Source organism: Bacillus sp. AFS098217, from assembly GCF_002551815.1.
Taxonomy (GTDB): domain Bacteria; phylum Bacillota; class Bacilli; order Bacillales; family Bacillaceae_G; genus Bacillus_A.
Genome location: NZ_NVPR01000050.1, coordinates 1 through 49,273, shown reverse-complemented (window position 1 = coordinate 49,273; position 49,273 = coordinate 1). Strand labels below are relative to the sequence as shown.

Genomic DNA, 49,273 nt, shown 5'->3' with positions numbered 1-49,273 from the left:
GTAGGACGTCGCCAAGCAACTTTAAGACGAGTCATTTTGACTTGTCTTTTTTGTATTTGAAAAGATTATAAAGAACAAACACATTGCCCAAATAAGATTCATATCATATATATAACGAAACGATGTATATTTTTTTGAAAAGTGTCAAGGAATAGAAATATGAAATGCTTGAATTCAAAGAGAGGGGAGGAAATGTCCTAACTCATTTTTATTTAGAGAAGAATGAGATGGATAAAGCTATGAAATCAAAAGATGAAGTCTGTATTGTATGTGAAAATAAAAGAGATAATGGTATACATGTACGCACTAGTTTTATATGTGGTGATTGTGAACGAGATATGGTGAGAACAGATACAAATGATCCTAAATATATATACTATTTACAGCAATTGCGAAAGATCGAAATATCATATTCATGAATAGGCGCATGCCTATTATTTTTTTTGCCCTAATATCTGTATAATAGATAGAGAATGAAAAGTAAGGAAGAGATAAATATGAATCAAAGTCGAATGCCATTATATGAGGCATTAATCCAGTTTAAAAATAAGAAACCTTTATCTTTACATGTTCCAGGGCATAAGAATGGCTTAGATTTTCCAAAGGAGGCCCGAACTGGTTTTAGTGACATACTTTCTATCGATGTAACAGAATTGACAGGGCTAGATGATCTGCATAGTCCATTTGAGTGTATAGATGAAGCACAGCGACTGTTAGCTGAAGTATATGGCGTCCAAAAAAGTTACTTTTTAGTTAATGGCTCTACTGTCGGGAACCTGGCAATGATCTTATCCTGCTGCGGAGAGCATGATATCGTACTTGTACAAAGAAATTGTCATAAATCTGTTATCAATGGTTTGAAATTAGCTGGAGTTCATCCAGTCTTTTTAGAACCTTGGGTGGATGAAGCGTATGGTGTACCGGTTGGAGTTCAGCATGTGGTTATTAAGAAGGCTATTGAACAATATCCAAGTGCTAAGGCACTAGTCTTAACACATCCCAATTACTACGGTATGGGAGTAAATCTAAAGGAAAGTATTGCTTACGCACATACGCATAAAATTCCTGTTTTAGTGGATGAAGCACATGGTGCACATTTTTGCCTAGGAGAGCCGTTTCCAAAGTCTGCACTGGCATATGGTGCGGATATTGTTGTACATTCAGCACATAAAACATTACCCGCTATGACCATGGGATCGTATTTACATATAAATAGTCATTTAATAAATGAAGAAAAGGTTTCTTCCTATTTAAATATGTTACAATCTAGCAGCCCATCTTATCCAATTATGGCATCACTTGATGTAGCTCGTTTTGCATTAGCAAATAGGAAAGAAGAAGGATGTCATAAAATTATAGAATTTATGCAGCGATTTAGGGCGAGGTTGCAGTCAATTCCCCAACTTGCTGTTTTACAGTATCCCTTGCAGGATGAACTAAAGGTTACAGTACAAACACGCTGCCAGTTATCTGGATACGAATTACAGTCCATATTTGAAAAAGTAGGTATATATACAGAAATGGCAGATCCATATAATGTTTTGTTTATTTTACCATTACAAGTAAACGATCAGTATATGGAGGCGGTGCAGTCAATACGACTAGCATTACAGAATTATAAGGTGAAAGACAAGACACCATCTATTCGGTATACTTACAATGGGGGAATTTCTCCTTTGCAATTTACGTATAAACAATTAGAAGGGTATGAGAAAAAAGTGGTACCCATGCAAGAGGCTGTTGGTATGATCTCGGCCGGTATGGTTATTCCATATCCACCAGGAATTCCATTGATCATGTATGGGGAGGAAATTACGGAAGAGCATGTTAAACAAATTTCTTATTTAGAAGAAACTGGAGCGCGTTTTCAAGGAAATACAACATCTATAGATGTATATGGTATAGAGAGAAAGTAGGTTTTAGGATGAAGGGATTATTTGTAACAATTGAGGGACCAGAAGGTTCAGGTAAATCAACATTAATTACCAAGTTATTACCGTACTTTGAAAAGAAAGCGAAAAAGGTAATTGCGACAAGAGAACCAGGTGGTATTGCAATTTCAGAAGAGATTCGAACTATTTTACATAAACAAGAATACACGATGATGGAAGCACGTACGGAAGCACTATTATACGCTGCGGCGCGTAGGCAGCATTTAGTAGAAAAGGTTATGCCAGCATTGAAGGAGAATTATCTTGTATTATGTGATCGCTTCATTGATAGCTCTCTTGCTTACCAAGGTTATGCAAGAGGTTTAGGGATTAATAAAGTATTTGAAATTAATCGCTTTGCAACAGAAGATTGTATGCCTGGTTTAACAATTTATTTAGATATTGAGCCAGAAGTAGGTTTAGCACGTATTGAAAAAGATGCTGGTAGGGAAGTAAATCGTTTAGACATGGAAAGTATCACATTCCATAAGCGCGTACGTGAGGGATATTTACAAGTTGTAGAAAGATTCTCAGACCGTATTGCTGTTGTGAATGCTGACCAGCCAATGGAAAAGATTGTAGAAGAAGCCATTCAGCTTATAGAAGGTAAATTGTTATAATAGAAGGCAAGTATGAGACAAGTGAGGTATGCATTATGACGAAGACGTGGGAGCAGCTTTCTGCTATACAGCCCATTGGTGTAAAGATGTTGATGAATAGCATTGTAAAAGAGCGTATATCCCATGCGTATTTGTTAGAAGGGGGAAAAGGAACAGGAAAATTCGCAACGGCAATTCAAATGGCCAAAAGCTTTCTTTGCTTACAAAGAAATGGTGTAGAGCCTTGCCATTCATGTACGAATTGTCGCCGAATTGATTCGGGTAATCATCCTAATTTACATATTGTAAAACCGGATGGATTATCTATTAAAAAACAACAAATTCATGATTTACAAGAAGAGTTTTCAAAAACAGGCTTAGAAGCAAATAAGAAGGTATACATTATTGAGCATGCAGACCGCATGACGGCAAATGCTGCCAATACCTTATTGAAATTTTTAGAAGAACCAAGTAGTGATACAACAGCTATTTTACTTACTGAACAAAGTCATCAAATTTTAAATACTATTTTATCTCGTTGCCAAGTTGTTACATTTAGACCACTTCCTACTGAATCTTTAATTGAGAGATTGCAGAGTGAAGGTATTACAGTTTCTTTATCTACTCTTGCTGCACAAATTACGAATAGTTTTGAGGAAGCATTATTACTGTGCAATGATGAATGGTTTGCACAAGCACGAACTTTAGTGATAAAATTATGTGAAGCGCTCGAAAAAGATACGGCCTCTCTTTTTTTTGTACAAGAAAAATGGGGGAAACACTTTGGAGAGAAGGAACAATTACAGCAAGGTTTAGATATGTTACTCCTTATTTATAAGGATTTATTATATGTTCAATTAGGAGAGGAAGATCGTCTTGTTTTCCAGGAGCAAAAGGAGATGTTCCAATCTTTCTCCTATGCTCAGAAGCGCATTGTATCAGCTCTTTTTAATATATTAGAGGCAAAAAATAGAATCAACGCTAATGTAAATGCGCGGCTTGTGTTCGAACAGTTAGTGTTGCGGTTGCAGGAGGGATGACCGTTTTGTATGATGTAGTAGGTGTTCGCTTTAAGAAGGCCGGAAAGGTATATTACTTTGATCCTAATCAATTTGATATCTCAGAAAATGAGTTTGTGATCGTGGAAACGGTAAGAGGTATTGAATATGGAAAAGTGGTTATTACAAAAAAACAAGTTGATGAAAACGATGTTGTATTACCGCTAAAGAAGGTTATTCGAATTGCAAATGAAAATGATCGAACCATTGTTGAAGAGAACAAGCATGCTGCAAAAGAGGCATATCAAGTTTGTCAACAAAAGGTGGGGGAACACAATCTTGATATGAAACTTGTAGACGTAGAATATACGTTTGATCGTAATAAGATTATTTTTTATTTTACAGCAGATGGTCGGATTGATTTCCGCGAGCTGGTCAAAGACTTAGCAGCAATTTTTCGGACACGAATTGAGCTAAGACAAATTGGTGTTCGCGATGAAGCAAAAATGCTTGGTGGTATTGGTCCATGTGGTCGTATGCTTTGTTGTTCTACATTTTTAGGGGATTTTGAACCTGTATCCATTAAAATGGCCAAGGATCAAAACTTATCATTAAATCCTGCAAAAATTTCTGGTTTGTGTGGCCGCTTAATGTGTTGCTTAAAATATGAGAATGACGAATATGAGGCGGCAAAAGAGCAACTTCCTGATTTAGATCAACGTATACAAACACCACATGGTCTTGGACGTGTCATCGGATTAAATATTTTAGAAAGATTAATTCAAGTGGAACTAGTAGACAAGGAACGGATAGTAGAATATACGTTAGATGAATTAATTAATGAAGGGGTCGTTTCGAGTCAAACCACAGATTAATGAGGTGGGTGCTTGTGGAGAAAAAGGATATTTTTGCAGCGGTTTCCAGCATGGAAGAGCAAATTGGGCATTTATATAAACAGTTGGGAGAATTAAAGCAACATCTTGCAGAATTACTGGAAGAAAACCAACATATTAAAATGGAAAATGAAAATTTGCGACGTCGTTTTGAAGAAGTGCAGAATAAGGAAAAACAAAAAACTCAAAAACGCAAAGAAATGAAACCAAAAACAGATATTGGCGAAGGATATGATAATTTAGCACGCTTATATCAAGAAGGTTTCCATATCTGTAATTTACATTATGGAAGTGTACGTAAAGAGGGAGATTGTTTATTCTGTCTGTCATTTTTAAATAAAAAATGAAATTACCTTTCCAATATACTTGGAAAGGTAATTTTTTATACATGAGAGAATAAATCGTGTTTTTACGTTAATAGAGAATCAAATAGGGTAGGTTAAGTGTAAGAAAGGAAATAGCATATGAATTTATATGAAGATGAGCGTTTAGATTATTTACTAGCAGAAGAAATGAAAATTATTCAAAGTCCATCTGTGTTTAATTTTTCTTTAGACGCAGTTTTACTCGCAAATTTTGTTTGGGTTCCGATTCAAAGAGGCAATCTACTTGATTTATGTACAGGAAATGCAGTTATTCCGCTTTTATTAAGTACAAGAACAAAAGGTACGATCACAGGTGTAGAAATTCAAGAGCGTCTATATGATATGGGGGTTAGAAGCGTTCGGTATAATAATCTGGAAGGACGCATTCATTTAATTCACGGAGATTTAAAGGATATGCCAGAAAAGCTGGGACGCCATCAATACGATGTTGTAACATGTAATCCACCTTATTTTCAAACACCAAAAGCATCTGAGAAAAATATGAATGAACATTTAGCTATAGCACGTCATGAAATTATGTGTACATTGGAAGATGTCGTATACGCTAGTAGTCAATTAGTGAAGCAAGGTGGTAAAGTGGCATTTGTTCATCGTCCAGGTCGTTTGCTTGATATTATAACGTTAATGAGAAAATATAAAATTGAACCAAAACGTGTACAATTTGTATATCCAAAAGCTGGTAAAGAGGCGAATACACTGTTAATTGAAGGAATTAAGGATGGAAATGCAGATTTAAAAATTTTACCACCTCTTTTTGTATATGAGGAAAATAATGAGTATACAAAGGAGCTTCGTTCGATTTTGTATGGAGAAGAATAAACATTATTTTTATGTTGTGGAATGTTCAGATGGAAGTTACTATGCCGGATATACCAATCATATAGAGAAACGAATTCAAACCCATAACAATGGCAAGGGGGCTAAGTATACGCGTGCTAGGCTCCCGGTTGTTTTGAAATACTTGGAGGTTCATGAAGATAAACGAACAGCTATGCAAGCTGAATATCATTTTAAGCAGTTAAAAAGAAGAGAAAAAGAAGAATACATGCAAAAAGGAGAATGTTATGTGGCAGCAAAAAAGCTTTCAACAAAATGAAAAGGGAGTACTATACTTAGTTCCGACTCCAATTGGTAATTTAGAGGATATGACGTTCCGTGCTATTCGGATATTGAAAGAGGCGGATGTTATTGCTGCTGAAGATACAAGGCAGACGAAAAAACTTTGTAACTATTTCGAAATTGAAACGCCAGTTATGAGTTATCATGAACATAATAAAGAAGTAAGTGGCCGAAAAATTTTAGATAAGTTAGAGGATGGTAAGACAGTAGCACTTGTGAGTGATGCTGGTATGCCGTGTATTTCTGACCCTGGTTACGATATTGTTGTAGAAGCTGTGGCAGAGCAATATCATGTGATTCCGCTTCCAGGAGCAAATGCTGCACTTACAGCGTTAATTGCATCAGGATTAGAAACGAGACATTTCCATTTTTATGGATTTTTGCAGAGGAATAAAAAAGAGCGTAAAGCCGAATTAGAAAAACTTCGTTATATCCCAACTACAATGATGTTTTATGAAGCACCACATCGACTAGATGATACATTAATTTCTATGAAAGAAGTACTTGGGAATAGAGAAATTGTATTGTGCCGAGAGCTAACGAAAAAGTTTGAAGAGTTTATTCGTGGCTCAGTCGAAGAAGCAATTGAATGGACAAAACAAAATGAGGTTCGTGGCGAATTTTGTATTTTAGTAGCTGGATCAACAGAAGAAGCTGCCCCAGAGGAACAATGGTGGGAATCTGTTTCAGTGTATGAGCATATTGAACAATACATAAACGAACAAGGAATGTCTTCAAAAGAGGCCATTAAAGCAGTCGCTAAAGAGCGAGATTTGTCGAAACGGGACGTCTATCAAATCTATCATGTTGATAAAAAATAAGCTTCTCATAATTGAGAAGCTTATTTTGCTGCTTGAATGTATTGTTGAAGCTCGTTTAAGATTTGTTCAGCGCCTTCTTTGCTTAAGATGATTTTACCTTCAGCTAAAGAAAGGTTGCCATCAGATACTTCACCAGTTACTTGGCAAGTCATATTTGGTTTATATTTTTTTAGAATGATTTTTTCGTCATCAACGTAAATTTCAAGAGCATCCTTTTCAGCAATACCTAATGTACGGCGTAATTCGATTGGAATTACTACACGACCTAATTCATCAACTTTACGAACGATACCAGTAGATTTCATATTCGTTATCCTCCTCATATTTTGTAAGTTTTCGAGTCTATATTTTGATTCGTCATTTTTCGACAAAATACCCTATGAACATATGATACCAATCATTTACATTTCCGTCAATTCTTAAATTCTATATTTTATAAAAGATTTATAGATTTTTTATCCTTCTTATTTCTTATATATAATAGAATAGGCAAGACTTGTATAAGTATTTTACTTTATTTTCTGACTCTATCAATATTTCAGATAAATATTTTGTATATTTTTTTGGAATATGAGTAATAGATGATAAAGATATCGATTATTAATTCGTTTTTATGCGTCAGTTTTTGATATACTGTTTATAAATACATATGAGGTCATTTGGGAGGTTCAAAACAATGACAGAGGAAAATAAGTCCTTTTATATTACTACTCCAATTTATTACCCAAGCGGAAAGCTCCATATTGGACATGCTTATACAACGGTGGCGGGAGATGCAATGGCACGCTACAAACGCATGCAAGGGTATGATGTTCATTATTTAACAGGTACTGATGAACATGGACAAAAGATTCAAAAGAAAGCAGAAGAATTACAAGTTACACCGCAAGCATATGTCGATAACATTGTAGCGGGAATTAAAGAATTATGGAAAAAAATGGATATCTCTTATGATGATTTTATTCGTACAACCGAAGATCGTCATAAAGAAGTTGTCGAAAAGATTTTTAAACAACTTGTTGATCAAGGAGATATTTATCTTGATGAATATGAAGGATGGTACTCTGTACAAGATGAAACATTCTATACAGAGCATCAACTTGTTGATCCGATTATGGAAGGTGACAAAGTAGTCGGCGGAAAAAGCCCAGATAGCGGCCACGCTGTTGAACTTGTTCGTGAAGAATCGTATTTCTTTAGAATGGGGAAATATGTAGATCGACTTTTACAGTTCTATGAAGAGAATCCTCATTTCATTCAACCAGAATCCCGTAAAAATGAAATGATCAATAACTTCATTAAACCAGGATTAGAAGATTTAGCAGTTTCTCGTACTTCATTTGACTGGGGAATTCGTGTTCCAGGAAATCCGAAGCATGTTATTTACGTATGGGTAGATGCATTATCTAACTATATTACAGCACTAGGATACGGAACATCGAATGAAGAGAAATATAAGAAATTCTGGCCAGCAGATGTTCATTTAGTTGGAAAAGAAATTGTTCGATTCCATACAATTTATTGGCCAATTATTTTAATGGCATTAGATTTACCACTTCCGAAAAAAGTGTTTGCTCATGGCTGGATCTTAATGAAAGATGGAAAAATGAGTAAATCGAAAGGAAATGTAGTGGATCCTGTTACATTAATTGATCGTTATGGATTAGATGCATTGCGTTATTACTTACTGCGTGAAGTTCCATTTGGATCAGATGGCGTATTTACACCAGAAGGCTTTGTTGAACGTATTAATTTTGACCTTGCCAACGATTTAGGGAATTTATTAAATCGTACAGTAGCGATGATTGATAAGTACTTTAATGGAGAAATACCTGCGTTTAAGGCCAATGTAACAGAATTTGATGAAACATTGGTAGCATTTGCGCAAGATACATTGAGCAAAGTAGAAGAAGCAATGGAAAACATGGAGTTTTCAGTAGCATTAAGTTCTATTTGGCAATTGGTTAGCCGTACAAATAAATATATTGATGAAACGCAACCTTGGGTATTGGCGAAAGATGAGAATGATCGTGATAAACTTGCATCCGTAATGGCACATTTAGCAGAAACGCTTCGCCAAACAGGTATTATGCTTATGCCATTTTTAACGACAACACCAGGTAAAATCTTTGCACAACTTGGCATTACTGATGCAGCACATCAATCTTGGGAAAGTCTTTCTACAATTGGTTGCATTCCAGCTGGTACGAAAGTAGTGAAAGGACAACCAATCTTCCCACGTTTAGAGATGGAAGTAGAGGTTGAATATATTAAAGAACAAATGAAGGGTTCTGCTCCTAAAGTAGAAGAGAAAAAGGAAGAGGAACCAAAAGCAGAAGAAATTACAATTGATGATTTCTTTAAAGTAGAACTACGTGTAGCAGAAGTAATAGAAGCTACACCTGTAAAAAAAGCAGATAAATTGTTAAAAATCCAACTTGATTTAGGTACAGAAAAACGCCAAGTTGTTTCTGGAATCGCTAAATTTTACACACCAGAAGAATTAAAAGGGAAAAAGGTTATTTGTGTAACGAATTTAAAACCAGTAAAATTACGCGGTGAATTATCACAAGGCATGATTTTAGCAGGCGAAGAAAACGGTATATTATCGTTGGCGACAATTGATCAAAATTTACCAAATGGTACAAAAATCAAGTAATTATGACAAAGAAGGAGGTGTTTCACGTGTAACATTCGTGGAGCATCTTTTTTCTTGTTAGAAAACTTTCTGAAATTCCCTTTTTTGTATTAAAATTGTGATATTGTTGTCATTACGTTGTTAGGAAAGTGATTTTTTCTATTAATAGAATTTATTTCAAATAAAAGGAGTTATTTGTCATGTTGTTTGATACACATTCACATTTAAATGCAGAGCAATTTGAAGAAGATTTGCAGGAAGTCATTGCAAGAATGAAAGAAGCTGGGGTTACATATACAGTTGTTGTCGGTTTTGATGAAGTGACAATAAAGAAAGCAATTGAACTCGCAGAAACGTATGATTTTATTTATGCAGCAGTTGGTTGGCACCCTGTTGATGCAATTGATATGACAGAAGAGCATTTAGTATGGTTAGAGGAGTTAGCTACTCATCCAAAAGTGGTTGCTCTTGGTGAAATGGGATTGGATTATCATTGGGACAAGTCTCCGAAAGAAATACAGAAAGAAGTATTTCGTAAACAAATTCAGTTAGCTAAGAAAGTAAAATTACCTATTATTATACATAATCGTGACGCAACGCAAGATATTGTAGATATTTTAGAAGAAGAAAATGCGGCTGAAGTAGGAGGGATTATGCATTGCTTTAGTGGCAGTGTGGAAGTAGCGAAGAAATGTATTGATATGAATTTCTTAATCTCATTAGGAGGACCGGTAACGTTCAAAAATGCAAAGAAACCAAAAGAAGTTGCTATGGAAATCCCGATGGAGAAATTACTGATAGAAACAGATTGTCCATACTTAACGCCTCATCCATTTCGTGGTAAGCGAAATGAACCAAGTTATGTCAAACTTGTAGCAGAAGAAATTGCAAACTTAAAAGGAATTTCATATGAAGATGTTGCACAAGTAACAACAGAAAATGCAAAAGCTTTATTTGGTGTTAAATAAGAGAAAAGAATGGGGCTCCCCATTCTTTTCCTTTATTACCTTCTCCTATCGTTATCTTCCGGTGAAAAAAGCTGCTAAAAATAGTGGAAGAGAAGTACAAGCTATATGTATCCATTTTGATTTTCCAGCATATAAGTCACTGCTATGAAGAACAAAAAGTGACCGCTACTTATTTTCTCTCTTTGTTTTCACTTGGCATGGGGCAGGAAAAGGATCTGACCGCTTCTATGCATGGCCGGATTCTCCCTCCCACCTAAAAAGAAAGGTTTTATGTCGATTTTTCAATTTGTACTTATATAGTTGAGGAAAAGGGGCATCTTCTTATAGATCTTGATAAGAAAAGCATGTTAATGGGGCTGAGAATAAGTAAAAGTGTTGCAATGAAGGTTGTAAGTGCAGATGGATATAATTTCTTGATCTTAATATGAAATGAATCACTGTTGATTCTCGTGTTATTCCACTTGGTACAAAGGTTTGGATAGAAGATTATAGAAATGGCTTTGCTGGGGACAGAGTGGATTTGTTAATGCCCACTGAGGCACAGGTATACTCGTGGAGAAGAAAACAAGTAAAGAGTAAAGTGTTACAATAAGAATGGTAGGCAGAGGGTTTTTTTCTCCTCTGCTTTTTAAATTGTATGAATGGGAAAATAATAATGGAAAAGTATTCGTTTTTTTGTTTTACTAAGTAGAGACGAAATGAGTGTGGAGGCAGGCATGAAAATTAAAGAGATTATCGTTGTAGAAGGTAAAGATGATACAGTTGCGATTAAGCGTGCTGTTGATGCAGATACAATTGAAACGAACGGTTCAGCAATCGGTGATCATGTTATTGAGCAGGTGAAATTAGCACAGCAAAAACGGGGCGTTATTATTTTGACAGACCCGGATTATCCAGGAGAACGTATTCGGAAAATTATTTCTGAGAAAGTTCCAGGTTGTAAACATGCTTTTTTACCAAAAGAGGAAGCACTTGCTAAAAGGAAAAAAGGCGTCGGCATAGAACATGCTTCTAATGAATCCATTCGCCGTGCTTTAGAAAATGTTCATGAGGAAATGGAAGCTTATATGAGCGAAATTAGTTGGAGCGACTTAGTAGATGCTGGCTTAGTGGGCGGAGAAATGGCAAAAAGCCGCAGGGAAAGAATGGGTAAGCTATTAAAGATTGGTTATACAAATGCAAAGCAGTTACATAAACGTTTACAAGTGTTTCAAATTTCAAAAGAAGCATTTGCAGAAGCTTATAAAAAAGTATTACAGGAGGAAAAGAAATGAAGGATATCGCAACACCGAATCGTACAAAAGATATTGTTGAAAAGTACGGGTTTTCATTCAAAAAAAGTCTAGGACAAAATTTTTTAATTGATACAAATGTATTAAATCGTATTGTAGATTATGCAGAAATCGGATCAGAGAGTGGAGCAATTGAAATTGGTCCTGGTATTGGGGCGTTAACAGAGCAATTAGCAAAACGTGCGAAAAAAGTAGTAGCTTTCGAAATTGATCAGCGATTATTACCAATCTTAGATGAGACATTAGCTCCTTATGGTAATGTAACTGTCATTAATAAAGATGTTTTAAAAGCAGATGTGCATGAAGTATTCAAAGAACAATTTGAAGAAGGACAAGACGTAATGGTAGTAGCTAATTTACCGTACTATGTTACAACACCAATTTTATTTAAATTGCTTGAAGAAAAGTTACCAGTTCGTGGATTTGTTGTTATGATGCAGAAGGAAGTAGGAGATCGTTTAGCCGCTAAACCAGGAACGAAAGATTACGGTTCTTTATCTATTGCGATTCAATATTATACTGAAGTAGAGACAGTTATGACTGTTCCACGTACGGTATTTGTACCACAACCGAATGTAGATTCAGCGGTTATTCGTCTTCTAAAACGTCCAAAGCCGATTGTTGAAGTAAAAGATGAGAAATTCTTCTTTGAGGTAGTACGAGCAAGTTTTGCACAACGTCGTAAGACTTTAATGAACAATTTATCAAATAACCTAAATGGTTTCCCAAAAGATAAAGAGTTATTAGATCGTATTTTAACAGAGGTAGGAATTGATCCGAAAAGACGAGGCGAAACATTATCAATTGAAGAATTTGCAGCATTAAGTAATGCATTAGTTCCTCATAAAGTAAAACTTTAATGAATGAGGATAGCTGATTGCAAATAGCTAGATAAGCAATAAAGGGGCAGCTCAATTGAGCTGTCTTTTTTGTCACCCTTTCCACTCTGAATTCATACGTTAAGAACAGAAGATGGTTAGTGAGATGGCCTAATGGGTTTGGAGGTAGGATAATGGCTGTACATGTTGGAGATCTAGTAGAACGACATTCGTATAATCGAGATATTCTTTTTCGGATTACAGAAATAAAAGGTGAAATGGCAATATTGTTTGGCGAAGAAGTTAGGCTTGTAGCAGATGCGCCGCTTGAAGATTTAATTCTCGTTGATCAGCGCGAATATAAAAAAAGAGAAAAACGTGAAAAGGAAACAATGGAGCGCACATATCGCTTATTTCAGCAAGATTATGTGTTGATGAAGCAGCGCCATGAACATACTTCTACAGGTGGATATACGAGTGAAGTCAATTATTTTCAAATGCCAGGGCGGGTTTTGCATATAGATGGAGACCCACTATATTTACGAAAGTGTTTAGATTTATATACCAAGATAGGTGTTCCGGTTCAAGGTGTTCATTGTAAAGAAACAGAAATGCATGAAAAAGTAGTCGATTTGATTGATCATTTTCGCCCTGATATCTTAGTAATAACAGGTCATGATGCGTATACCAAGTCAAAGGGATTGATGGGGGATTTAGCTGCTTATCGTCATTCTAGACATTTTGTACAGGCTGTTCGAGAAGTGCGAAAGAAATATCCATCATTAGATCAGCTTGTTATTTTTGCTGGGGCATGTCAATCTCATTTTGAGGCGTTGATTCGGGCTGGCGCCAATTTTGCCAGTTCCCCCTCTAGAATTAACATTCATGCTTTAGATCCCGTTTATGTAGTAGGGAAAATCAGTTTTACTTCTTTTATGGAACGCGTAAATGTATGGGATGTTGTACGTAATACGATTACTGGTGAAAAGGGCCTTGGTGGGATTGAAACACGGGGGATTTTGCGAACTGGATTGCCCTTTCAATATTATGATGAGTAAGTAAGGTACATGGGTGCCTTGCTTTTTTTTGAAAGTTTTAGTTAGCTTAGTAAGCGATAGGTGTATAAATAATGATTTGAAAGAGTTTGGATAAAAAAAGGTAAGAGCGTACAGACTATACAATGATACTTTTACAATATAGTATTTCTTCTATCTATTCGAACGCATTAGGTTCTTGTAACTATATTATCTGTTACTTGCGATTAATATTGGGATAGATATATCGTGTTTTTAAGTATTCAATCTAAATTACAGCGAGGTGTAGCATGGTATATGTCAAAACGTTTAGATGAAATTAAAAGCGAACTAGACCATCATCTTGGAAAGCGCCTTATGTTAAAGGCGAATAGTGGAAGAAGAAAGACGGTGGAACAATCCGGTGTGCTGGCAGAGACATATCGCTCTGTATTTGTTGTACAGCTAGATCAACAGGAAGATACATTGCAGCGTGTTTCGTATAGCTATGCAGATGTTTTAACAGAGACAGTAGAATTAACGTTTTATGATGATCCTCATAATGAGGTTATTTTAGGATAAGTATTTTGTTGTTACATATATTCCCATAAATGAAACGATATATTATTTTGCATACTAACTATACCGTAGCAAAATAAGGAGGGACCCTGCATTGAGTAGACGAAGAGGAGTCATGTCAAATCAGTTTAAAGAAGAGCTTGCAAAGGAGCTTGGATTTTATGATGTTGTTCAGAAAGAAGGATGGGGCGGAATTCGTGCGAAAGATGCTGGTAATATGGTGAAGCGGGCCATTGAGATTGCAGAGCAGCAATTAATGAAACAAAACCAGTAGTTGTAAGATAACTTCTATGCTACGGTAGCCGAGGAGAAATTCCTCGGCTTTTTGCACGCTAAAAGGTGTCATCATTTTGTATAAGTAGTTTCATTCTGAATGCTTTTCGTTATAATTAGGGAAGTGTCATCGTCTTACTATAAATTTATGGTAAAATAAACGATAAAAGATTGAGTACATAGAGTGGGTGAATAGATTGAAGCTACTAGTGAAAGCACCAGCAAAGATTAATCTGTCGTTAGATGTACTGGGAAAAAGACAAGACGGCTATCATGAAGTGAAAATGATTATGACAACAATTGATTTAGCGGATCGTTTAGAGCTAACAGAATTATTAGAAGACCGTATTGAAATTGTATCCCATAATCGGTATGTCCCAGACGACCAACGTAATTTAGCTTATCAAGCAGCAAAATTATTAAAAGAGAAGTTTAAGGTGAAGCAAGGTGTATCTATTGCTATTGAAAAAACAATTCCAGTAGCAGCAGGATTGGCAGGGGGAAGCAGTGATGCGGCTGCTACATTACGTGGCCTTAATAAGCTGTGGAACTTAGGTCTTACAATAGATGAATTGGCAGAACTTGGTGCGGAAATTGGATCAGATGTATCCTTTTGTGTGTACGGAGGAACAGCAATTGCTACAGGAAGAGGAGAAAAAATTGAGCATATCAAGACACCTCCTTCTTGTTGGGTAATTTTAGCGAAACCACATATTGGTGTATCTACTGCTGACGTATATGGGAATTTACAATTAAATCGTGTTACACATCCAAACGTAGAGAAAATGGTTGAAGTGATTAATCAAGGTGACTATAAAGGAATATGTAATGCAGTTGGAAATGTATTAGAAGATGTGACGTTTGCAATGCATCCTGAAGTTGCTCGTATTAAGGCACAGATGAAGCGCTTTGGCGCAGATGCCGTTTTAATGAGCGGCAGTGGTCCAACTGTGTTTGGGCTTGTACATCATGATTCACGCATGCATCGTATTTATAATGGTTTGAAAGGTTTTTGCGAACAAGTATATGCAGTACGTCTATTAGGAGAGCGAGAAACGCTTGAATAAAGACGTATAATAAGTTATTATTTGTTTAGAATATTCGTGATTTGAGGTGAGAGTGTGAAAATTAGACGAAGTACAAGGTTAGTCGATATGACTTATTATTTGCTACAAAACCCTCGTCAGCTAGTGTCTCTCACTTTTTTTGCTGAAAGGTATCAATCTGCTAAATCTTCTATTAGTGAAGATTTAGTTATTATTAAGCAAACGTTTGAACAACAAGGGGTCGGCACATTGCAAACGATACCAGGAGCAGCAGGAGGAGTGAAACATATTCCATATATAAGTGAAGAAGAGGCGAATCTGATTATTAACGAGCTGTGTAACTTATTTGAAAATCCAGATCGTATTTTACCAGGTGGATACTTATATATGACGGATCTTTTAAGTAATCCTCGTCATATTAATGGTGCAGGGCGTTTATTTGCCTCTGTTTTTGCAAGACAATCAATTGACGCGGTTATGACGGTAGCAACAAAGGGGATCCCACTTGCTTACGCAGTGGCCAACTATTTAGATGTGCCAGTAGTAATTGCAAGAAAAGACAATAAGGTAACAGAAGGACCAACGGTTAGTATTAACTATGTATCAGGTTCATCTAAGCGTATTCAAACAATGACTTTAGCGAAGCGTAGTCTTCCAGAAGGAGCTAATGTTTTAATTGTTGATGACTTCATGAAAGCTGGAGGAACGATTCAAGGCATGATTAGTATGCTAGAAGAGTTTAAAGCGAATGTAGTTGGAATTGGTGTATTAGTAGAATCTACAGATATCGAAGAAAGACTTATTAATAACTTTGTTTCGTTAATTCGTTTATCAGAAGTAGATATAAAGAACAAAACCATTCAGGTGGAAAGAGGGAATTATTCACTTGCACCATTTGATGAAGGGCTCATAGAAGGTGAATAAAAAGGTAAAGCAAAAGGCTTTATCTTTTTTTGTAAATGAAGTGCTAGTAGGCGGTAAGTCTTTTCTTATATCGTTAAAGTTTTACCGCCTACTAGCACAGTGCATTCTATTTATTTTAGAATAGATGAAACTAAGTTTGTATGGGCATTTTGATGGTAAAAATAAAATAATAAAAGGGTGAGAAGTATGAAAGTTGTTCAAACAAATCAGGCACCACAAGCAATTGGGCCATATTCACAAGGAATTATTGTAAATAATATGTTCTATAGCTCAGGACAAATTCCATTAACAGCAGGTGGAGAACTTGTAACAGGTGATGTAAAAGTACAAACAGAGCAAGTGTTTCAAAATTTACAAGCTGTATTAGAAGAAGCTGGAGCGTCATTCGATACAGTTGTAAAAACAACTGTATTCTTGCAAGACATGGATGATTTTAATGCTGTAAACGAAGTGTACGGCTCTTATTTTTCCATACATAAGCCAGCGCGTTCTTGTGTGCAAGTTGCAAGATTACCGAAAGATGTTTCTGTCGAAATCGAAGTAATCGCTCTTATAAAATAAACTTTTGTAAGCGATATCTCTAATTAATTCTCATATTCCATTAAAATAAAAAAATTTTATCTTAAAAATTTTTAAAAAATTAGAGGGAAAATAGAAAATTTGTGGAATTTATACAAATATATCGCTTATTTAGAAAAGGGTGGTGAACACAAGATGGAAGTGACTGACGTAAGATTACGCCGCGTAAACACAGAAGGCCGTATGAGAGCAATTGCCTCTATTACCCTAGACCATGAATTTGTTGTTCATGATATTCGTGTAATTGATGGCAATAATGGATTATTTGTAGCAATGCCAAGCAAACGTACTCCAGATGGAGAATTTCGTGACATTGCACATCCAATTAATTCTAACACACGCTCTAAAATTCAAGATGCGGTTTTAACTGAGTATCACCGTTTAGGCGAATTAGAAGAAGTTGAGTTTGAAGAAGCTGGAGCTTCGTAAAATTCGAATAAAAAGGGCTCTAATAAAAAGAGCTCTATAATTTTGCAACAAACTCCTGTAAACACTTACAGGAGTTTGTTTTTTATTATTTAGTTATCTGTGGTATTGATATATAGCCTTAAGGTGAAATGGTGAGAAAAGAAATTAGGCAGAGGATAATCTACCTGCAAAAGTTTAATTGATTTAATATCATTATATTTTTATAAATGAATATTTTTTCTAACATATAAGTTGTTGCTATGAAGAATAAAATGTGACTTGCACTCGTTTTCTCTTTTTGTTTTAACTTGGCATGGGGCAGGAAAAGGATCTGACCGCTTCTATGCATGATCGATACTCTCCCACCTAAAAAGAAAGGTTTTATGTTGGGCTTTCAATTTGTACTTATACAGTACTTGTTTTGGATGAAGATTTCCGTTAATTAAAGCTTCCACTATTGTCCTCGTTATATGTAAACTTCTAATTTATTTAAAATCATATAAAATAGTATAGCTTATTTCTGAAAAAAGATACTAAAGAGTAAAACATCTTATAAGAAGTATGGTAAAATTTAATAGTTATGCTGTGTTTCTTGAAATATATAAAGATTTAGGATAATATCTTTAATGGATAAATAGGTTGCGATGGAGGGTCTATATGTCAAACAGATTTGCAGTGATTCTAGCTGCAGGTAAGGGCACACGTATGAAGTCAAAGCTATACAAAGTGCTTCATCCTGTATGCGGAAAACCAATGGTGCAGCATGTAGTCGATCAAGTATCTCAATTAGGATTGCAGAAACTTGTAACGGTAGTTGGACATGGTGCTGAAAAAGTACAAGAACAACTAGGGAACGTAAGTGAGTTTGCATTACAAGCAGAACAACTTGGTACAGCACACGCTGTTGATCAAGCTGCTGATGTACTTGCGAATGAAGAAGGAACAACTTTAGTTATTTGTGGTGATACACCACTTATAACTGCAGAAACAATGGAAGCATTGTTAAAGCATCATGAAGAAGCAGGGGCGAAGGCGACAGTGCTAACGGCATACATAGAAGAACCTGCTGGATATGGCCGTATTGTTCGTAATGAAAGTGGTCATGTTGAAAAAATCGTTGAGCATAAAGATGCAAATGAAGTAGAGCTAACTATTAAAGAAATTAATACAGGTACGTATTGTTTTGATAATAAAGCACTATTTGCCTCACTTTCTAAAGTTTCAAATGACAACGTACAAGGTGAATACTACCTTCCAGATGTAATTGAAATTTTGAAAAACGAAGGGCATATTGTATCAGCTTATCAAACGGAGCATTTCGATGAAACGTTAGGTGTTAACGACAGAGTCGCTCTATCGCAAGCGGAAATTATTATGAAAAATCGTATCAACCGTAAGAATATGGTGAATGGTGTTACAATTATTGATCCAAGTAACACATACATTTCTGCGGATGCAATTATTGGCAGTGATACAGTTCTTCATCCAGGAACGATTATTGAGGGGAAAACTGTAATTGGTTCTGATTGTGAAATTGGCCCGCATACAGTAATACGCGATAGTGAAATTGGAGACCAGACAACAATTCGTCAATCTACTGTACACGACAGCAAGGTTGGTACAGAAGTTTCGATTGGTCCATTTGCACACATTCGCCCAGATTCAGTCATTGGTGATGAAGTACGCGTTGGAAACTTCGTAGAAATTAAAAAGACTGTTTTTGGTAATAGAAGTAAAGCTTCACACTTAAGTTATATTGGCGATGCACAAATTGGAGAAGAAGTGAATCTTGGGTGTGGTTCAATTACGGTGAACTACGATGGCAAGAATAAATTTAAAACAGTTATCGGAGATGGCGTATTTATTGGTTGTAATTCAAACCTTGTTGCTCCTGTAACAGTTGAAGATGGTGCTTATGTGGCGGCAGGCTCTACAATTACAGAGGATGTTCCATCAAAAGCATTATCAATTGCACGTGCACGTCAAGTTAACAAAGAAGACTATGTTGATCAATTGCTGAATAAGAAAAAATCATAATGTGGAGGGTTAATCTAGATGTCGACTCAATATCTAAATTCTAATTTGAAAGTATTCTCTTTAAACTCTAATAAGGAACTTGCTGAGCAAATTGCAAAGCATATTGGAGTAGGGTTAGGGAAATGTTCTGTTGACCGTTTTAGTGATGGAGAAGTTCAAATTAACATTGAAGAAAGTATTCGTGGTTGCGATGTATTCATTATTCAATCTACAAGCTTTCCAGTAAACGAACATATCATGGAATTACTTATTATGATTGATGCATTAAAACGTGCATCTGCAAAAACAATTAACATTGTTATTCCTTATTATGGTTATGCGCGTCAAGACCGTAAAGCGCGTTCTCGTGAACCAATTACATCAAAGCTTGTAGCAAACTTGCTTGAAACAGCAGGTGCAACTCGTGTAATCACTCTAGATTTACATGCTCCACAAATTCAAGGGTTCTTTGATATCCCAATCGACCACTTAATGGGTGTACCGATTCTTTCTGATTACTTTGAGACAAAAGGCCTTAAAGATATCGTAATCGTATCTCCTGACCATGGTGGTGTAACACGTGCAAGAAAGATGGCAGACCGCCTAAAAGCACCAATCGCTATTATTGATAAACGTCGTCCGCGTCCGAACGTAGCAGAGGTAATGAATATTATCGGTAATATCGAAGGTAAGACAGCAATTTTAATTGATGACATCATTGATACAGCTGGTACAATTACATTAGCGGCAAATGCTCTTGTTGAGAACGGTGCTTCTGAAGTATATGCTTGCTGTACACACCCAGTTCTATCTGGTCCAGCAATTGAGCGTATTCAAAATTCAAATATTAAAGAGTTAGTTGTAACGAACTCTATCGTATTACCAGAAGAGAAGAAAATTGATAAAGTACACGAGCTTTCTGTTGCTCCATTAATCGGGGAAGCAATTATTCGCGTTTATGAAGAAGAATCTGTAAGTGTGTTATTCAATTAATTGGATAGAATGAGACGTAACCAAATTTGGTTACGTCTTTTCGTATCGTAAAAAGAAAGTAGTGGTACAAGAATGAAATTAATAGTAGGACTTGGGAACCCAGGTAGAGAATATGAATTAACAAGGCATAATATCGGATTTATGGCGATTGATGAACTTGCAAAGCGATGGAATATTTCTTTAAATGAACAAAAGTTTAAAGGTTTATTTGGAGCAGGATTTGTTAATGGAGAGAAAGTAATTTTACTAAAGCCACTTACGTACATGAATTTATCTGGGGAAAGTATTCGTCCTCTCATGGATTATTATAAAATTGATGTGGAAGACTTTGTTGTCATGTATGATGACCTGGATATTCCTGTAGGTAAATTACGTCTTCGTATGAAAGGTAGTGCAGGCGGACATAATGGTGTAAAGTCAACAATTACTCATTTAGGAACGCAAGAATTTCAGCGTATTCGTATGGGTATTGATCGTCCGAAAAATGGTATGAAGGTAGTGGATTATGTATTAGGGCGTTTTACAGCAGAAGAAATGCCTGATGTGAATCATTCCATTGAAAACGCTGCGGATGCATGTGAAGAGTGGTTAAAGAAACCGTTTCTTCAAATTATGAATACTTTTAATAGTTAATCTCACAAACTGGAATATTTTATAATGTTTTTATCCATACTAATAATAATTGTATACTTAGGAGGATAGTATGGAAGGACATTATTATTGTAGGCATTGTGGATGTAACGTAGGTTCCATTACCGCAGAAAAAGTATATAGCAACGTTTTGTTTCAACTAACAGAGCAAGAAAAATTGGATATGATTCGTTTTCATGAAAATGGAAATATATATATAAAAACAATTTGTGAATCGTGCCAAGAAACGCTCGCATCTTATCCTGAGTACTATGAATATGAAAAATTTCTGCAATAAAATGTTGTCGCTTTGGCATGCCCAAAGCATTTTTCTGTTTTCTTTTTCCAAAATATTTGCATAAAAATAATATTAACTTGCTCTTTATGTTGAGAGGAGTTTTGAAAATGATAGGGTTATTAGAGCAATTTTATAAAAATAAAGAAATTCAATCCATTATAAATGGTTTAGAAGAAGGGCTAAAGGAGCAACTCGTATCAGGGATGGCAACCTCTTCTCGTTCTTTATTAATGGCCGCTTTATATAAAAAAACAAAGCAGTCACAGCTTATTGTGACACACAATTTATATCAAGCACAAAAAGTATATGAAGATTTAGTATCACTGCTTGGTGAAAAAGATGTGTGGCTATATCCAGTTAATGAATTAATTGCGTCGGAGATTGGGGTTGCCAGCCCTGAACTTAAGGCGCAACGTATCGAAGTATTAAATCGTTTAGCCATGGGAGAGAATGGTATCATTGTTGTCCCCGTTGCTGGACTACGTAGATTTTTACCAATAAAAGAATTATGGAAGCAAAAGCAAATTGAAATCAGTCTAGGGCAAGAGATTGATTTAGATGCACTGCTCCATACATTACATCATATTGGTTATGAGCGTAAGTCGATGGTAGAGGCTCCAGGAGAGTTTAGTTTACGCGGAGGGATATTGGATATTTATCCATTAACTGAAGAACTACCGTTTCGTATTGAATTTTTTGATACAGAGGTAGATTCTATTCGATTATTTGATGTAGAAGAACAACGCTCTCAAGATAAAAAGGAAAGCGTTAAATTTGGTCCTGCAACAGAGTTTCTATTTTCGGGAGAAGAACTAAGTTCAGGGATAGAGAGTCTTGAAAAAGGTTTAAGGAAGACGATACAAAAGCTCTCTGATGACAAAATTAAGACAGCGGTACTTGAAACGGTTAGTCATGAGATAGAAATATTAAAAAATGGTCAGAGCATCGAGCAAATGTTTAAATATTTATCTATCTTCTACAAAAAACCCGCTAGTCTAATAGATTATTTACCTGAAAACAGCGTGGTTATTTTAGATGAGATTTCTCGTATTCAAGAGACTGCATCACATCTTGAAACGGAAGAAGCAGAATGGTATACATCACTTCTCAGTGAAGGGGCAATTATTCAAGATTTAGTGTTCTCTCACTCATTTGAAGAGTTCCTACACCATAAAAAAAGAAGTTTTGTGTATTTAACATTGTTTCTACGTCACATTGCACATACACACCCGCAAAATATTGTAAATGTAACGTGTAAAACAATGCAGGATTTCCATGGACAAATGCAGCTGTTAAAAACCGAAATTGATAGATGGAATGAGGGACATTTTACAACGGTTGTACTTGGAACGGATGAAGAACGTGCAAAGAAATTACAACATATTTTAAGTGATTATGATATTGAAGCAGATATTGTAGAATCTACAGATATATTACTCCCTGGGCGCCTGCAAATTGCTGTAGGTGATTTGCATGCAGGATTTGAAATGCCAATGCAAAAACTTGTTGTTATTACAGAGAAAGAGCTTTTTCATAAAAAGGTAAAAAAATCACAGCGTAAGCAAAAACTATCGAATGCAGAGCGAATTAAAAGTTATTCGGAATTAAAGGTTGGAGACTACGTTGTTCATGTAAATCATGGTATCGGTAAATTCCTAGGAATTGAAACGTTAGAAATTAATGGTGTCCATAAAGATTACTTGAACATTAAATATCAAGGTAACGATAAGTTATATGTTCCAATTGAACAAATTGACCAAGTGCAAAAATATGTAGGTTCAGAAGGAAAAGATCCGAAAGTTTATAAACTCGGTGGTAATGATTGGAAAAAGGTAAAAGCAAAAGTAGAAAAATCTGTACAAGATATTGCGGATGATTTAATTAAACTATATGCAGAACGTGAAGCTTCAAAAGGATATGCATATACACCGGATACTGCAGAGCAACAGGAGTTCGAATCATCTTTCCCATATCAAGAAACAGAGGATCAATTGCGTTCTATTGAAGAAATTAAGAAAGATATGGAACGTGGACGCCCAATGGATCGGCTTCTTTGTGGTGATGTTGGATATGGAAAAACGGAAGTGGCTATTCGTGCAGCATTTAAAGCGATTATGGATGAAAAGCAAGTTGCGATTTTAGTACCGACAACAATTCTTGCGCAACAACACTATGAAACAATTCGAGAGCGTTTTCAAGACTATCCAATTAATATTGGATTGTTAAGCAGGTTCCGTACTAGAAAACAACAAAATGAAACGATTAAAGGTTTGAAAGATGGAACAGTTGATATTGTTATTGGAACGCACCGTATTTTATCTAAAGATGTAACGTATAAAGATCTAGGTCTACTTATTATTGATGAGGAACAACGATTTGGTGTTACGCATAAAGAAAAGATTAAACAATTGAAAGCGAATGTGGATGTATTAACATTAACTGCAACACCGATTCCGCGTACGCTTCATATGTCTATGCTTGGTGTACGAGATTTATCTGTTATTGAGACACCACCAGAAAATCGTTTCCCAGTCCAAACATATGTAGTTGAGTATAATCCAGGATTAATTCGAGAAGCGATAGAAAGAGAACTTGCAAGAGGTGGTCAAGTTTACTTCTTATATAATCGTGTGGAAGACATTGAAAGAAAAGCAGACGAAATCTCCATGTTAGTTCCAGATGCACGTGTGACGTATGCGCATGGAAAAATGAACGAGAGTGAGCTAGAATCTGTTATGCTATCGTTTTTAGAGGGACAGCATGATGTTCTTGTGAGTACAACGATTATCGAAACAGGTGTTGATATTCCAAATGTAAATACATTAATTGTATTTGATGCGGATCGTATGGGATTATCGCAATTGTATCAGCTTCGTGGGCGCGTGGGACGTTCAAATCGCGTTGCTTATGCATATTTTGCATATAAGCGTGATAAGGTGTTATCAGAAGTTGCTGAGAAACGTTTACAAGCAATTAAGGAATTTACAGAACTTGGATCAGGATTTAAAATTGCGATGCGAGATTTATCCATTCGTGGTGCTGGTAACTTGTTAGGAGCTGAGCAACATGGATTTATTGATTCCGTCGGATTTGATTTATATTCACAAATGTTAAAAGATGCAATTGAACAACGTAAGGGAACGCAAGGAATTGAGAATACGATTGATGTTGAAATTGATTTAGAAGTGGATGCATACTTGCCAGATGCTTATATTTCAGATAGTAAACAAAAAATTATGATGTACAAACAATTTAGAGGTGTTTCTACAATTGAGGACATTGAAGAGTTGCAAGAAGAGATAATCGATCGATTTGGTGATTATCCACAAGAGGTTGGATATCTATTGCAAATTGCGAATATTAAGGTGCTGGCAACGAAAGAACAAATTGAGTTAATTAAACAAACGAAATTTGAAGTTACATTCTTATTCTCAGAACAAGCAAGCCAAAATATTGATGGCGGAAAACTATTTATGCTCGGGAATAGCTTTGGTCGCATGATTGGTCTTGGTATGGAAGGTTCTCGTTTGAAAATTGTTATGAAAACGAATGGATTAGAGACATCAAAATGGTTAACGATTGCTGAAAATTTATTAAAAGGCCTGCCAGACGTAAAAAAAGAAGTAATAAATGCTTAAAACAAAATAAAAAATCCAATTCGGCGTGCATAGAAGAACTAATGTGTAAAATACTATGTTTAACAGTTGGTGATTTTTACATGAACAGGTAAATTCACCACTTTCATCATCAGTAGAAAGTGAGGCAGCATTAGAATGAAAGCAACTGGAATCGTACGTCGAATTGATGATTTAGGTAGGGTGGTAATTCCGAAAGAAATCCGTAGAACTTTACGTATTCGAGAAGGAGATCCACTAGAAATTTTTGTTGATCGCGATGGAGAAGTGATTTTGAAAAAATATTCTCCAATTAGCGAATTAGGTGACTTCGCAAAAGAATATGCTGATGCTTTATACGATAGCTTAGGGCATAATGTACTCGTATGCGATCGTGATTCCATTATCGCTGTATCGGGAGTATCTAAAAAAGAATACTTAAATAAAAGTGTTGGTGATTTAGTTGAAAAGACAATGGAAGAGCGGAAGTCCGTTATTATGACAGACGAAAGCGAAATTTCAATTATTGATGGAGTAACAGAAAAGGTCAACTCTTATACGGTCGGTCCTATTGTCGCAAATGGGGACCCCATTGGAGCTGTTATCATCTTTTCGAAAGATGCAATTATAAGCGAGGTAGAACATAAAGCGGTAAATACTGCAGCAAGCTTTTTAGCGAAGCAAATGGAGCAGTAGAGGAATAGAGTTTTTATAAGTAGCAATCTTTCTTAGTTATGATATTTTTTTATGAGAAAATGGGATTCTTATTTGTAGATAGGACTAATGTTTGTGAAAAGGTAGCACTTTGCTACCTTTTTTCATTGAACAAAGAAATGATTTATTCATACTGATTGTTAGTCCCCACAAATCAGGCTTTTATGGATAGGGATACTGCCTGCAAAAAACAGGATACAGTGAAATGGAATCCTGCTTTTTTCTTTGTGATATAATACGAGGGGTGAGAATAGAAAAAGGAGTTTTTTTGTATGGAAGCGAAGAAATATCAGGCCTTTTGGCGTGGGGCTATCATATTAACAATTGCAAGTTTTGTTACGAAGGTATTAAGCGCTTTTTACCGTATTCCATATCAAAATATAGCAGGAGATGTTGGGTTTTATATTTACCAACAAATTTATCCCTTTTATGGATTTTGCTTAATTCTAGCTACCTATGGCTTTCCGATTATTATTTCTAAAATGGTGGCAGAACGTTTGGAGCAGGGTAAGCCAAAAGAAGCGGAAGAGATTGTTTGTGTTTCCTTTTGGTTTTTATTAGGTATCGGTTGTATAGGCTTTTTTATATTGTTTTTTGGTGCTCATACGATTGCATCGGCCATGGGCGATGGGCATTTAGATAAGTTGCTACGGGTTATTTCATTTTCATTTTTATTAATGCCTTTTTTATCTGTAGCAAGAGGATATTTTCAAGGATTTAATAATATGATGCCAACAGCTATTTCACAGGTGATCGAACAAACAATTCGTGTTTCAATCATTGTATTTTTGTCAATGTTCCTTATAGCTCACGAGTTTGATTTATATACGGTTGGTGCAGGAGCAATGTTAGGATCGATTGCAGGTGGGTTTATTGGTATCGTTGTGCTTTTATGGTATATGCGTCATGATTTTCGTTCGATCTTCTTGCAAGGATGGAAAAGGATAAGAAATAAGAAAAAGCTAATTCGAGTTCTTTTTTGGCAAGGGATAGCCATTTGTGTTAGTAATTTAGTATTAATTTTTATCCAAATGGCAGATTCAGTTTCGTTTTATACTTTGCTTATTCAGGCGGGAGAACAGTCAGAAACCGCAAAGGTATTAAAAGGTATTTATGATAGAAGTATCCCTTTAATGCAACTCGGTACAGTTATAACGACTTCATTTTCACTTTCGCTTATTCCTATTATTACGGCAGCGAAAGAAAGAGGAGATCATTCGTTTATTCGAGATAAGGTGCAGTTAGCGTTGAAAATTACAGTTGTAATTGGATCTGCAGCAGCACTTGGATTAGCTTGTATTATTAAGCCAACAAATATTATGTTGTTTGAAAATAGTGATGGATCAAGTGTGCTAGCTATATTAGCTATCTCCATTTTATTTAGTTCATTATCTATTACAACGGCTTCTATTTTACAAGGATTGGGACAAGCATTGAAGCCAGCCCTGTTTGTTATATTTGGAGGTTGCTTAAAATTGCTGCTAAATCATATGCTAATGCCACATTTTGGTGTAACAGGGGCAGCGATTGCAACTTTAATCGCACTTATGGGCATTGCTTTTTTAAATAGTGCACTACTTATTCGAGTTGTAGGAGAACCAATCATTTATAAACAAAATATATTTGGTGTAATGGCCAGTGGATTAGGTATGACTTTTATATTAATGATATTTATGCGTATGTCTGAAGGCGTTGGATTAGTTGAGGAAGGATACAGAGGAATGGCGACAGTTGAGGCACTATTAGGTGTAGTGATTGGCGGTTTAATATATGTATTCTTGATTTTGAAAATGCATGTTTTTACAAAAGAAGAATTAGGAACTTTTATGAAGCGAGACAAAGTAAAGGACTCTTTAAAAAAGAGCGGATAGGGGTGAAGGATTGTGAGTGGAGTAATTACTGTTTTAGGATTAGGTGCTGGTGAGTTAGATCAGTTAACAATGGGTGTATACCGGAAAATAAAAGAAGCAACTCACATGTATGTACGAACAAAGGAACATCCGGTTATAGAAGAATTAGAAAAAGAAGGAATTAAATATACTGCTTTTGATGCTGTATATGAAGCGCATGATACATTTGAGATTGTATATGAAACAATTGCAAATACATTACTAGAAAAAGCACAAGATGCAGACATCATTTATGCTGTACCAGGTCATCCGCTTGTTGCGGAAAGGACTGTTCAGTTGCTTTTACAAAAAGGAAAAGATGCACAGGTTGAAGTTCGAATTGAAGGTGGACAAAGCTTCTTGGATCCAATGTTTGCTAGTTTGAAAATAGATCCAATCGAAGGATTTCAATTGATTGATGCTACATCATTTGAACGAGGGCAATTAGAATTACGGCAACATCTAATTTTTTGCCAAGTATATGATGCGTTCGTTGCATCCGATGTGAAATTAACATTGATGGAAATGTTACCTGACGAGTACGAGGTGTATATTGTAACAGCAGCGGGGACATCTTTTGAACAGGTAAAAAAGGTACCACTATATATGTTGGATCACGAAACAGAACTGAATAACTTAACGAGTGTGTATGTGCCGCCAGTTGTAGAACGTGCATCCTTATATCAGCAATTTGATGTGCTTCGGGAAATTATCGCTGAGCTTCGTGGACCAAATGGTTGCCCGTGGGATAAAAAGCAAACACACCAGTCTTTAAAGAAATATTTAATTGAGGAAGCGTATGAAGTACTAGAGGCAATTGATGAAGAAGATGATGATCATCTAATTGAAGAACTCGGTGATGTATTATTACAAGTTATGCTCCATGCTCAAATTGGAGAGGATGAAGGATGGTTCTCTATTGATGATATTATTCGAACATTATCTGAAAAAATGGTGCGCCGCCATCCACATGTATTTGGAGATATAGATGTAGATAATGCAGAAGAAGTTATTTCAAATTGGGAAGAGATTAAAAAGCAAGAAAAAGGGAATGCAAGAGAATCTGTTCTAGCAGGAGTTCCAAAAAGCTTACCGCAATTAATGCGTGCTCATGAAATTCAGAAAAAGGCTGGGAAAGTTGGCTTTGATTGGGTTGATGTACAACCAATGATGGATAAAGTATTAGAAGAGTGGAAGGAATTCCAGCAAGAAGTTGCGAAAATGGATAAAGAAAAAATGCTAGGCGAGTTTGGTGATTTATTATTTGCCTTTGTGAATATAGCTCGCTACTATAAATTGGATCCTGAGGAAGCGCTTCATATGACAAATGAAAAATTTATGGGTCGCTTTTTATACATGGAAGCAAAAGTAGCTGAAATGAATAAAGAAATGCAGGAATTAACATTAGAACAAATGGACGTTCTGTGGGAGGAAGCAAAACGGACAGAGAAACGATAAGGGGGAAATAAAATGCGTTTAGATAAGTTTTTGAAAGTATCACGTTTAATTAAACGAAGAACATTGGCAAAAGAAGTAGCTGATCAAGGGAGAATTTCAATTAATGGACAAGCTGCAAAGGCAAGTTCTGTTGTAAAAGTGGAAGATGAATTAACAATTCGTTTTGGGCAGAAGGTAGTAACTGTTAAAGTAAATGAATTAAAAGAAACAACAAAAAAAGAAGAAGCAGCTAATATGTATACTGTCGTCCGCGAGGAAAAGGTAAAAGCTGAAGAAGGCTTGTTCTAAATCTTTTCATCCCCTCATACATTACTATTAGCTAGTATAAAGCTATGGGGGGATTTGCGTGAATAATGGCTACTCAGCTATGTCTTCTAATCAGCAAAATGTTTCTGTAGAGCATGATATTATTATGCGTGGCAGACGTGTAATTGATATTACGGGTGTAAAACAAGTAGAAAGTTTTGATAGTGAAGAATTCTTATTAGAAACCGTAATGGGTTTTTTAACGATTCGTGGACAAAACTTACAGATGAAAAATTTAGATGTGGAAAAGGGCATTGTATCGATTAAAGGAAAAATTCATGAAATACTTTATATTGATGAGAATCAAGGGGAGAAAGCTAAAGGCTTCTTTAGTAAGTTATTTAAATGAGTTTAACAGTCCAATTGTATACAATGCTTTCGATGATTGGAATGGGTGCTTGGATTGGAGCAGCCTTAGATACATACCAACGTTTCTTAAAGCGTACGCAGCGTAAACGTTGGGTTGTATTTATACATGATATACTATTTTGGATTGTCCAAGCATTATTTGTCTTTTATGTATTATTGCTTGTTAACGAGGCGGAGTTACGTGTATATGTATTTGTGGCTTTACTATGTGGTTTTGCGGCATATCAAAGCTTATTGAAATCATTGTACATGAAAATGCTAAATGTTCTCATCTATGTTTTTGTACAAGCGATTCGATTTTTTATTCGAATTATACAGCTACTTATGATAAAACCTGTTATTATTATAGCGCAGCTTGTTATTGCATTTATATTATTTTTATTTCGTATCATGCTTTCAATTGGACATGTATTATGGAAATGTTTGATTTGGATATTACTTTTCGTATGGAAAGTTTTTTTCTGGCCTGTTCGATTTATTGCTTTGCTCATATGGAAACTTCTCCCTAACCGTGTTACACTTTTTATAAAGAGACATGCGGGGTTCCTGCAACGTGCAAAGAAATTGAAGGAGCATATCTTCCAATTTTGGGAGCGTATAAAAAAGAAGTTAGGGGGACCTCGGAAATGAGGGAACTGAAACAAAGATTAATCGAAGAACAGAATCCAAATCCTGTCAAAGAACATATAATACAAACGAATGAAAACAGGAAACGACTTTATCGCCGTTTAGCAGTTTTTCTTGTCTTTGCTTTTACAATTATTGTGAGTATTATTGTGACGTTTTATCAACAAAATAATGATATTAAAGTAAGAGAAGCAAAAGTTAAGGACATGAAAAAAGAATTGGATTCATTAACGGAGAAAGAAAAAAAGCTAAAAGATGATGTTCAAAAGTTAAATGATGAAGAGTACGTTTTAAAGATTGCTAGAAGGGATTATTTCTTCTCCGGAAAAGGGGAGATAATTTTTCCTGTTTCTAAGTAGAGTATGTCTTATTGACACTATATTTTAGGATTATATATAATAAAGTAAAATTTGACTTTTTAACCACTAAGGAGGAGCATTTTTTTTATGTCAATCGAGGTAGGCAGCAAGTTACAGGGTAAAGTAACAGGTATTACAAATTTTGGGGCTTTTGTGGAGCTGCCAGAAGGCTTAACGGGTCTTGTTCATATTAGTGAAGTTGCTGATAATTATGTGAAAGATATTAACGATCACTTAAAAGTAGGCGACCAAGTAGAAGTAAAAGTTATTAATGTTGAAAAAGATGGCAAAATTGGTTTATCTATTAAAAAAGCGAAAGAACGTGAAAGAACAGAAGGAGATCGTCCACGCGGTGAATACCAACGTGGTGGTGACCAACAACGTTCTGGACGTCCACAACGTAATCGTTCTTTTAACAAAGATAACCGTGGTGGCCGTGATAACGGCGGCAATCAAAAAGAAACGTTTGAGCAAAAAATGGCACGCTTTTTAAAAGATAGTGAAGATCGTTTGACTTCTTTAAAGCGTAATACAGAATCTAAACGTGGTGGCCGTGGCGCTCGTCGCGGATAAAACGAACGTTTTATTCTTAACATATAGAGAGGTGCCCAGAGTAAGCTACTCAGGGTGCTTTTTTATGTGAATAAATATATTTTAAAAAAGAATAAAAAACTTTTTTGAAATATGTTGACTTTAAATTGAATTTGATATAAGATACTAATTGTCCGTTAAATACGACGACATGGCGGTGTAGCTCAGCTGGCTAGAGCGTACGGTTCATACCCGTGAGGTCGGGGGTTCGATCCCCTCCGCCGCTATATTTTATTTAATGGCCCGTTGGTCAAGTGGTTAAGACACCGCCCTTTCACGGCGGTAACACGGGTTCGAATCCCGTACGGGTCATCTAAAAAAGATCATGCATACATGCATGATCTTTTTTTATTAAGTAATTATAAATACATACAATATTTCTACAAAAACATCCTGCGTTTTCTGAATATTCCATCTGCATAACTTGCGTTTTCTTGATAACTTGTATATATATAGGTTTATTTTGAATAAAAAGTCGAACGATTCTAAGGGCGATGCCTGTTGTTTTGACAAAAATCCCAATAATTATCTTTTATAATGACAGTAATTAAACTATGCAGGTGGTGTTAAAAATATGCCTAAAGCAGGAAGGAATACGATGAATACAGGTACTACGTTAGCGATGGGAGATGGACAGCTAAGAACAATAAAGCGGACAAGCAAATTGAAGGCGAAGTTGGAGCATGTTTTCTTTAGATGGGGATTTGTTATCGTTGTAATCGGTTTTCTTTTGGGACGAGCATATATATTAACGAATATTTTACCGTTTGCATTACCATTTTTTGCTGCCGTTTATGTAATGAAGCGGGATAAAATGCCGCTTGCATTTCTTGCCCTCATGGGTGGTGCACTTTCTGTTTCGATAGACAATTTACTTTTTACTTTTGCATCTATCTTTACTTTCTTCATTTATAATATCTTCTTTAGTCGGTTCACACGTAAAACTGTTGGACTCGTACCATTTCAAGTATTTATCTCCGCGTTAACCGCACATCTTGTTGTTGTTTATTTTGCACAGCAAACCGTCACTATGTATGACCTACTCGTAAGTACAATTGAAGCGGGACTTAGCTTTGTATTAACAATGATTTTTTTACAAAGTGTACCGCTGTTAACAGAAAGAAAAGGGAAACAGCAAGCATTAGAAACCGAAGAAATCGTTTGTTTAATTATATTACTAGCGTCTGTACTAACTGGTACAACAGATTGGTTTGTTTACGACGCGTCTATTCAACATATTTTCACTAGATATTTAGTGTTATTATTTGCTTTTGTCGCAGGGGCAGCTACTGGTTCGACAGTGGGGGTTGTGACTGGATTAATATTGAGTTTAGCCAATGTGGCAAGTTTATCTCAACTTAGCTTATTAGCTTTTTCAGGATTGCTTGGTGGATTGTTAAAAGAGGGAAAGCGAATTGGGGTAAGCTTAGGTTTATTGATTGGTACAAGCTTAATTACGTTGTATGTAGATAAACAAGCTAGCATCGTCATAACTTTAATCGAATCTGGTGTGGCAATCATTTTCTTTCTATTAACACCAAAGGTCATTATGGATCGAATTGCTAAATTTATGCCAGGGACACAAGAGCATTCGCATGATCAACAACAATACTTACGAAGAATGCGTGATGTTACAGCAAATAAAATTAATCAGTTTGCAAATGTATTTTCTGCATTATCTAATAGCTTTTCAGTGTATGGATATGTAGAGGAGGAGGATAGAGAAACAGAAGCAGATTTATTTTTAAGTACAATTACAGCGAAGACATGCCAAACATGCTTCAAGAAAGATCAATGCTGGGTAGTGAACTTTGATAAAACATATGACTATATGAAACAAATTATGAATGAGACAGAAGAAGGGACACTTCAGCATAATCGTAAGTTGGTTCGTGAATGGGATAAACACTGTGTCAGAGGGAAAAAAGTGACGGATTTAGTAGCTGGCGAATTGGATCACTTCTATGAAGGGCAAAAATTACGAAAACAAATGAGAGAGAATCGTAGAATTGTTGCGGAACAATTATTAGGCGTTTCGAAAGTAATGGAGGATTTCGCAAAAGAAATTCAGCGTGAACGAGAAAATCACCAAGTGCAGGAAGAACGAATTTTACAAGCGTTCCGGGATTTTGGGGTTGAGGTTGAGCACGTTGATATTTATTGCTTAGATAGAGGGAATATTGATATTGAAATGATGATTCCAGCAGTATCTAATGAGCATGGGGAATGTGATAAATTAGTCGCGCCAATGCTTTCAGACATTTTAAAAGAAAATATTGTTGTGAAACATGAGGAACGATCTGCTTATCCGAATGGTCATAGTATGATATCGTTTGGATCTGCAAAAACGTTTTCTCTTGATACAGGACTTGCTACAGCCGCAAAGGGAGGCGGATTTGTATCAGGAGATTCATATGCGATGATGGATTTAAGTGTTGGAAAGTATGCTCTTGCAATTAGTGATGGGATGGGAAATGGGCAGAGAGCACATATGGAAAGCAAAGAGACGGTAAAATTACTGCAAAAAATATTACAGTCCGGTATTGATGAAGAGATAGCGATTAAATCTATTAATTCAATTCTTTCTCTGAGAACGACAGAAGAAATGTTTACAACACTTGATTTAGCTATGGTAGATTTACGGGATGCAAGTGCGAAGTTTTTGAAGGTTGGTTCAACACCAAGCTTTGTAAAACGCGGAAATAATATTATAAAAATAGAAGCAAGTAATTTGCCAATGGGAATTATTGAGGATGTTGAAGTGGATGTTGTGGGTGAACAGTTAAAAACAGGGGATATTTTAATTATGATGAGCGATGGGATTTTTGAAGGAGCACAGCATGTAGAAAATCATGAATTGTGGATGAAACGTAAAATTAAGGAACTACAAACAGATAATCCACAAGAAATTGCCGACATTATTATGGAAGAGGTCATTCGTTCTGGTGATGGATATATCAATGATGATATGACTATTGTCGTTGCGAAGGTAAAGAAGAATATGCCAAAATGGGCTACAATTCCAATTGTAGGTATGCAAGCACAATAAAAGTGTTAACGTAATTTCTGAGGCTTAGGGTAATTCCTAGGCCTTTTTTTCTATGGAGAGAAGCAGTTTCGTTCTTCCTATGAAGATATAGGGAGAGATGTAAGATAAAATGTGAATTTTGTACACCTTTTTTTTGCACAAAGTTTGTAAAAGTTGTACCATTATAAGCAAGGTAAATTATGTTATTGTTTGGTTTTAACGAAAGGTGATTGCGAAGTTGAAAGATACATTTGTTGAAAAAGTAGATGATTTTGTAAAGCAGCATGATGTATTAGAGGAACATTCGACAATTGTTGTAGGAGTTTCTGGCGGCCCTGACTCTTTAGCCCTTTTATATTATTTATTAGAGAAAAGGGAAGAGAAGAAATTGAAAATTGTAGTCGCACATGTGGATCATATGTTTAGAGGAGATGAATCCTATGAAGACTTACGATTTGTAGAAAATCTTTGCCAGGAGATTGGGGTTATTTGCGAAACAATAAGAATTAATGTATCGCAATATCAACAGCAATATGGAATGAATGCACAGGTGGCTGCTAGAGAATGCCGATATGCCTTTTTGGAAAGAATAATGAAGAAATATGATGCACCGTATGTAGCTCTTGGACATCATGGAGATGATCAAGTAGAGACGATTTTGATGCGTCTTGTACGAGGAAGCACTCCGAAAGGATATGCGGGAATTGCTGTGAAGCGTCCTTTTCATAATGGATATTTAATTAGGCCGTTATTGGCGGTAACAAAGGAAGAGATTGTTAATTACTGCAATAGCTTAGGAATCATACCGCGTATGGATCCGAGTAACGAAAAAGAAATATATACGAGGAATCGATTACGCAAATATGTTCTTCCTTATTTAAAAGAAGAAAATCCTCATGTGCATGAGCGATTTCAAAAATTTAGTATGCTTATGCAAGAGGATGAGGCATATTTGCAGGAATTAGCTTTTGAAAAGATGAATAAAGTAATTACAAAAAAAAGTAACAAACATATCGTCTTATCAATTCCTGTCTTTGAATCCATGTCTATGCCTTTACAAAGGAGAGGGATTCAACTAATATTAAACTATCTTTATGAATATAAGATTCCGTCTTCGCTTTCTTCTATACATATTGACAAAGTAATTGCATTTTTTAAACGAACACAGCCATCAGGTTCACTTGATTTCCCTGAAGGTTTGAAAATTGTTCGTACATATGAAGAATGTAGTTTCCGATTTAAGCAAGAAATTGTTTTCCCTTTTTCGCAAGTTTTATCAGTGCCAGGAGCAGTTACATTAGCGAATGGAGATAAGATTATAGCAGAAATAAATGAGGAGATACCAAGTAACATGAATGAAACGGTATTTGTTGCTAAGTATAATGATATATCATATCCTCTTCTTATTCGCTCTCGGGAAAATGGAGATCGCATGTCAATACAAGGTATGAGTGGTACGAAAAAGATAAAAGCTATTTTTATCGAAGCAAAAGTGCCAAAAGAAAAAAGAGAAGAGTGGCCGATTGTTTGTGATGCAAGTGGAAATATTATTTGGGTTCCCTTGTTGAAACGATCTGCATTTGCTATTTCGCAAGAAACAGCAAATAAGGATAAATATATGATTATTCACTACAAAAGCAAGGAGTCTTCCGGGAGGATAATGAAATGATGAATCAAGATATCGAAAAAGTATTAATTTCTGAAGAGCAAATACAAGAAAAGGTGCACGAGCTAGGTGCAATCATTGCAGAGGATTACAAAAATACAGTACCTCTTGCAATTGGTGTATTAAAAGGTGCAATGCCATTTATGGCAGACTTATTAAAGAGAACAGATACATATCTTGAAATGGATTTTATGGCTGTGTCTAGCTATGGTCATTCTACAGTTTCAACAGGTGAGGTAAAGATTTTAAAAGACCTTGATACTTCTGTAGAAGGTCGTGATATTTTAATCGTTGAGGATATTATTGATAGTGGTCTTACATTAAGCTACTTAGTAGACCTGTTTAAATATCGTAAAGCGAAATCTGTAAAAATTGTTACACTACTAGATAAGCCAACTGGTCGAAAAGTAGACCTAAAAGCAGATTATGTTGGATTCACTGTTCCTCATGAATTTGTTGTAGGATATGGTTTAGATTATAAGGAACAATACCGTAACCTTCCTTATGTAGGAGTATTAAAACCAAGCGTTTACTCAAATTAATTAAATACAGGCGTTATAATTGTATAGGAAAGTTTTTTTATGTTACGATTTACTATAGTGTTTATGCCGTGAGAGGAGGTTAGGAATGAATCGTATCTTCCGTAATACCATCTTTTATTTACTGATATTCTTAGTAGTAATTGGAATCGTGAGCTATTTTAATGGTTCGACGCAAAAAACGACATCAGTTAGCTACGATAAATTCATTACTAAACTTGAAAAAGGTGAAGTGCACAATGTGCAGCTTCAACCGAAAAATGGTGTGTTTGAAGTAAAGGGACAATTCAGTACTGCTAGTAAGGATGAACAATTTGTTACTTATGCACCAAATACTGAAGAATTACAAAAGAAAATTAATGATAAAGCGCAAGGCGTAGAGGTGAAGTACCAACCAGCAGAGGAAACAAGTGCTTGGGTAACATTCTTTACTTCTATCATTCCGTTTGTCATTATCTTCATTTTATTCTTCTTCTTAATGAACCAAGCGCAGGGCGGTGGTAGCCGTGTTATGAACTTTGGGAAAAGTAAGGCGAAGTTATACAATGATGAAAAGAAAAAAGTACGCTTCAGAGATGTAGCTGGAGCAGACGAAGAGAAACAAGAACTTGTTGAGGTAGTTGAATTCTTAAAAGACCCTCGTAAGTTTGCTGAAGTTGGTGCCCGTATTCCGAAGGGTGTCCTATTAGTTGGACCTCCAGGTACAGGTAAAACATTACTTGCACGTGCTGTTGCAGGTGAAGCAGGCGTTCCGTTCTTCTCTATTAGTGGTTCTGATTTCGTAGAGATGTTTGTCGGTGTCGGTGCTTCCCGTGTACGTGATCTATTTGAAAATGCGAAGAAAAATGCTCCTTGTATCATTTTCATTGATGAAATTGACGCAGTGGGTCGTCAACGTGGCGCAGGCCTTGGTGGTGGTCACGATGAGCGTGAGCAAACGCTGAACCAACTTCTTGTTGAAATGGATGGATTCGGTGCAAACGAAGGTATTATTATCATCGCTGCAACAAACCGTCCTGATATCCTTGACCCAGCGTTATTACGTCCGGGACGTTTTGACCGTCAGATTACAGTGGATCGTCCAGATGTAAATGGACGTGAAGCAGTACTGAAAGTCCACGCTCGTAATAAGCCGCTCGATGAGGATATTAACTTACGAGCAATTGCAACTCGTACACCAGGATTCTCTGGTGCAGATCTTGAAAACTTATTAAATGAAGCTGCGCTAGTAGCTGCGCGTCAAGATAAGAAGAAAATTGACATGTCTGATATCGATGAAGCGACGGATCGTGTTATTGCAGGTCCTGCTAAGAAGAGTCGTGTTATTTCTGAAAAAGAACGTAATATCGTTGCATTCCATGAAGCAGGCCACACTGTAATTGGTGTTGTCCTCGATGAGGCCGATATCGTTCATAAAGTAACAATTGTCCCTCGTGGGCAAGCTGGCGGGTATGCAGTAATGCTTCCAAAAGAAGACCGTTACTTTATGACGAAACCAGAATTGCTTGATAAAATCACTGGCTTACTTGGCGGCCGCGTAGCTGAGGAAATTGTATTTGGAGAAGTAAGTACAGGAGCTCATAATGACTTCCAACGTGCGACTGGTATCGCTAGACGCATGGTAACGGAGTTTGGTATGAGTGACAAACTTGGTCCAATGCAATTTGGTAGCTCACAAGGAGGTCAAGTGTTCTTAGGAAGAGACTTCCATTCAGAGCAAAACTACAGTGATGCAATTGCACATGACATTGATGTAGAAATGCAAAACATTATGAAAGAATGTTATGCTCGTGCAAAACAAATTCTTACTGAAAAACGAGATAAGCTCGACATTATCGCAAAAACGTTACTTGAAGTAGAAACGTTAGATGCAGAGCAAATCAATCATTTATATGAGCATGGAACTTTACCTGAGCGTAAAAAATCTTCTGAAGGTGATGTGAAAGTGAACATCACAATGAAAAAAGATGATGAAAACGCAGAGGATAAGGAAGAAACAAAGGAGTGACAATAGTCACTCCTTTTTTCTATGTTGAAGGACTTGTGCACTTGTATGTGATATAAATTTGCATTCTCCTTGCATTAAAAATTGAAATAGTGAACAATCTTTTTGTAAAATGATAAAGATGGAAAACCTGATTATATAGGTATGTATGATATGATGGCATTATAAGTTTTGTACATATTGCACAAATATAGATTAAATAAGATAAGTGGTGAGAATATGATTTTTGTATTGGATGTAGGGAATACAAATGCGGTGCTTGGTGTGTTCGAAGAGGGGAAGCTTCGCCAGCATTGGCGTATGGAAACAGATCGTCATAAAACGGAAGATGAGTACGGTATGTTAGTGAAACAATTACTTGAGCATGAAGGTCTTTCTTTTCAGGATGTGAAAGGAATTATTGTTTCTTCGGTTGTACCGCCAATTATGTTTGCTTTAGAGCGCATGTGTGAAAAGTACTTCAAAATTAAGCCCCTTGTAGTAGGGCCAGGAATAAAAACGGGTTTAAATATTAAATACGAAAATCCACGTGAAGTTGGGGCGGACCGTATTGTAAATGCTGTAGCTGGTATTCAATTATATGGAAGTCCGCTTATTATTGTTGATTTTGGTACAGCTACTACATATTGCTATATTAATGAGGATAAGCATTATATGGGCGGTGTAATTACACCAGGTATTATGATTTCAGCAGAAGCTTTATACAGTAGGGCTGCAAAGCTTCCTCGTATTGAAATTACAAAACCAAGTAGTATTGTTGGGAAAAATACAGTAAGTGCAATGCAAGCAGGCATTCTTTATGGATATGTTGGGCAAGTGGAAGGTATTGTGAAGCGCATGAAAGAAGAAGCTAAACAAGAACCGACAGTTATTGCAACCGGTGGATTAGCGAAGTTAATTGCAGAAGAATCTAATGTAATTGATATTGTGGATCCATTCTTAACATTAAAAGGTTTGCATATGCTATATGAACGTAATGCAAATTTACAACATGAGAAGGGTGAATAAATCAGTATGAAAGATTATTTAGTAAAAGCGTTAGCGTTTGATGGAGAAGTTCGTGCGTATAGTGTGCGTACAACAAATACAGTAAGTGAGGCGCAAAGACGTCATGATACGTGGAGAACTGCTTCTGCAGCACTTGGCCGTTCGTTAACAGCTGGTGCAATGATGGGAGCTATGTTAAAAGGTGATCAGAAACTAACAATTAAGGTAGAAGGTAATGGTCCGCTTGGTCCAATCTTAGTGGATGCTCATGCAAATGGGGATGTGCGTGGGTATGTAACAAATCCGCATGTTGATTTTGAAGCGACGGAGCAGGGGAAATTACGTGTATATCAGGCAGTGGGTACAGAAGGGTTTTTAACAGTAATTAAAGACATTGGTATGCGTGAACCGTTTATCGGGCAGTCCCCAATTGTTTCGGGAGAATTAGGAGAAGACTTTACGTATTATTTTGCTGTTTCTGAGCAAACACCTTCTTCTGTTGGGGTTGGTGTCCTTGTGAATGGGGATGACAGTATATTGGCAGCTGGTGGATTTATTCTGCAAATTATGCCAGGGGCACAGGAAGAGACCATTTCATATATTGAAGAACGTCTACAAAAAATCCCACCGGTTTCAAAATTAATTGAACAAGGTCTTTCACCAGAAGAATTGCTATATGAAGTACTAGGGGAAGACAAAGTGAAAGTGTTAGAAACGATGGATGTTCAATTCAATTGTACATGTTCACGCGAGCGCATCGAAAGTGTGTTAATTAGTCTAGGTAAAAAAGAATTGGAACAAGTTCGTGAGGAAGAAGATGAAACAGAAGTGCATTGTCATTTCTGTAATGAACGATATAAGTTTTCTAAAGAAGATATTACAAACCTAATTGAAGGCCTGTAATAATAACCATTAGTAATGGTTAATCAATCATCCAAATAGATTGACAAACAAGGAATTTTCTGACAAAATCGAAATATAGATAAAACCAATAAAAATACTCGGTGTTAGGAGTGACAGGAATGCGAGTGGCACAGTCAGTTTCAGAATTAATCGGGAAAACGCCGATCGTTAAGTTGAACCGCATCGTAGAACAAGACAGCGCAGATATATACTTAAAATTAGAATTTATGAATCCTGGAAGTAGCGTAAAAGATCGTATTGCATTAGCAATGATCGAAGCTGCTGAGCAAAAAGGGTTATTAAAAGAAGGCGATACAATCATTGAGCCAACAAGTGGTAACACAGGGATTGGTTTAGCGATGGTAGCAGCTGCAAAAGGATATAAAGCAATTCTAGTAATGCCAGAAACGATGAGTATTGAACGTCGTAATTTATTGCGTGCTTATGGCGCTGAATTAGTATTGACTCCAGGGGCTGAAGGAATGGGCGGTGCAATTCGTAAAGCAACTGAATTAGCAAAAGAGCATGGTTACTTTATACCGCAACAATTCCAAAATCCGGCGAACCCAGAAATTCATCGCTTAACAACAGGGCCAGAAATTGTTGAACAAATGGGTGATCAATTAGATGCATTTATCGCTGGTATCGGTACTGGTGGAACGATTACGGGCGCTGGTGAGGTGTTAAAAGAAACATATAAAGACATTAAAATTTATGCGGTAGAACCTGCGGATTCTCCAGTGTTATCTGGCGGAAAACCAGGTCCACATAAGATCCAAGGTATTGGGGCAGGATTTGTTCCTGAGACATTGGATGTAGAAATATATGATGAAATCATTCAAGTGAAAACAGAGCAAGCGTTTGAATATGCAAGAAAAGTAGCTTGTGAAGAAGGGATTTTAGTTGGTATCTCTTCAGGCGCCGTTATTTATGCTGCGACAGAAGTGGCAAAAAAATTAGGTAAAGGGAAAAAGGTACTTGTTATTATCCCGAGTAATGGTGAACGTTATTTAAGTACACCACTTTATCAATTTGAATCATAATCTCATATGTTCGAGAACAAGCATTTCTGAAAAAGGGATGCTTGTTCTTTTTTCGTTTGAAAATAGGAAAAGAGTGAATGACTAGAAAACTTCATGTAAAATAAATAGTAGTAAAGTTAAATTATTTTCACAAGCTCTCAAGGACAATTATTTCATACTAACCATCTATGATTTAGGATGATTAGTCTAAGGGAGTGGGATAAAAGAAGACGGGGTGTTGATATGCAGCAAAGAAAATCTTTAGCGCTTTCTATTCCATATCATTTAGATTTTTTTAAGCAGTATAAGTTTCTTTCTCAGAATAAGAATCAACATATTTTGTTAGAAAGTGGACGTGGAGGTCGCTATAGTATCGCGGGGCTCGATCCTGTAGCGGTGATTCAGGGGAAGAATGAAACGTTATATATAAGTGAGAGCGGTAAGGAAACAATAAAACGAGGAAATCCATTAGACTTAATGCAAACGTATATGGAACGATGGGAAACGAATCATAATCCAGATTATCCGCCATTTCAAGGTGGTGCAATCGGGTATTTTAGTTATGACTGTATACGTTATATTGAGAAGCTTCCTTCCTTCGCGGAGGATGATGTGGATATACCTGATATATTCTTTTTATTATTTGATGACGTGTTTGTGTATGATCAACAAGAGAAAGTACTATGGATTATTACACATTATATAGATGAACGTGAAGACGCAGAAAGGCGTTTAAATGAATGGAAGAGTCTTTGGATGAAGGAAGCTCCTGAAGTTAAAATACCATTTGAATGTCCTGAAAATAGAAATGAAGCGGTAGCTTTTACAGAAGAAGGATTTATGAAAGCTGTTCAGCGTATTCAAGAATACATTGGGGCCGGAGATGTGTTTCAAGTAAACCTGTCTACAAGGCAGGAGAAAACATTACAAACACATCCGTTTGAAATTTATACGAACCTTCGTGAAATTAATCCATCACCATATATGGGATATTTAGAACTTGGAGATTTTCAAATTGTTAGCGGCTCGCCAGAATTATTAATTAAAAAACAAGGAAGCCAAGTAAGTACTAGACCGATTGCAGGGACGCGTTCTCGTGGGAAAAATGAACAAGAAGATGAAAGTTTAGCGAAAGAGCTGATTGAAAATGAAAAGGAACGAGCAGAACATGTGATGCTCGTTGATTTAGAACGAAATGATTTAGGACGAGTTTGTAAGTATGGAACTGTTGAAGTGGATGAATTCATGGTAATTGAAAAATACTCGCATGTTATGCATATCGTTTCAAATGTTCGCGGTGAGGTCCGAGAAAATAAGGATGCTTTCGATTTAGTGAGAGCAGTATTTCCTGGTGGGACAATCACAGGTGCCCCGAAAATTCGCACGATGGAAATTATAGAGGAACTGGAACCAGTAAGGCGTGGTATCTATACAGGATCAATTGGATGGATTGGCTATTCAGGGGATATGGAATTAAATATTGTAATTCGGACGCTACTTGCAAAAGACGGTCAAGCATATGTACAGGCTGGAGCAGGAATTGTAATTGATTCAAATCCGGAAAATGAGTATAAAGAGTCGTTGAAAAAAGCAATTGCCTTATGGCGTGCAAAAGAAAGCAGCGAAGAAACGGTTAGGTGAGAGAAATGATATTGATGATTGATAATTATGATTCTTTTACATTTAATTTAGTGCAGTTTCTTGGAGAACTTGGACAAGAGCTTGTTGTTAAACGTAATGATGAAATTACAATTTCAGATATTGAACAAATGAAACCAGATTTTTTAATGATTTCACCAGGGCCTTGTAGTCCGAATGAAGCTGGTATAAGTATGGATGTTATTAAATATTTCGCAGGGAAGATTCCTATTTTTGGCGTGTGCCTAGGTCATCAATCCATTGCGCAAGTATTTGGAGGTGATGTTGTTCGTGCAGAACGTTTAATGCATGGAAAAACATCGCCAATGTATCATGATGGAAAAACAATTTTCTCGGAAATTCCAAATCCATTTACAGCAACGCGTTACCATTCTCTTATTGTCAAAAAAGAAACATTGCCGGAATGTTTAGAAGTGACATCTTGGACAGAAGAAGGAGAGATTATGGCACTACGTCATAAGACATTGCCAATCGAAGGAGTACAGTTTCATCCAGAATCCATTATGACTTCACATGGGAAAGAATTATTACAAAACTTTATTCGGAGTTACAGCCCGAGTGTATCATCATGTTAATTTATGTGAATGGTACGTATGTAGAAGCTAGTGAGGCAAAAATCTCTCCTTATGATCATGGATATTTATATGGACTGGGGGTTTTCGAGACATTCCGTATTTATAATGGTCATCCATTTTTATTAGATGATCATTATGAACGTTTAATGGATGCTCTTTCTGCATTGCAAATTGAGTGGAAGCTGACGAAAGATGATGTGCTTCGTATTTTGCAGGAACTACTCGAAAGGAATGGGCTCGACCATGCATATGTTCGCTTCAATGTATCGGCTGGTATAGATGAAATAGGCTTACAAACAGGGGTATACGAAGAGCCGTCTGTTATTGTATTTATAAAACCATTAGCCGCTTCAGGTGCAGTGGTAGAAAAGGAAGGCGTTATTTTGAATCAAGCTCGGAATACGCCGGAAGGAGCCTTTCGTTTAAAGTCCCATCATTATTTAAATAACATTTTAGGAAAACGTGAAATTGGAAATGTTGTGAGTAAAGAAGGGATTTTCTTTACTGAAGCAGGTTATGTAGCTGAGGGGATTGTTTCGAATCTCTTTTTTGTGAAAGAGAGTATTTTATATACACCATCGCTTGAAACGGGAATTTTAAACGGGATCACTCGTGCTTTTATTATAAGGATTGCTGAAATGTTAAATATACAAGTGAAGGAAGGCTTCTTTACGAAAGGTGAGTTGCTTTCGGCAGATGAAGTGTTTGTAACAAATTCTGTTCAAGAAATTGTCCCGCTTCGTCATATTGAAGGAAGAGATTTCCCGGGTAAAGAGGGTGAGGTTACAAGGGAACTAATGCATGTATATGAAATGCATAGAGAAAATCTTTGGAGCCGAAATGAATTGCAGAGAGGAGATATATAGTTTGAAGTGGAATTATGATTTGCGCTGCGGCGAATATACATTAAATTTAAATGAGAAAACATTAATTATGGGGATTTTGAATGTGACGCCAGATTCATTCTCGGATGGTGGAAACTATAACGAGGTAGAAACAGCTGTTCGTCATGCGAAAGAAATGGCAAGTAGTGGGGCTGATATCATTGATATTGGCGGTGAATCGACTCGTCCTGGCTTTGCGAAAGTTTCGGTAGAAGAGGAGTTAGAGCGTGTAATTCCGATGATTCAAGCGGTTTCAAGAGAGGTGAAACTGCCTATTTCTATTGATACGTATAAAGCGGAAGTTGCAAAGCAAGCAATTGAAGCGGGGGCTCATATTATTAATGATGTTTGGGGAGCGAAGGCGGAACCGAAGATTGCAGAAGTTGCGGCACATTATAATGTACCGATTATTTTAATGCATAATCGTGACAATACAAATTACCGCAATTTGATGGCTGATATGATTGCGGATTTATATGAGAGTGTTAAAATTGCAAAAGACGCAGGTGTACGTGATGAAAATATTATTTTAGACCCAGGTATTGGCTTTGCAAAGACACCTGAACAAAATTTAGAAGCGATGCGTAATTTAGAACAACTAAATGTATTAGGATATCCGGTTCTTCTTGCAACTTCAAGAAAATCATTTATCGGTCATGTTTTAGATTTACCGGTAGAGGAACGTGTAGAGGGGACAGGGGCGTCAATTTGTCTTGGGATTGAAAAAGGCTGTGAAATGATACGTGTTCATGACGTAAAAGAAATGGCGCGTATGGCGAAGATGATGGACGCGATGCTCGGTAAGGGGGTAAAGTGATTGGATAAAATTTATATCCATGACATGGAGTTTTACGGTTATCATGGGGTATTTCCAGAAGAGAATAAACTAGGGCAACGATTTAAGGTAGATTTGACGGTAGAGCTAGATTTGAAGCCAGCGGGTGAGAGTGACAACTTGGAGCATTCCGTAAACTATGGAGAGCTTTTTGAACTGTGCCGACAAGTTGTGGAGGATCAAACATATAAACTGGTAGAAAGTATTGCGGAAAATATAGCTGCAAACATATTAAAGCAGTATGTAAGTATTTCGCGTTGTACAGTAAAGGTTATTAAGCCAGATCCGCCGATACCAGGACATTATCGTGCTGTAGCGGTAGAAATCACGAGAGAGCGACCATGAAAAATATAGCGTACGTTGCACTAGGATCAAATATCGGTGATCGTTATACTTATTTAACTCAAGCAATTGAGTTGTTAAATAACAATTCTCATATTCAGGTTGAGGATGTTTCTTCCGTATATGAAACGGATCCAGTTGGGTATACAGATCAAAATCGTTTTTTAAATCTAGTTATAAAAATTTCTACCAATTTATTGCCGCAAGAATTATTGAAAGTAACGCAAAACGTTGAGGTTGACTTAGGAAGAAAAAGGGGAATTAGGTGGGGGCCACGAACCATTGACCTTGACATTTTACTCTATAATCAAGAAAATATTGAAGCAGAGAATCTTATTGTTCCGCATCCGCGGATGTTTGAAAGAGCTTTTGTTATCGTTCCGTTGTTAGAGATTAATCAAGATATAAAACAAAACATTTCACGTTCACAAGTAGAAGAAATGAAAAGGCGAGAGGGAGTAACGGTATGGAAGCAGAAAAATGGGGAAGACGCATTCGTGCTTTTCGGAAGTTAAAAGGTTATACGCAGGAAGGTTTTGCGAAAGAATTAGGGGTATCTGTATCGGTTTTAGGAGAAGTTGAGAGAGGAAATAGATCACCTTCTCAAGATTTCGTTGTAGAAGTTGCGAAGACATTAAATGTTTCAATAGACGAATTAATGCCAAAGTGAGGATAAAGGAAGGTGATAGTCAAGTGTTAAAGATTGCAAACATTGAGATGAAGAATCCAGTTGTACTAGCACCGATGGCAGGAGTGTGTAATTCTGCATTCCGTTTAACGGTAAAGGAATTTGGTGCAGGTCTAGTATGTGCTGAAATGGTAAGTGATAAGGCGATTTTATTTAATAACCAAAAAACATTAGATATGTTATATATCGATGAGAGAGAGAAACCGCTAAGTTTACAAATTTTTGGCGGTGAGAAAGAAACGCTTGTTGGTGCTGCGAAATATGTAGATAAGAATACAACAGCGGATATTATTGATATTAATATGGGTTGCCCAGTTCCGAAGATTACAAAGTGTGATGCGGGGGCGAAATGGCTTTTAGATCCAAATAAAGTATATGAAATGGTTGCGGCAGTCGTGGATGCTGTTGAAAAGCCAGTTACAGTTAAAATGCGTATCGGCTGGGATGAAGACCACATTTTTGCAATTGAAAACGCTAGAGCTGTTGAACGTGCAGGAGGCCAGGCGGTAGCGGTTCATGGACGTACACGTGTACAGATGTATGAAGGGAAAGCGGATTGGGATATTATTAAACAAGTAAAACAATCTGTAAATATCCCGGTTATCGGAAATGGTGACGTAGAAACTCCTCAAGATGCAAAACGTATGCTTGATGAAGTTGGTGTAGATGGTGTTATGATTGGCCGTGCAGCTCTTGGTAATCCATGGATGATTTATCGTACGGTAAAGTATTTAGAAACAGGAGAATTAATGCCAGAACCGACAGTGCGTGAGAAAATTGATGTATGTATGCTGCACTTAGATCGCCTTATTGATTTAAAGAACGAAGATATTGCAGTGAGAGAAATGAGAAAGCATGCAGCTTGGTACTTAAAAGGTGTTCGTGGTAATGCGGGAGTACGTAATGCGATTAATACTTCTAATACACGTCAAGACCTTGCTTCTTTATTAGGTGCATTTGTAGAAGAGGTAGAAGCGAAACAAAAAACAATTCATGTTGGTTAAGAGGAAGTGAGAGGGGATGATTGACATTCTCTCGTTCACTTCCTATAATTACGTGAAAGAAAGAAGAACTGCCAGTTACTTGCTGGCAGTTTTTCTAGTTGGGTAGAAAATGATATACTGTATATATTGTAAAATTTAATAGAGCTGGAGTGATATCAATACCATGGATAACATGAACCACGAAGAATTAAACGACCAATTGCTTGTTCGTCGCGAGAAGTTACATAGCTTACGTGAACAAGGTATCGATCCGTTTGGTAAACGTTTTGAACGTACAAATTCAACGAAAGAATTACTAAGCTTGTATGAAGAATTCTCTAAAGAAGAATTAGAAGAGAAAGAAATCTCTGTTTCTATCGCTGGTCGTATTATGACGAAACGCGGTAAAGGGAAAGCGGGTTTTGCGCATATCCAAGACTTACATGGACAAGTTCAAATCTATGTTCGTAAAGATGCTGTTGGAGATGAGCAATATGAATTGTTTAAGACAGCTGACTTAGGTGACTTAGTAGGGATTGAAGGGAAAGTTTTCAAAACAAATGTAGGAGAGCTTTCAGTAAAAGCAACAGGATTTACACTATTAACGAAATCTCTTCGTCCACTTCCAGATAAATACCATGGATTGAAAGACGTTGAACAGCGTTACCGTCAACGTTACCTAGATTTAATCACGAGTATGGAGAGCCGTGAAACATTCGTTACTCGTAGTAAAATCATTCGCGAAATGAGAAGATACTTAGATGACAATGGTTACCTTGAAGTAGAAACACCAATGATGCATGCGATTGCTGGTGGGGCATCTGCTCGTCCATTCATTACACATCATAATGCGTTAGATATGGAATTATATATGCGTATTGCGATTGAGTTACACTTAAAGCGCCTTATTGTAGGTGGTTTAGAGAAAGTATACGAAATCGGCCGTGTATTCCGTAATGAAGGTGTATCAACACGTCATAACCCTGAATTTACAATGATTGAATTATATGAAGCGTATGCTGACTATAAAGATATTATGAAACTAACAGAAAATATGATTGCTCATATCGCAAAACAAGTACTAGGTACGACAACAATTCAGTACGGTGAGCAAGAAATTAATTTAGAGCCAGAATGGACACGTCTTCATATGGTAGACGCAATTAAACAATATTCTGGAGCAGATTTCTGGAGCCCGATGAGCGTGGAGGAAGCACGTGCATTAGCGAAAGAACATGGTGTGGAAATTAAAGATACAATGGAAGTTGGTCATATTATTAATGAATTCTTCGAACAAAAAGTAGAAGAAAAATTAATTCAACCTACATTTATCTATGGTCACCCAGTGGAAATTTCTCCACTTGCGAAAAAGAATGATGAAGATCCACGATTTACAGACCGTTTCGAATTATTCATTGTTGCTCGTGAGCATGCAAATGCATTCACAGAATTAAATGATCCGATCGATCAAAAAGAACGTTTTGAGGCTCAATTAAAAGAGCGTGAACAAGGTAATGATGAAGCTCATATGATGGACGATGATTATATCGAAGCTCTTGAGTATGGTATGCCTCCTACAGGTGGATTAGGGATTGGTATTGATCGCCTTGTTATGCTATTAACAAATGCACCATCTATTCGTGACGTACTGTTATTCCCAGCAATGCGTCATAAGTAAGACTAAGCTTTGGAGATTTCTCCAAAGCTTTTCTTTTTGTTACTCTGTGTTTGTATATGGTGAATTTAGAATTGCTCATTATTATATAGAAGGAAGGTATCTTTATATAGGAGATTGATACTGTTTTTATACTTTTTTACTAGGTTAAAAATTTTGTAAAAAAACTATTGCATTTTAATAAATTAGCTGGTATATTTATATTCGTTGTCACGAAAGGCAACGCAAGAAACAAATGAAAAACAACTTTTTAAATAAAAAAAGTTGTTGACGAAAATATAACGAAATGTTATATTAGTAAAGTCGCTCCGGTGGCAAACGAGTTCTCTGAAA

Annotated in this window: 50 protein-coding genes and 2 tRNA genes; 51 read left to right on the top strand and 1 reads right to left on the bottom strand. The window is 36.4% G+C overall.

The genetic code is table 11. The features are described from left to right. The first annotated feature begins 239 nt into the window (after positions 1-239). The 9 genes from COO03_RS14090 (at position 240) to rsmI (ending at position 6,747) form a co-directional block, all read left to right on the top strand. Entirely contained in the window at positions 240-419 is a 180-nt protein-coding gene (locus COO03_RS14090) for a sigma factor G inhibitor Gin (protein ID WP_097897769.1), read from the top strand. A 78-nt stretch (positions 420-497) separates the two neighbouring features. Further along, positions 498-1,916, top strand: a complete 1,419-nt coding sequence (locus COO03_RS14085; RefSeq protein WP_097897766.1) for an aminotransferase class I/II-fold pyridoxal phosphate-dependent enzyme — start codon at positions 498-500, stop codon at positions 1,914-1,916. An 8-nt stretch (positions 1,917-1,924) separates the two neighbouring features. Next, positions 1,925-2,551 (top strand): dTMP kinase, encoded by a 627-nt coding sequence (gene tmk / locus COO03_RS14080; protein WP_097897765.1) that lies wholly within the window; start codon positions 1,925-1,927, stop codon positions 2,549-2,551. Positions 2,552-2,586: 35 nt separating this feature from the next. Beyond that, on the top strand, positions 2,587-3,570 hold the full coding sequence (gene holB, locus COO03_RS14075) for a DNA polymerase III subunit delta' (protein WP_097897764.1): 984 nt from the start codon (positions 2,587-2,589) through the stop codon (positions 3,568-3,570). A gap of 5 nt (positions 3,571-3,575) precedes the next feature. Next, the gene (locus COO03_RS14070) at positions 3,576-4,403 is read left to right on the top strand and encodes a PSP1 domain-containing protein (protein ID WP_141523165.1); all 828 of its coding nucleotides are present in this window, start codon (positions 3,576-3,578) and stop codon (positions 4,401-4,403) included. A 14-nt stretch (positions 4,404-4,417) separates the two neighbouring features. Beyond that, complete coding sequence (gene yabA / locus COO03_RS14065) at positions 4,418-4,768, top strand: DNA replication initiation control protein YabA (protein WP_000412052.1); 351 nt, start codon at positions 4,418-4,420, stop codon at positions 4,766-4,768. Between the two features lie 117 nt (positions 4,769-4,885). Beyond that, positions 4,886-5,626: a tRNA1(Val) (adenine(37)-N6)-methyltransferase gene (locus tag COO03_RS14060; protein WP_097897762.1), complete on the top strand. Its 741-nt coding sequence runs from the start codon at positions 4,886-4,888 to the stop codon at positions 5,624-5,626. Then, a complete protein-coding gene (locus COO03_RS14055) occupies positions 5,613-5,903 on the top strand; it encodes a GIY-YIG nuclease family protein (RefSeq protein ID WP_097897761.1) in 291 nt (96 codons plus the stop codon). The genes COO03_RS14060 and COO03_RS14055 overlap by 14 nt, the downstream gene beginning before the upstream one ends. After that, on the top strand, positions 5,872-6,747 hold the full coding sequence (rsmI, locus tag COO03_RS14050; protein ID WP_097897760.1) for a 16S rRNA (cytidine(1402)-2'-O)-methyltransferase: 876 nt from the start codon (positions 5,872-5,874) through the stop codon (positions 6,745-6,747). The genes COO03_RS14055 and rsmI overlap by 32 nt, the downstream gene beginning before the upstream one ends. A 20-nt stretch (positions 6,748-6,767) precedes the next feature. On the opposite strand, the gene COO03_RS14045 is transcribed toward rsmI, so the two are convergent. Next, positions 6,768-7,052 (bottom strand): AbrB/MazE/SpoVT family DNA-binding domain-containing protein, encoded by a 285-nt coding sequence (locus COO03_RS14045; protein WP_097897759.1) that lies wholly within the window; start codon positions 7,050-7,052, stop codon positions 6,768-6,770. Positions 7,053-7,423: 371 nt separating this feature from the next. Between COO03_RS14045 and metG the strand changes: the two genes are divergently transcribed. From metG to lysS, 42 genes are all read left to right on the top strand, one after another. After that, positions 7,424-9,406 (top strand): methionine--tRNA ligase, encoded by a 1,983-nt coding sequence (gene metG, locus COO03_RS14040; RefSeq protein WP_097897758.1) that lies wholly within the window; start codon positions 7,424-7,426, stop codon positions 9,404-9,406. 179 nt (positions 9,407-9,585) lie between these two features. Then, positions 9,586-10,353: a TatD family hydrolase gene (locus COO03_RS14035; protein ID WP_097897757.1), complete on the top strand. Its 768-nt coding sequence runs from the start codon at positions 9,586-9,588 to the stop codon at positions 10,351-10,353. A 716-nt stretch (positions 10,354-11,069) separates the two neighbouring features. Beyond that, positions 11,070-11,627, top strand: a complete 558-nt coding sequence (rnmV, locus tag COO03_RS14030) for a ribonuclease M5 (RefSeq protein WP_097897756.1) — start codon at positions 11,070-11,072, stop codon at positions 11,625-11,627. After that, a complete protein-coding gene (rsmA, locus tag COO03_RS14025) occupies positions 11,624-12,505 on the top strand; it encodes a 16S rRNA (adenine(1518)-N(6)/adenine(1519)-N(6))-dimethyltransferase RsmA (RefSeq protein ID WP_097897755.1) in 882 nt (293 codons plus the stop codon). Before rnmV ends, rsmA begins: the two co-directional genes overlap by 4 nt. Positions 12,506-12,657: 152 nt before the next feature. Next, positions 12,658-13,521 carry a sporulation peptidase YabG gene (gene yabG / locus COO03_RS14020; protein WP_097897754.1) on the top strand — a complete coding sequence of 288 codons (864 nt, stop codon included), beginning with the start codon at positions 12,658-12,660 and terminating at the stop codon, positions 13,519-13,521. A 273-nt stretch (positions 13,522-13,794) separates the two neighbouring features. Continuing rightward, positions 13,795-14,058, top strand: coding sequence for a biofilm formation stimulator Veg (gene veg / locus COO03_RS14015; protein ID WP_026593109.1), 264 nt, complete (start codon positions 13,795-13,797; stop codon positions 14,056-14,058). 91 nt (positions 14,059-14,149) lie between these two features. Continuing rightward, the gene (sspF, locus tag COO03_RS14010) at positions 14,150-14,329 is read left to right on the top strand and encodes an acid-soluble spore protein SspF (RefSeq protein WP_001985066.1); all 180 of its coding nucleotides are present in this window, start codon (positions 14,150-14,152) and stop codon (positions 14,327-14,329) included. 196 nt (positions 14,330-14,525) lie between these two features. Beyond that, positions 14,526-15,395 carry a 4-(cytidine 5'-diphospho)-2-C-methyl-D-erythritol kinase gene (gene ispE, locus COO03_RS14005; protein ID WP_141523164.1) on the top strand — a complete coding sequence of 290 codons (870 nt, stop codon included), beginning with the start codon at positions 14,526-14,528 and terminating at the stop codon, positions 15,393-15,395. 54 nt (positions 15,396-15,449) lie between these two features. Further along, a complete protein-coding gene (gene purR / locus COO03_RS14000) occupies positions 15,450-16,298 on the top strand; it encodes a pur operon repressor (protein WP_097897752.1) in 849 nt (282 codons plus the stop codon). A gap of 186 nt (positions 16,299-16,484) precedes the next feature. After that, complete coding sequence (locus COO03_RS13995) at positions 16,485-16,859, top strand: RidA family protein (RefSeq protein ID WP_097897751.1); 375 nt, start codon at positions 16,485-16,487, stop codon at positions 16,857-16,859. A 153-nt stretch (positions 16,860-17,012) separates the two neighbouring features. Then, positions 17,013-17,306 carry a septation regulator SpoVG gene (gene spoVG / locus COO03_RS13990; RefSeq protein ID WP_000454042.1) on the top strand — a complete coding sequence of 98 codons (294 nt, stop codon included), beginning with the start codon at positions 17,013-17,015 and terminating at the stop codon, positions 17,304-17,306. 636 nt (positions 17,307-17,942) lie between these two features. After that, on the top strand, positions 17,943-19,322 hold the full coding sequence (glmU, locus tag COO03_RS13985; RefSeq protein WP_097897750.1) for a bifunctional UDP-N-acetylglucosamine diphosphorylase/glucosamine-1-phosphate N-acetyltransferase GlmU: 1,380 nt from the start codon (positions 17,943-17,945) through the stop codon (positions 19,320-19,322). A gap of 18 nt (positions 19,323-19,340) precedes the next feature. After that, the gene (locus COO03_RS13980; RefSeq protein WP_017154389.1) at positions 19,341-20,294 is read left to right on the top strand and encodes a ribose-phosphate diphosphokinase; all 954 of its coding nucleotides are present in this window, start codon (positions 19,341-19,343) and stop codon (positions 20,292-20,294) included. Positions 20,295-20,366: 72 nt separating this feature from the next. Further along, positions 20,367-20,927 carry an aminoacyl-tRNA hydrolase gene (gene pth, locus COO03_RS13975; RefSeq protein WP_097897749.1) on the top strand — a complete coding sequence of 187 codons (561 nt, stop codon included), beginning with the start codon at positions 20,367-20,369 and terminating at the stop codon, positions 20,925-20,927. A 70-nt stretch (positions 20,928-20,997) separates the two neighbouring features. Further along, on the top strand, positions 20,998-21,222 hold the full coding sequence (locus tag COO03_RS13970; protein WP_097897748.1) for an anti-sigma-F factor Fin family protein: 225 nt from the start codon (positions 20,998-21,000) through the stop codon (positions 21,220-21,222). A gap of 107 nt (positions 21,223-21,329) precedes the next feature. Next, a complete protein-coding gene (gene mfd, locus COO03_RS13965) occupies positions 21,330-24,860 on the top strand; it encodes a transcription-repair coupling factor (protein WP_097897747.1) in 3,531 nt (1,176 codons plus the stop codon). Positions 24,861-24,995: 135 nt separating this feature from the next. Beyond that, the gene (gene spoVT, locus COO03_RS13960; protein WP_097897746.1) at positions 24,996-25,532 is read left to right on the top strand and encodes a stage V sporulation protein T; all 537 of its coding nucleotides are present in this window, start codon (positions 24,996-24,998) and stop codon (positions 25,530-25,532) included. Positions 25,533-25,822: 290 nt separating this feature from the next. Further along, a complete protein-coding gene (locus tag COO03_RS13955) occupies positions 25,823-27,421 on the top strand; it encodes a putative polysaccharide biosynthesis protein (protein ID WP_097897745.1) in 1,599 nt (532 codons plus the stop codon). A gap of 12 nt (positions 27,422-27,433) precedes the next feature. Continuing rightward, entirely contained in the window at positions 27,434-28,897 is a 1,464-nt protein-coding gene (mazG, locus tag COO03_RS13950) for a nucleoside triphosphate pyrophosphohydrolase (protein ID WP_097897744.1), read from the top strand. A 12-nt stretch (positions 28,898-28,909) separates the two neighbouring features. After that, positions 28,910-29,185, top strand: a complete 276-nt coding sequence (locus COO03_RS13945; protein WP_097897743.1) for an RNA-binding S4 domain-containing protein — start codon at positions 28,910-28,912, stop codon at positions 29,183-29,185. A gap of 79 nt (positions 29,186-29,264) precedes the next feature. After that, positions 29,265-29,552 carry a sporulation protein YabP gene (yabP, locus tag COO03_RS13940; RefSeq protein ID WP_373605252.1) on the top strand — a complete coding sequence of 96 codons (288 nt, stop codon included), beginning with the start codon at positions 29,265-29,267 and terminating at the stop codon, positions 29,550-29,552. After that, on the top strand, positions 29,549-30,202 hold the full coding sequence (gene yabQ, locus COO03_RS13935; protein WP_097897741.1) for a spore cortex biosynthesis protein YabQ: 654 nt from the start codon (positions 29,549-29,551) through the stop codon (positions 30,200-30,202). The genes yabP and yabQ overlap by 4 nt, the downstream gene beginning before the upstream one ends. Then, entirely contained in the window at positions 30,199-30,558 is a 360-nt protein-coding gene (divIC, locus tag COO03_RS13930; protein WP_097897740.1) for a cell division protein DivIC, read from the top strand. Before yabQ ends, divIC begins: the two co-directional genes overlap by 4 nt. Positions 30,559-30,645: 87 nt before the next feature. Beyond that, entirely contained in the window at positions 30,646-31,131 is a 486-nt protein-coding gene (locus tag COO03_RS13925) for a S1 domain-containing RNA-binding protein (protein WP_097897739.1), read from the top strand. Between the two features lie 171 nt (positions 31,132-31,302). Beyond that, positions 31,303-31,376 (top strand) — tRNA-Met (locus COO03_RS13920). 13 nt (positions 31,377-31,389) lie between these two features. Then, a tRNA-Glu gene (locus tag COO03_RS13915) sits at positions 31,390-31,461 on the top strand. A 262-nt stretch (positions 31,462-31,723) separates the two neighbouring features. After that, positions 31,724-34,198 (top strand): stage II sporulation protein E, encoded by a 2,475-nt coding sequence (gene spoIIE, locus COO03_RS13910; RefSeq protein WP_141523163.1) that lies wholly within the window; start codon positions 31,724-31,726, stop codon positions 34,196-34,198. A gap of 217 nt (positions 34,199-34,415) precedes the next feature. After that, positions 34,416-35,846 (top strand): tRNA lysidine(34) synthetase TilS, encoded by a 1,431-nt coding sequence (gene tilS, locus COO03_RS13905; RefSeq protein WP_097897738.1) that lies wholly within the window; start codon positions 34,416-34,418, stop codon positions 35,844-35,846. Beyond that, entirely contained in the window at positions 35,843-36,385 is a 543-nt protein-coding gene (gene hpt, locus COO03_RS13900; protein ID WP_000981837.1) for a hypoxanthine phosphoribosyltransferase, read from the top strand. The genes tilS and hpt overlap by 4 nt, the downstream gene beginning before the upstream one ends. Before the next feature lie 85 nt (positions 36,386-36,470). Next, positions 36,471-38,390 carry an ATP-dependent zinc metalloprotease FtsH gene (gene ftsH, locus COO03_RS13895; protein ID WP_097897737.1) on the top strand — a complete coding sequence of 640 codons (1,920 nt, stop codon included), beginning with the start codon at positions 36,471-36,473 and terminating at the stop codon, positions 38,388-38,390. Positions 38,391-38,606: 216 nt separating this feature from the next. Beyond that, positions 38,607-39,395 (top strand): type III pantothenate kinase, encoded by a 789-nt coding sequence (locus COO03_RS13890; RefSeq protein WP_097897736.1) that lies wholly within the window; start codon positions 38,607-38,609, stop codon positions 39,393-39,395. A 6-nt stretch (positions 39,396-39,401) separates the two neighbouring features. Further along, a complete protein-coding gene (gene hslO, locus COO03_RS13885) occupies positions 39,402-40,277 on the top strand; it encodes a redox-regulated molecular chaperone HslO (RefSeq protein WP_097897735.1) in 876 nt (291 codons plus the stop codon). Positions 40,278-40,396: 119 nt separating this feature from the next. Then, positions 40,397-41,320, top strand: a complete 924-nt coding sequence (cysK, locus tag COO03_RS13880) for a cysteine synthase A (protein WP_097897734.1) — start codon at positions 40,397-40,399, stop codon at positions 41,318-41,320. Between the two features lie 222 nt (positions 41,321-41,542). After that, on the top strand, positions 41,543-42,940 hold the full coding sequence (gene trpE, locus COO03_RS13875; protein ID WP_097897733.1) for an anthranilate synthase component I: 1,398 nt from the start codon (positions 41,543-41,545) through the stop codon (positions 42,938-42,940). Between the two features lie 5 nt (positions 42,941-42,945). After that, positions 42,946-43,533 carry an aminodeoxychorismate/anthranilate synthase component II gene (gene pabA / locus COO03_RS13870; protein WP_097897732.1) on the top strand — a complete coding sequence of 196 codons (588 nt, stop codon included), beginning with the start codon at positions 42,946-42,948 and terminating at the stop codon, positions 43,531-43,533. Next, complete coding sequence (pabC, locus tag COO03_RS13865) at positions 43,527-44,399, top strand: aminodeoxychorismate lyase (RefSeq protein WP_097897731.1); 873 nt, start codon at positions 43,527-43,529, stop codon at positions 44,397-44,399. The genes pabA and pabC overlap by 7 nt, the downstream gene beginning before the upstream one ends. Further along, positions 44,374-45,234, top strand: coding sequence for a dihydropteroate synthase (gene folP / locus COO03_RS13860; RefSeq protein WP_141523162.1), 861 nt, complete (start codon positions 44,374-44,376; stop codon positions 45,232-45,234). The genes pabC and folP overlap by 26 nt, the downstream gene beginning before the upstream one ends. After that, on the top strand, positions 45,235-45,597 hold the full coding sequence (gene folB / locus COO03_RS13855; RefSeq protein ID WP_097897730.1) for a dihydroneopterin aldolase: 363 nt from the start codon (positions 45,235-45,237) through the stop codon (positions 45,595-45,597). Then, complete coding sequence (gene folK / locus COO03_RS13850; RefSeq protein ID WP_097897729.1) at positions 45,594-46,109, top strand: 2-amino-4-hydroxy-6-hydroxymethyldihydropteridine diphosphokinase; 516 nt, start codon at positions 45,594-45,596, stop codon at positions 46,107-46,109. Before folB ends, folK begins: the two co-directional genes overlap by 4 nt. Next, positions 46,061-46,264, top strand: a complete 204-nt coding sequence (locus COO03_RS13845; protein WP_002009706.1) for a helix-turn-helix domain-containing protein — start codon at positions 46,061-46,063, stop codon at positions 46,262-46,264. Before folK ends, COO03_RS13845 begins: the two co-directional genes overlap by 49 nt. 23 nt (positions 46,265-46,287) lie before the next feature. After that, positions 46,288-47,286, top strand: coding sequence for a tRNA dihydrouridine synthase DusB (gene dusB, locus COO03_RS13840; protein WP_097897728.1), 999 nt, complete (start codon positions 46,288-46,290; stop codon positions 47,284-47,286). Positions 47,287-47,449: 163 nt separating this feature from the next. Next, positions 47,450-48,943 (top strand): lysine--tRNA ligase, encoded by a 1,494-nt coding sequence (gene lysS / locus COO03_RS13835; protein WP_097897727.1) that lies wholly within the window; start codon positions 47,450-47,452, stop codon positions 48,941-48,943. The last annotated feature ends 330 nt before the right edge of the window (positions 48,944-49,273 follow it).

What these genes read in the sequence shown, in the direction of transcription:
- hpt (WP_000981837.1), top strand. Translation starts at nt 35,843, where the DNA reads ATGATGAATCAAGATATCGAAAAAGTATTAATTTCTGAAGAGCAAATA.
- COO03_RS13955 (WP_097897745.1), top strand. Translation starts at nt 25,823, where the DNA reads ATGGAAGCGAAGAAATATCAGGCCTTTTGGCGTGGGGCTATCATATTA.
- rsmI (WP_097897760.1), top strand. Translation starts at nt 5,872, where the DNA reads ATGTGGCAGCAAAAAAGCTTTCAACAAAATGAAAAGGGAGTACTATAC.
- ftsH (WP_097897737.1), top strand. Translation starts at nt 36,471, where the DNA reads ATGAATCGTATCTTCCGTAATACCATCTTTTATTTACTGATATTCTTA.
- COO03_RS13980 (WP_017154389.1), top strand. Translation starts at nt 19,341, where the DNA reads ATGTCGACTCAATATCTAAATTCTAATTTGAAAGTATTCTCTTTAAAC.
- pabA (WP_097897732.1), top strand. Translation starts at nt 42,946, where the DNA reads ATGATATTGATGATTGATAATTATGATTCTTTTACATTTAATTTAGTG.
- hslO (WP_097897735.1), top strand. Translation starts at nt 39,402, where the DNA reads ATGAAAGATTATTTAGTAAAAGCGTTAGCGTTTGATGGAGAAGTTCGT.
- veg (WP_026593109.1), top strand. Translation starts at nt 13,795, where the DNA reads ATGTCAAAACGTTTAGATGAAATTAAAAGCGAACTAGACCATCATCTT.
- COO03_RS14055 (WP_097897761.1), top strand. Translation starts at nt 5,613, where the DNA reads ATGGAGAAGAATAAACATTATTTTTATGTTGTGGAATGTTCAGATGGA.
- rsmA (WP_097897755.1), top strand. Translation starts at nt 11,624, where the DNA reads ATGAAGGATATCGCAACACCGAATCGTACAAAAGATATTGTTGAAAAG.
- yabG (WP_097897754.1), top strand. Translation starts at nt 12,658, where the DNA reads ATGGCTGTACATGTTGGAGATCTAGTAGAACGACATTCGTATAATCGA.
- COO03_RS13925 (WP_097897739.1), top strand. Translation starts at nt 30,646, where the DNA reads ATGTCAATCGAGGTAGGCAGCAAGTTACAGGGTAAAGTAACAGGTATT.
- trpE (WP_097897733.1), top strand. Translation starts at nt 41,543, where the DNA reads ATGCAGCAAAGAAAATCTTTAGCGCTTTCTATTCCATATCATTTAGAT.
- divIC (WP_097897740.1), top strand. Translation starts at nt 30,199, where the DNA reads ATGAGGGAACTGAAACAAAGATTAATCGAAGAACAGAATCCAAATCCT.
- folP (WP_141523162.1), top strand. Translation starts at nt 44,374, where the DNA reads ATGAATTGCAGAGAGGAGATATATAGTTTGAAGTGGAATTATGATTTG.
- spoIIE (WP_141523163.1), top strand. Translation starts at nt 31,724, where the DNA reads ATGCCTAAAGCAGGAAGGAATACGATGAATACAGGTACTACGTTAGCG.
- COO03_RS13845 (WP_002009706.1), top strand. Translation starts at nt 46,061, where the DNA reads ATGGAAGCAGAAAAATGGGGAAGACGCATTCGTGCTTTTCGGAAGTTA.
- holB (WP_097897764.1), top strand. Translation starts at nt 2,587, where the DNA reads ATGACGAAGACGTGGGAGCAGCTTTCTGCTATACAGCCCATTGGTGTA.
- tmk (WP_097897765.1), top strand. Translation starts at nt 1,925, where the DNA reads ATGAAGGGATTATTTGTAACAATTGAGGGACCAGAAGGTTCAGGTAAA.
- glmU (WP_097897750.1), top strand. Translation starts at nt 17,943, where the DNA reads ATGTCAAACAGATTTGCAGTGATTCTAGCTGCAGGTAAGGGCACACGT.
- COO03_RS13890 (WP_097897736.1), top strand. Translation starts at nt 38,607, where the DNA reads ATGATTTTTGTATTGGATGTAGGGAATACAAATGCGGTGCTTGGTGTG.
- pabC (WP_097897731.1), top strand. Translation starts at nt 43,527, where the DNA reads ATGTTAATTTATGTGAATGGTACGTATGTAGAAGCTAGTGAGGCAAAA.
- rnmV (WP_097897756.1), top strand. Translation starts at nt 11,070, where the DNA reads ATGAAAATTAAAGAGATTATCGTTGTAGAAGGTAAAGATGATACAGTT.
- COO03_RS14090 (WP_097897769.1), top strand. Translation starts at nt 240, where the DNA reads ATGAAATCAAAAGATGAAGTCTGTATTGTATGTGAAAATAAAAGAGAT.
- cysK (WP_097897734.1), top strand. Translation starts at nt 40,397, where the DNA reads ATGCGAGTGGCACAGTCAGTTTCAGAATTAATCGGGAAAACGCCGATC.
- mfd (WP_097897747.1), top strand. Translation starts at nt 21,330, where the DNA reads ATGATAGGGTTATTAGAGCAATTTTATAAAAATAAAGAAATTCAATCC.
- lysS (WP_097897727.1), top strand. Translation starts at nt 47,450, where the DNA reads ATGGATAACATGAACCACGAAGAATTAAACGACCAATTGCTTGTTCGT.
- yabP (WP_373605252.1), top strand. Translation starts at nt 29,265, where the DNA reads ATGTCTTCTAATCAGCAAAATGTTTCTGTAGAGCATGATATTATTATG.
- COO03_RS14085 (WP_097897766.1), top strand. Translation starts at nt 498, where the DNA reads ATGAATCAAAGTCGAATGCCATTATATGAGGCATTAATCCAGTTTAAA.
- spoVT (WP_097897746.1), top strand. Translation starts at nt 24,996, where the DNA reads ATGAAAGCAACTGGAATCGTACGTCGAATTGATGATTTAGGTAGGGTG.
- COO03_RS13995 (WP_097897751.1), top strand. Translation starts at nt 16,485, where the DNA reads ATGAAAGTTGTTCAAACAAATCAGGCACCACAAGCAATTGGGCCATAT.
- COO03_RS13970 (WP_097897748.1), top strand. Translation starts at nt 20,998, where the DNA reads ATGGAAGGACATTATTATTGTAGGCATTGTGGATGTAACGTAGGTTCC.
- metG (WP_097897758.1), top strand. Translation starts at nt 7,424, where the DNA reads ATGACAGAGGAAAATAAGTCCTTTTATATTACTACTCCAATTTATTAC.
- spoVG (WP_000454042.1), top strand. Translation starts at nt 17,013, where the DNA reads ATGGAAGTGACTGACGTAAGATTACGCCGCGTAAACACAGAAGGCCGT.
- pth (WP_097897749.1), top strand. Translation starts at nt 20,367, where the DNA reads ATGAAATTAATAGTAGGACTTGGGAACCCAGGTAGAGAATATGAATTA.
- yabQ (WP_097897741.1), top strand. Translation starts at nt 29,549, where the DNA reads ATGAGTTTAACAGTCCAATTGTATACAATGCTTTCGATGATTGGAATG.
- COO03_RS14045 (WP_097897759.1), bottom strand. Translation starts at nt 7,052, where the DNA reads ATGAAATCTACTGGTATCGTTCGTAAAGTTGATGAATTAGGTCGTGTA.
- folK (WP_097897729.1), top strand. Translation starts at nt 45,594, where the DNA reads ATGAAAAATATAGCGTACGTTGCACTAGGATCAAATATCGGTGATCGT.
- COO03_RS13945 (WP_097897743.1), top strand. Translation starts at nt 28,910, where the DNA reads ATGCGTTTAGATAAGTTTTTGAAAGTATCACGTTTAATTAAACGAAGA.
- COO03_RS14060 (WP_097897762.1), top strand. Translation starts at nt 4,886, where the DNA reads ATGAATTTATATGAAGATGAGCGTTTAGATTATTTACTAGCAGAAGAA.
- COO03_RS14035 (WP_097897757.1), top strand. Translation starts at nt 9,586, where the DNA reads ATGTTGTTTGATACACATTCACATTTAAATGCAGAGCAATTTGAAGAA.